The 55,161-nt window shown below is 65.7% G+C and carries 50 protein-coding genes, 6 tRNA genes and 1 pseudogene; 20 read left to right on the top strand and 37 right to left on the bottom strand.

What is annotated here, in order from left to right; genetic code table 11:
* From B5F79_RS09530 to B5F79_RS09500, 7 genes and pseudogenes are all read right to left on the bottom strand, one after another.
* Nucleotides 1–803 (bottom strand): zinc ribbon domain-containing protein (locus B5F79_RS09530; RefSeq protein ID WP_143786283.1); only part of this gene is annotated, 803 nt, incomplete at its 3' end.
* Between the two features lie 108 nt (nucleotides 804–911).
* Nucleotides 912–1,709 carry a hypothetical protein gene (locus B5F79_RS09525; protein WP_087220788.1) on the bottom strand — a complete coding sequence of 266 codons (798 nt, stop codon included), beginning with the start codon at nucleotides 1,707–1,709 and terminating at the stop codon, nucleotides 912–914.
* 132 nt (nucleotides 1,710–1,841) lie between these two features.
* Nucleotides 1,842–3,596, bottom strand: a complete 1,755-nt coding sequence (locus B5F79_RS09520) for an ABC transporter ATP-binding protein (RefSeq protein ID WP_087220785.1) — start codon at nucleotides 3,594–3,596, stop codon at nucleotides 1,842–1,844.
* Nucleotides 3,597–3,747: 151 nt separating this feature from the next.
* Nucleotides 3,748–4,008 (bottom strand): hypothetical protein, encoded by a 261-nt coding sequence (locus tag B5F79_RS09515; RefSeq protein WP_087220782.1) that lies wholly within the window; start codon nucleotides 4,006–4,008, stop codon nucleotides 3,748–3,750.
* A 76-nt stretch (nucleotides 4,009–4,084) separates the two neighbouring features.
* The gene (locus tag B5F79_RS09510; protein WP_087220779.1) at nucleotides 4,085–5,776 is read right to left on the bottom strand and encodes a Spy0128 family protein; all 1,692 of its coding nucleotides are present in this window, start codon (nucleotides 5,774–5,776) and stop codon (nucleotides 4,085–4,087) included.
* Nucleotides 5,777–6,487: 711 nt separating this feature from the next.
* Nucleotides 6,488–7,258, bottom strand: a complete 771-nt coding sequence (locus B5F79_RS09505; protein ID WP_087220776.1) for an NUDIX domain-containing protein — start codon at nucleotides 7,256–7,258, stop codon at nucleotides 6,488–6,490.
* Nucleotides 7,259–7,331: 73 nt separating this feature from the next.
* A pseudogene (locus tag B5F79_RS09500) lies at nucleotides 7,332–7,718 on the bottom strand (HI0074 family nucleotidyltransferase substrate-binding subunit); the annotation flags it as partial.
* 433 nt (nucleotides 7,719–8,151) lie between these two features.
* Between B5F79_RS09500 and B5F79_RS09495 the strand changes: the two are divergent.
* Nucleotides 8,152–8,658: a hypothetical protein gene (locus B5F79_RS09495; RefSeq protein WP_143786282.1), complete on the top strand. Its 507-nt coding sequence runs from the start codon at nucleotides 8,152–8,154 to the stop codon at nucleotides 8,656–8,658.
* Nucleotides 8,659–8,979: 321 nt separating this feature from the next.
* On the opposite strand, the gene purD is transcribed toward B5F79_RS09495, so the two are convergent.
* From purD to B5F79_RS09435, 12 genes are all read right to left on the bottom strand, one after another.
* Nucleotides 8,980–10,263, bottom strand: a complete 1,284-nt coding sequence (gene purD / locus B5F79_RS09490) for a phosphoribosylamine--glycine ligase (protein ID WP_087220770.1) — start codon at nucleotides 10,261–10,263, stop codon at nucleotides 8,980–8,982.
* A gap of 52 nt (nucleotides 10,264–10,315) precedes the next feature.
* Complete coding sequence (locus B5F79_RS09485) at nucleotides 10,316–11,212, bottom strand: DegV family protein (RefSeq protein WP_158094876.1); 897 nt, start codon at nucleotides 11,210–11,212, stop codon at nucleotides 10,316–10,318.
* 17 nt (nucleotides 11,213–11,229) lie between these two features.
* Nucleotides 11,230–12,510: an adenylosuccinate synthase gene (locus tag B5F79_RS09480; protein WP_087220763.1), complete on the bottom strand. Its 1,281-nt coding sequence runs from the start codon at nucleotides 12,508–12,510 to the stop codon at nucleotides 11,230–11,232.
* A gap of 149 nt (nucleotides 12,511–12,659) precedes the next feature.
* A complete protein-coding gene (gene dnaB, locus B5F79_RS09475) occupies nucleotides 12,660–14,048 on the bottom strand; it encodes a replicative DNA helicase (RefSeq protein ID WP_241147304.1) in 1,389 nt (462 codons plus the stop codon).
* 461 nt (nucleotides 14,049–14,509) lie between these two features.
* A complete protein-coding gene (gene rplI / locus B5F79_RS09470) occupies nucleotides 14,510–15,031 on the bottom strand; it encodes a 50S ribosomal protein L9 (protein ID WP_087220760.1) in 522 nt (173 codons plus the stop codon).
* A gap of 15 nt (nucleotides 15,032–15,046) precedes the next feature.
* A complete protein-coding gene (locus B5F79_RS09465; RefSeq protein ID WP_087220757.1) occupies nucleotides 15,047–16,087 on the bottom strand; it encodes a DUF2232 domain-containing protein in 1,041 nt (346 codons plus the stop codon).
* A 33-nt stretch (nucleotides 16,088–16,120) separates the two neighbouring features.
* A complete protein-coding gene (gene rpsR / locus B5F79_RS09460) occupies nucleotides 16,121–16,393 on the bottom strand; it encodes a 30S ribosomal protein S18 (protein WP_087220754.1) in 273 nt (90 codons plus the stop codon).
* A gap of 42 nt (nucleotides 16,394–16,435) precedes the next feature.
* Complete coding sequence (locus B5F79_RS09455; RefSeq protein WP_087220751.1) at nucleotides 16,436–16,945, bottom strand: single-stranded DNA-binding protein; 510 nt, start codon at nucleotides 16,943–16,945, stop codon at nucleotides 16,436–16,438.
* Between the two features lie 48 nt (nucleotides 16,946–16,993).
* Nucleotides 16,994–17,281 (bottom strand): 30S ribosomal protein S6, encoded by a 288-nt coding sequence (gene rpsF / locus B5F79_RS09450; RefSeq protein WP_087220748.1) that lies wholly within the window; start codon nucleotides 17,279–17,281, stop codon nucleotides 16,994–16,996.
* A 281-nt stretch (nucleotides 17,282–17,562) separates the two neighbouring features.
* On the bottom strand, nucleotides 17,563–18,579 hold the full coding sequence (locus B5F79_RS09445) for a DUF4013 domain-containing protein (protein WP_087220745.1): 1,017 nt from the start codon (nucleotides 18,577–18,579) through the stop codon (nucleotides 17,563–17,565).
* 140 nt (nucleotides 18,580–18,719) lie between these two features.
* Nucleotides 18,720–18,809 (bottom strand) — tRNA-Ser (locus tag B5F79_RS09440).
* Between the two features lie 39 nt (nucleotides 18,810–18,848).
* Nucleotides 18,849–18,939, bottom strand: a tRNA-Ser gene (locus B5F79_RS09435).
* Between the two features lie 135 nt (nucleotides 18,940–19,074).
* Here B5F79_RS09435 and B5F79_RS09430 point away from each other — a divergent pair.
* The gene (locus tag B5F79_RS09430; RefSeq protein WP_087220742.1) at nucleotides 19,075–19,848 is read left to right on the top strand and encodes a trimeric intracellular cation channel family protein; all 774 of its coding nucleotides are present in this window, start codon (nucleotides 19,075–19,077) and stop codon (nucleotides 19,846–19,848) included.
* 55 nt (nucleotides 19,849–19,903) lie between these two features.
* Here B5F79_RS09430 and B5F79_RS09425 read toward each other — a convergent pair whose 3' ends face one another.
* The 6 genes from B5F79_RS09425 to B5F79_RS09400 form a co-directional block, all read right to left on the bottom strand.
* Nucleotides 19,904–20,350: a type II toxin-antitoxin system HicB family antitoxin gene (locus B5F79_RS09425; RefSeq protein WP_087220739.1), complete on the bottom strand. Its 447-nt coding sequence runs from the start codon at nucleotides 20,348–20,350 to the stop codon at nucleotides 19,904–19,906.
* Nucleotide 20,351: 1 nt separating this feature from the next.
* A complete protein-coding gene (locus B5F79_RS11340; RefSeq protein ID WP_087220736.1) occupies nucleotides 20,352–20,540 on the bottom strand; it encodes a type II toxin-antitoxin system HicA family toxin in 189 nt (62 codons plus the stop codon).
* A gap of 354 nt (nucleotides 20,541–20,894) precedes the next feature.
* Nucleotides 20,895–22,733, bottom strand: coding sequence for a translational GTPase TypA (gene typA / locus B5F79_RS09415; RefSeq protein WP_087220733.1), 1,839 nt, complete (start codon nucleotides 22,731–22,733; stop codon nucleotides 20,895–20,897).
* Between the two features lie 135 nt (nucleotides 22,734–22,868).
* Complete coding sequence (locus tag B5F79_RS09410) at nucleotides 22,869–23,291, bottom strand: hypothetical protein (RefSeq protein WP_087220730.1); 423 nt, start codon at nucleotides 23,289–23,291, stop codon at nucleotides 22,869–22,871.
* Nucleotides 23,292–23,610: 319 nt separating this feature from the next.
* Nucleotides 23,611–23,686, bottom strand: a tRNA-Ala gene (locus B5F79_RS09405).
* Between the two features lie 83 nt (nucleotides 23,687–23,769).
* A tRNA-Ile gene (locus B5F79_RS09400) sits at nucleotides 23,770–23,846 on the bottom strand.
* A 145-nt stretch (nucleotides 23,847–23,991) separates the two neighbouring features.
* On the opposite strand from B5F79_RS09400, the gene B5F79_RS09395 reads away from it, so the two are divergent.
* Nucleotides 23,992–24,528 carry a bifunctional nuclease family protein gene (locus B5F79_RS09395; RefSeq protein ID WP_241147303.1) on the top strand — a complete coding sequence of 179 codons (537 nt, stop codon included), beginning with the start codon at nucleotides 23,992–23,994 and terminating at the stop codon, nucleotides 24,526–24,528.
* A 264-nt stretch (nucleotides 24,529–24,792) separates the two neighbouring features.
* Here the strand turns inward: B5F79_RS09395 and gyrA are convergent, their stop codons facing one another.
* The 7 genes from gyrA to B5F79_RS09360 form a co-directional block, all read right to left on the bottom strand.
* Complete coding sequence (gene gyrA / locus B5F79_RS09390; RefSeq protein ID WP_087220728.1) at nucleotides 24,793–27,552, bottom strand: DNA gyrase subunit A; 2,760 nt, start codon at nucleotides 27,550–27,552, stop codon at nucleotides 24,793–24,795.
* Nucleotides 27,553–27,761: 209 nt separating this feature from the next.
* On the bottom strand, nucleotides 27,762–29,798 hold the full coding sequence (gyrB, locus tag B5F79_RS09385) for a DNA topoisomerase (ATP-hydrolyzing) subunit B (RefSeq protein ID WP_241147302.1): 2,037 nt from the start codon (nucleotides 29,796–29,798) through the stop codon (nucleotides 27,762–27,764).
* Between the two features lie 161 nt (nucleotides 29,799–29,959).
* On the bottom strand, nucleotides 29,960–30,496 hold the full coding sequence (locus tag B5F79_RS09380; protein WP_087220721.1) for a hypothetical protein: 537 nt from the start codon (nucleotides 30,494–30,496) through the stop codon (nucleotides 29,960–29,962).
* Nucleotides 30,483–31,574, bottom strand: a complete 1,092-nt coding sequence (recF, locus tag B5F79_RS09375; RefSeq protein ID WP_087220718.1) for a DNA replication/repair protein RecF — start codon at nucleotides 31,572–31,574, stop codon at nucleotides 30,483–30,485. Before recF ends, B5F79_RS09380 begins: the two co-directional genes overlap by 14 nt.
* A 12-nt stretch (nucleotides 31,575–31,586) precedes the next feature.
* A complete protein-coding gene (gene dnaN / locus B5F79_RS09370) occupies nucleotides 31,587–32,687 on the bottom strand; it encodes a DNA polymerase III subunit beta (RefSeq protein ID WP_087220715.1) in 1,101 nt (366 codons plus the stop codon).
* A 236-nt stretch (nucleotides 32,688–32,923) separates the two neighbouring features.
* Nucleotides 32,924–34,486 (bottom strand): DnaA ATPase domain-containing protein, encoded by a 1,563-nt coding sequence (locus tag B5F79_RS09365; RefSeq protein WP_087220712.1) that lies wholly within the window; start codon nucleotides 34,484–34,486, stop codon nucleotides 32,924–32,926.
* A gap of 65 nt (nucleotides 34,487–34,551) precedes the next feature.
* Nucleotides 34,552–35,544 (bottom strand): ATP-binding protein, encoded by a 993-nt coding sequence (locus B5F79_RS09360; RefSeq protein ID WP_087220709.1) that lies wholly within the window; start codon nucleotides 35,542–35,544, stop codon nucleotides 34,552–34,554.
* A gap of 326 nt (nucleotides 35,545–35,870) precedes the next feature.
* On the opposite strand from B5F79_RS09360, the gene rpmH reads away from it, so the two are divergent.
* The 9 genes from rpmH to B5F79_RS09315 all read left to right on the top strand — a co-directional run bounded on the left by rpmH (nucleotide 35,871) and on the right by B5F79_RS09315 (nucleotide 40,828).
* A complete protein-coding gene (gene rpmH / locus B5F79_RS09355) occupies nucleotides 35,871–36,005 on the top strand; it encodes a 50S ribosomal protein L34 (protein WP_072373740.1) in 135 nt (44 codons plus the stop codon).
* Nucleotides 36,006–36,014: 9 nt separating this feature from the next.
* Nucleotides 36,015–36,332: a ribonuclease P protein component gene (gene rnpA / locus B5F79_RS09350; protein ID WP_087220705.1), complete on the top strand. Its 318-nt coding sequence runs from the start codon at nucleotides 36,015–36,017 to the stop codon at nucleotides 36,330–36,332.
* A complete protein-coding gene (yidD, locus tag B5F79_RS09345; protein ID WP_087220701.1) occupies nucleotides 36,333–36,557 on the top strand; it encodes a membrane protein insertion efficiency factor YidD in 225 nt (74 codons plus the stop codon).
* 19 nt (nucleotides 36,558–36,576) lie between these two features.
* Nucleotides 36,577–37,335 (top strand): YidC/Oxa1 family membrane protein insertase, encoded by a 759-nt coding sequence (locus B5F79_RS09340; protein WP_087220698.1) that lies wholly within the window; start codon nucleotides 36,577–36,579, stop codon nucleotides 37,333–37,335.
* A 65-nt stretch (nucleotides 37,336–37,400) separates the two neighbouring features.
* Entirely contained in the window at nucleotides 37,401–37,970 is a 570-nt protein-coding gene (locus B5F79_RS09335; protein ID WP_087220695.1) for a Jag family protein, read from the top strand.
* A 100-nt stretch (nucleotides 37,971–38,070) separates the two neighbouring features.
* Nucleotides 38,071–38,808: a 16S rRNA (guanine(527)-N(7))-methyltransferase RsmG gene (gene rsmG, locus B5F79_RS09330; RefSeq protein WP_241147301.1), complete on the top strand. Its 738-nt coding sequence runs from the start codon at nucleotides 38,071–38,073 to the stop codon at nucleotides 38,806–38,808.
* A gap of 117 nt (nucleotides 38,809–38,925) precedes the next feature.
* Nucleotides 38,926–39,726 carry a ParA family protein gene (locus tag B5F79_RS09325; protein ID WP_087220692.1) on the top strand — a complete coding sequence of 267 codons (801 nt, stop codon included), beginning with the start codon at nucleotides 38,926–38,928 and terminating at the stop codon, nucleotides 39,724–39,726.
* Nucleotides 39,719–40,585, top strand: a complete 867-nt coding sequence (locus B5F79_RS09320; RefSeq protein ID WP_241147300.1) for a ParB/RepB/Spo0J family partition protein — start codon at nucleotides 39,719–39,721, stop codon at nucleotides 40,583–40,585. Before B5F79_RS09325 ends, B5F79_RS09320 begins: the two co-directional genes overlap by 8 nt.
* On the top strand, nucleotides 40,586–40,828 hold the full coding sequence (locus B5F79_RS09315; protein WP_087220690.1) for a hypothetical protein: 243 nt from the start codon (nucleotides 40,586–40,588) through the stop codon (nucleotides 40,826–40,828).
* A 177-nt stretch (nucleotides 40,829–41,005) separates the two neighbouring features.
* Here B5F79_RS09315 and rlmN read toward each other — a convergent pair whose 3' ends face one another.
* Complete coding sequence (gene rlmN, locus B5F79_RS09310) at nucleotides 41,006–42,055, bottom strand: 23S rRNA (adenine(2503)-C(2))-methyltransferase RlmN (protein ID WP_087220687.1); 1,050 nt, start codon at nucleotides 42,053–42,055, stop codon at nucleotides 41,006–41,008.
* A gap of 102 nt (nucleotides 42,056–42,157) precedes the next feature.
* On the opposite strand from rlmN, the gene B5F79_RS09305 reads away from it, so the two are divergent.
* Nucleotides 42,158–43,126 carry a D-alanine--D-alanine ligase family protein gene (locus B5F79_RS09305; RefSeq protein WP_087220683.1) on the top strand — a complete coding sequence of 323 codons (969 nt, stop codon included), beginning with the start codon at nucleotides 42,158–42,160 and terminating at the stop codon, nucleotides 43,124–43,126.
* Nucleotides 43,127–43,129: 3 nt separating this feature from the next.
* Nucleotides 43,130–46,069, top strand: coding sequence for a helicase C-terminal domain-containing protein (locus tag B5F79_RS09300; RefSeq protein ID WP_087220680.1), 2,940 nt, complete (start codon nucleotides 43,130–43,132; stop codon nucleotides 46,067–46,069).
* Between the two features lie 11 nt (nucleotides 46,070–46,080).
* On the opposite strand, the gene B5F79_RS09295 is transcribed toward B5F79_RS09300, so the two are convergent.
* Complete coding sequence (locus B5F79_RS09295; protein WP_087220677.1) at nucleotides 46,081–47,016, bottom strand: WYL domain-containing protein; 936 nt, start codon at nucleotides 47,014–47,016, stop codon at nucleotides 46,081–46,083.
* Complete coding sequence (locus tag B5F79_RS09290; RefSeq protein WP_158094875.1) at nucleotides 47,006–47,965, bottom strand: helix-turn-helix transcriptional regulator; 960 nt, start codon at nucleotides 47,963–47,965, stop codon at nucleotides 47,006–47,008. The genes B5F79_RS09295 and B5F79_RS09290 overlap by 11 nt, the downstream gene beginning before the upstream one ends.
* A 169-nt stretch (nucleotides 47,966–48,134) precedes the next feature.
* Here B5F79_RS09290 and B5F79_RS09285 point away from each other — a divergent pair, with 169 nt between their 5' ends.
* Nucleotides 48,135–50,852, top strand: a complete 2,718-nt coding sequence (locus B5F79_RS09285; protein WP_087220671.1) for a M28 family peptidase — start codon at nucleotides 48,135–48,137, stop codon at nucleotides 50,850–50,852.
* Between the two features lie 441 nt (nucleotides 50,853–51,293).
* Here B5F79_RS09285 and B5F79_RS09280 read toward each other — a convergent pair whose 3' ends face one another.
* Complete coding sequence (locus B5F79_RS09280) at nucleotides 51,294–51,827, bottom strand: biotin transporter BioY (RefSeq protein ID WP_087220668.1); 534 nt, start codon at nucleotides 51,825–51,827, stop codon at nucleotides 51,294–51,296.
* 112 nt (nucleotides 51,828–51,939) lie between these two features.
* Here B5F79_RS09280 and B5F79_RS09275 point away from each other — a divergent pair.
* The 3 genes from B5F79_RS09275 (at nucleotide 51,940) to B5F79_RS09265 (ending at nucleotide 53,475) form a co-directional block, all read left to right on the top strand.
* Nucleotides 51,940–52,014 (top strand) — tRNA-Gly (locus tag B5F79_RS09275).
* A gap of 84 nt (nucleotides 52,015–52,098) precedes the next feature.
* A complete protein-coding gene (locus tag B5F79_RS09270) occupies nucleotides 52,099–53,379 on the top strand; it encodes an aminopeptidase (protein WP_446723464.1) in 1,281 nt (426 codons plus the stop codon).
* Nucleotides 53,380–53,399: 20 nt separating this feature from the next.
* Nucleotides 53,400–53,475: transfer RNA gene (locus B5F79_RS09265), tRNA-Lys, on the top strand.
* A 235-nt stretch (nucleotides 53,476–53,710) separates the two neighbouring features.
* Here B5F79_RS09265 and B5F79_RS09260 read toward each other — a convergent pair.
* Nucleotides 53,711–53,923, bottom strand: a complete 213-nt coding sequence (locus B5F79_RS09260; protein ID WP_087220790.1) for a helix-turn-helix domain-containing protein — start codon at nucleotides 53,921–53,923, stop codon at nucleotides 53,711–53,713.
* A gap of 80 nt (nucleotides 53,924–54,003) precedes the next feature.
* Here B5F79_RS09260 and B5F79_RS09255 point away from each other — a divergent pair, with 80 nt between their 5' ends.
* Both B5F79_RS09255 and B5F79_RS09250 read left to right on the top strand, forming a co-directional pair.
* Nucleotides 54,004–54,462, top strand: coding sequence for a hypothetical protein (locus B5F79_RS09255; protein WP_087220662.1), 459 nt, complete (start codon nucleotides 54,004–54,006; stop codon nucleotides 54,460–54,462).
* 125 nt (nucleotides 54,463–54,587) lie between these two features.
* Nucleotides 54,588–54,941 (top strand): hypothetical protein, encoded by a 354-nt coding sequence (locus B5F79_RS09250; protein WP_087220659.1) that lies wholly within the window; start codon nucleotides 54,588–54,590, stop codon nucleotides 54,939–54,941.
* Nucleotides 54,942–55,161: the final 220 nt, after the last annotated feature.

The following is a 55,161-nucleotide window of genomic DNA, read 5'->3' as shown; positions in this document are numbered from 1 at the left end:
GGGATGGGGCGCAGGCGGCCGGTCTTCTCGGCGTCGAGGTCGTCGTACTCGGAATCCTCCTCGTTAGCGGCGTCCTCGGCGGCGGGCTGGGGCGCCGCGTGGGCGGCGTGCCGCGGCTCCGGGGCGGGTGCCTTGACGGCGGGCTCCTCCGCGGGTTCAGGTGCGACGTCAGTGGCGTCCTCGACCGGCTCGGCGGGCTTCTCGGCGGCGGGCTCAGAGGGCTCGGGGGCGACGTCCGCCTCCGGCTCAGCCTCTGCGGCCGCGTCGGCAGCGGCCTCTACCTCGGGCTCGGCGACGGCCTCCGGCTCCTGCGGGACGTCTGCCTGCTCGACAACCTCGGCGGGCTCCGCCTCCGCGACGGCGCTCGGCGTGGCCTCGGCCTCCGGCTCCGTCGCGCGACGGACGTTCTTCTCGGTCTCTTCCTCGCGGCGAGGCTGGGCGACGGGCTCGACGGCCTGCTCCTGAGCCTGCTGCTGAGCCTGCTGCTCCTCGTGCTCGGCAGCGGGCTCCTCCTCGCGATGACCAAAGATGTGCGAGATGCCGTAGCGGCTCGACGCGGAGTAGCGAGAAGGACGCTGGCCGGCCTGGCCGCCATGAGAGCCGTAGGAGCGCGCTATGCGCGCGGAGGGTCGACCCGCGCGCGGCGGCGGGCCAACGGGAACGAGGGGCACCGCACCGCCCGCGAGCGGGGCGAGGGGCTCCTCGAGCTTCTTGGGAGCCGGCACTCCCTCAACGGGCGAGCCGCACCCCGGGCAGAACCGGGCATTCTCGGGCAGCTCTTCACCGCACTTCTTGCACTTCACGCCAGTCCCCTTTCAGCATCCAGCCATGAGGCTAACGTTATCACGCATTGGGCTCTGCGAGTGCCACGAGCTGCCCAAAGGCAGCATATGATTCGTGGGGCTAAACCTTTAGTTGCCGCCCAGAATCTGGACCGGGGTGAAGGAGGTCGTGATCTTGTCGCGAAGCTCCTGCTGGATGGAGTCGTCCAGGCCCGTGATGTGCAGGGAGAACTGCACGCCGTCGGCCGACTGGGTCTTGGTCCAGACGTAGGTGATGTACGAGGTGACGTCGCCCGTGGGCTTGAGGAAGCCAAAGAGGGTCGAGCGCTCGATGTTGCCCTGGTCGTCCATGTGGACGTTCACGTGGTAGACCACGGTGTTGATGTTGGGGTTGAGCAGGCAGTTCACGGCAAAGGCCTGGGACTGGACGCCGGAGCCCGCAAAGCACTCGAGCGCGTTCTCCGAGCTGGTGTCCGTGACGGTGACCTCAACGCGGCCGGTGTTCTCGTCCGCTTCCTGGACGGAGAAGTCCTCGGGGAACTGCGTGAAGCCGTTGCCCCACTCCACGCCGCCGCGCAGGGCGGAGGCCACGGTGCGCACCGTGACGGACTGGGTGAGGTCCGCGGTGTTGGAGCGGCGGATGAGGCCAAATCCAATCTGCCCCACCACCACGGCAACGAGGAAGACGACGACAAAGGAGACGGCGGTGCGGGTGATGACCTTGCCCACGTTGGAGCCGGAGGGGTCTTCCTCGGAGAGGGGGTCGATGTCGAGGGAGACGCCCTTCTCCCTGCGGTGCGCGCGCTGGCGACGGGCGCGCTCCTCGTCGGAGTGGCCGGTGTGGTCGACGGTCGCAAACAGGGCCTCGGCCTCGTCGGCCGTGAGGGCGCCCTTCTGGACGCGCGCGATATCGCCTTTCCTAGCCATCTCTCTCTTTTCCTCACCAAGGGGCCTGCGGACCAGCCGCGCCCCGCTACGTTTGTACAGCAAGTATACGCAATCGGCCCCGGCGCGTAGCCGCCGCGGGCCGCGCAACAGGAGCCCTTCACGCAGCTGACGCTAGGCGCCCAGGCCGCCGTCCGTGAACTGCATCTCGTAGTAGCGCGCGTAGGTGCCGCCGCGGGCAAGGAGCTCGTCGTGCGTTCCGCGCTCGGAGACGCGCCCGTGCTCCATGGTGACAATTTCGTCAGCGTTCTTGATGGTGGAGAGCCTGTGTGCGATCACGAGCGTGGTGCGCCCACGGGCGAGCTCGGCCAGGGACTCCTGGACCGCCTGCTCGGACTCGTTGTCCAGGGCCGAGGTGGCCTCGTCAAAGATGAGGATGGGCGGGTTCTTGAGGAACACGCGGGCGATGGCCACGCGCTGCTTCTGGCCGCCGGAGAGGTGGCTGCCGCGCTCGCCCACCTCGGTCTCGTAGCCGTCCGGCAGGCTCTCGACAAAGTCCGCGATGTTGGCGCGGCGCGCGGCCTCGCGGATCTCGTCCATCGTGGCGTCCGGGCTGCCGTAGGCGATGTTCTCCGCGATGGTGCCGTCAAAGAGGTAGACGTCCTGCTGCACCAGGCCGATGGCCTCGCGCAGGCTCCGCTGCGTGACCGAGCGCACGTCCTGCCCGTCGATGGTGATGGAGCCGGAGTCAACGTCGTAGAAGCGCGGCAGGAGCGAGCACGTGGTGGACTTGCCGCCGCCGGAGGGGCCCACCAGCGCGATGGTCTCCCCGGGCGCGATGTCCAGCGTGAGGCCGCCGATGACCTCGTCCTCCGCGGTGCCGTCCGCGTTCTTGTACGCAAAGTGCACGTCGCGATAGCTGATGGCGCCCTTGGTCACACGGATGGGCCTGGCGTCCGGCGCGTCCTGGATGTCCGGCAGGGTGTCCAGCACCTCGCAGAAGCGGCGGAAGCCCGCGATGGCCTTCTGGAAGGTCTCCGTGAAGTCCAGGATGGAGGTGATGGGCGCCGTGAAGAGCGAGATGTAGAGCGCGTAGGTGGCAAGGTCGATGGCCTGCATCTGCCCCTGGGCGATGAGCCAGCCGCCAAAGACCACCACGGCCGTGTTGAGTGCGCCCATCATGACGGCGATGGCCGCCTGGTAGCGCCCCATGGCGCGGTACATGCGCGTCTTGGAGTCCAGGTAGGCGTTGTTGGAGCGGCGGAACTTCGCGCGCTCCACGTCCTCCGCGGCAAAGCTCTTGACCACGCGCACGCCAGCGAGGGAGTCCTCCAGGCGGCTGTTCACGCCGGAGATGCGCACGCGGTTCTCCGTGTAGACCTCGCGCATGCGCATGTTGGCGTAGATGTTGTAGAGGACGAGAAGAACCGCGATGAGCGCGAGCACGCCCGTGAGCGGCAGGTTGATGGTGGAGAGGATGATGAACGAGCCCGTGACCTCCACGATGCCAATGAGGATGAACTCGGGGCCGTGGTGCGCGGCCTCGGAGATGTCAAAGAGGTCGGAGACCAGGCGGCTCATGAGGTCGCCGGACTTGTTGTGGTCGAAGAAGTTGAAGCTCATGCGCTCATAGGCGTCAAAGAGGTCCTCGCGCATGCGGCTCTCCATGCGGGCGCCCATCACGTGGCCCCAGAAGATCACGAAGTAGCGGCACGCAAAGCGAATCGCATACATGCACACCAATCCCACGGCGAGGTACGCCAGCGCGCCCATGATGGCGTCCGAGCCCTGGGTGAAGAGGCCGCCCGTGAGCGAGCGCAGGATCTGCGGGAACGCGAGGTCGATGCCGGCAACCGTGATGGCGGCGATGATGTCTATGACAAAGAGGTGCAGCTGGCCCTTGTAGTAGCCGAGGAAGCGGTGGAACATGTGGCGAAACTCCGTTATGACAAAGGGGACAGGGTATTCTGTCAGGTTTTCAGCGGGAACTAGGGTAGCACCGTCGGCGCGCGGCGAGAAGAACGACGCCCCGACGGCGGGGGTGGCCGTCGGGGCGTCGATGAGGGGCTTTCGCGCTGCGCTACTTGGCGCGCGCGAGGCGATAGCAGCTAGCCAGCTGGCCGCCGTTCTCGGCCCAGCGAGGCTCCACGACCAGGAGGCCGTCCGCGCGCAGGGCGGAGACGAGGCGGTCTATGGTCTTGACGTTGCGGCCGAGGGACTCGGCGATGGCGCTCTTGGAGCACCCCTCGCCCTCGTGCTCGCCAACGTAGGCGAGAATGGCGATCTCGGTCTTGGTGAGGCGCCTTGGCCCGTCCCCCGCTTTGCGCGCCGTGCGCGGCATGTGCGTCACCTCTCTTCGATGGAAGCCGGCCGGCACCTGGTTGGGGTGCCGGCCGGCGATGGTCTCTCGTGTCCCGCTAGCGGTTCCTGCGAACCCTGAGGATGTAGGCGCCGGCCACGAGGGCGACACCGCTCAGGGCCAGGGCCACCGGGGCCGCGGCGTTGGTGTGGTCTCCGGTGTCCGGGGTAGCCGGCTTCTGCGGCTCCTCGGGCTTGGAGGGCTTCGTGGGCTCGGTGGGCTTGCCGGGCTTATCGGGCTCGCCGGGCTCCTCGGGCACCTTGTAGGTGTTCGTGAAGACCGGGAGCGCGCCGGAGCCGTCGTAGAGGACGGTTGCCGTGAGCGTTCCGTCGCCGTTGTCCGTCACCGTGACGGTGGCGGTGTGCGTGGCCGTGTCGTAGGTCACGTTGGCCAGGCTGCCGGCCACCTCGCGAATGAGGTAGGTGTACGTGCCGGCCTCGGTGAACTCGATGGACGAGAAGATCACGGAGCCGTCGGCAGCGTTGGTGGCGGTTGCCACGACGTTGCCCTGGCCGTCGACGAGCTCGAAGGTGAACTCGCCGGCCACGAGGTCGCGACCGTTGAGGACCTTGGTGGCGCCCAGAGAGACGCTGGCCGTCTCGTCCGGCTCGTAGGTGTTGGCGAAGGTCACGCCGCCAGCCGCGGAACCGAGATCCCACGTGGCAACGAGCTTGTTGCCCGCACCCTTGGTCACCTTGGCGGTGATGGCGTACGTGGTCTCGTCATAGGTCACGCCGTTGTGCTGGACGCCCGGGGTCTCCGGGTCGTCGTCCTGCGGCAGGACCTCGGAGACGGTGAAGGTGTACTCACCGGCCTCGTCGAAGATGAAGCCGTCGCCCGAGAAGGACACGTTGCCGGAGGCATCGTTGGTGCCCGTGAGCGTCTTGGGGCTCACGTGGTCGGCGTTGTCACCGGTGGCAGTGATGGTGAAGCTGAACTCGCCGGCGACCATGTCGTGGCCCGTGAGGGTCTTGTCGACGTCGAGATCGGGCTTGGAGGGGTCGGTCTCGTCCGGGGTGGGCGTGGGCGGGATGTAGGGCTCGTCGTACTTGTTGGTGACGATCGGGTTGTTGCCCTCGACCGTCGCGTCAAGCTGGCCGTCGCCGGGATCCGCCACGTGAACCGTGATGGTCTTGGGCGCGTTGTCGTAGGTCCAGCCCTCCGCAGAGGTCGTGGTGGTCTCGGTCACCGTGAACACGTAGTCGCCAGGCTTGGTAAACGTGAGATCACCAAAGTCGACGGTATCGGTGCCCTGGGTGCCAGTTAGGCCAGAGGTCTTCTTGGTGATGGAGTTGTCAGCATCGAGACCCTGAACGCCGTCGGCGTTGTTGGTCGTGAGCTGGAGCTTGAACTCGAACTCAGACAGGGCGCCAGCGCCGGTGACGCTCTTGGTCACCTGGAGGTCGGCCTCGTTGTCACCAATCACGACGAACTTAGCCTCGTACTTGTTCTCCCAAACAGGCTCACCCTGGTAGCTAACGATATAGCCACCCTCGCCATTGTCGGTTACATCAAAGACAACCGTCTCCGTATGCGTGTCGTACTTGATTCCAGGAATCGAGTCCTCAATCTCAGCGATTGTGTACTCGTAGGTTCCGGCGTGGTCTATCTTGATGGAGCCGAAATCGATGTTGGCCGAGCCGCCAGAGGAAGGCCTGATGGTAATCGTGCCACTGGCGTCCACGCCACTGGGCAACGGGGCGCCCTCGACCGGAGTCACCTGGAACGTGAACTCATCACCCTGACGCAAGAAGAAACGAAGCTGAAGAAACGTTTCTGCTGGTAAACACCAGTATTATACCTCCCCCATATATCAAAGATAAGCGTTATGTTCGCGAGGGACTCATCTTGTTCGATCCAAACCTTCTGGAAGAAGGCTAAAATCGGCCATGCCATTCACATGGGAATCTCTTCGGTCAGACACGATATCTAATCGGAAAACTTATATATAGCCCTCTCACATCGACCAAGTCTTCGGGGATGGCTCAATCAGCATCCACACCAACATCTTTAGACACGTAAGAGCTTGTCTCCATCATATCGACATATCTTTGAATGCACTCGTGACGAGCCGCCGCATTGTCGTTCTTCTCGATAGTTTGGCCAATGAATCTTCTGGTTCTCGCTCTCAAATATAAGATGCGTTTCCACGTTGCCCGGCCACTCTAATCAGAACAGGAGCCACCCCCTTGCCGACCAAACTTGCTGAGTCTTACGCCTATAGAGTCGGCCATATCGCCAACAATCGTACAAAGCGTCTGTCGCCTTATTCTCACTTCTAACTACGTTCTCATTATGATTTAGTCAGCTTCTACCTGCATTTTTGTTAGTGTTTTTCAACGTATCGCTCTTGGTCTTCGACCACGTAGGCGTCTTTCCATATTCGAATACATCACTACAAGTTGGGCGGTCGATTGTTGGTCGACCGCCCAATTCGAACAACGTTGGTTGTATACCTTGGCTACTCTGTCTCGACCTCGGAATCCTCAGCTGAATCCATGAGACGACGAGAGATGGCGTCACAGAGAAGGGCACCAACGACGGTCTTGGCATCCTCGATGCGTCCGTCCAGAACCGCGTCCACGAGCTCGCCAACCTCGACGAGATCCACGTTGATGAACTCGTCAGTATCAGGGCTGGATTTGGAGAAGCTGAGGCCCGTGGCCATGTAAATATGGATGAGCTCGTCGCAGAAGCCCGCGGAGCTGGCGATGGTGGTCAGGTAGGCGATCTTCTCGGCCTCCATGCCGGTCTCCTCAAGGAGCTCGCGACTGGCGCACTCGAGCGGATCCTCGCCAGGGGAGAGCTTTCCAGCCGGAATCTCCACCGTCACGCGACCAAGCGCTGTGCGGTACTGACGAACGAGGCAGATGCGGCCCTCGTCCGTGAGGGCGACCACTGCTACGGCACCGGGGTGACGTACGACGTCGCGGATGGCGTTGCGACCATCGGGCAACTGAACACGTAGTCGGTCAACGTTGAATATGCGACCAGTCCAGGCGACGTCCTCGGTGAGGGGACGCTCCGCGAGCGCCACATCACGCGGGTCGTCATCGCCAAGAACAAGGTCACGTTCCTCCGGAGCTCCAGAAAGATGGTCTTGACTGGCACGGTCTCCGTCATAGGTGAAGGCCGCTACGGAGTCGCGGATATCGTCCACGGCATAGTCGAGGTCCTCTCGGGTGGGCTCTGTTACATCATGGGCGGTGATCTTGTCGTTTTCGTCGGACATGTGGTCCTCCTGGTTCTTGACTGTGCGCCGGCGGCGCCGTGGGACTACTCTAGCCCAAGGAGAGATTGTTGGCCTATCTCAGGCTTTCCAGAAGCTCCCCGTATCGACCAACCACACCGTCTCTTAGTCGACCAAACTCAGGGATGTATCGACGAATAGTCATATCTACCAGCTGTTTTGCTAGTTGTTGGTCGTATATGTATGCAGTGTTGTTGCGGTCTCTGAGCATGGAGTGCCACGTCTCCTCATCCAGGAACTCGTGATAGCAGACTGCGGCCTTTATGATGTCTCGCGGGGACCCCATCACAGCGGTCGCGTCCCCCTCATATGACAGCAACGCCTTGAAGAGCTTCCAACCAAGCTCAAATTGAAGAGAGAACTTATCGATGATTCCGCTCTGCACAAATACGTTCTCGAGGTCATGGTTTGGAGTCAGCTTAAGCGTTTCTAATGCGGAGTCGTAGCTATCAAACTACCTCATAGAGAACCTTTCCGTCGCGCATGATCTCCTGACGCAACTCCTGCATCCATCATAGGGATACGCAATGCATCGTGTCGTTGCCTTCTTCTTTGGTGAGGTATTCGATGTCGTATGCAATGTTGTCGAACAGATGGGCTTTTGCGGCAACGCATCTCTGACTGTAAACGCACTGCTGAGGCTGAACAGATTGCCTCAGTTCTTCTCTGCTCACAGACATTTGAGTTGAACTTGAGGGTTGTCTGAATGCCCAGATGATTGGTCCTTGTCGATATCAACCATATCTTCGACCACATTGCACACCAGAAGATGAACATAGGTGTTGACACTCGAATATTCCGACGTAACTACTTATAATTGCGTTTGAGCAATCGAACATGCATCACCTGCGCTACCAAACACGTCTGGAGCATCCATGGCAGTAACAAAGAGGGAAGTCGCAGATCAGCTTGGCGTGGCCAAGCAGACGGTCGTGAACTACATCGAAAGGCTGGGGCTCGCCCCCGAACACGTGAAGCGCGTCGGGAAGACGGACGTGCTCGATGACTTTGCCGTCTCAGCCCTGGCCGACGCCCTGGGCAAGAACATCCCGCTTCGCACCACCCCTGGCCCGGTGCCCGAGGAGGCCGTGCCCGCAATCACGCCCGATACGCGCGACTCCGTGATCTCCGCTCTTAACGGACGCATCGCTGACCTCAAGGAGCAGAACGACCGCCTTGTCTCCGAGCTTGCGGAGCTGCGCGCGTCGCGTGAGCGCGAACTGGGAGAGCTGAGGGACCAGCTCGCTGCAGCCAACGACCGTGCCGCGCGCCTCGCCGACCGCGTGGCCGGCATCGCCGAGCGTCAGCAGGCGATGTCTGCCCTGCCGTGGTGGAAGCGCAGTGTGTTTGCGACCAAGCTCTTGGGCGCTGGGTCAGAGTAGGTTCGTTTTTATCGGTATTTAGCTGGTACTATTCGATGGTCGACCATCACTCATAGTGAACATGCACCAAACAACGCCCGCGGGGCCGCCCCTTTATGGAGCGGCCCCGCGGCCTCACTTGTTGGTATGGGGCGATTCCGGACGGTCTGGAATCACAAAGCGTCCGGAAGCGCCCAAGACCAAACGGATGGTCATAGGTCTTGGGTGCTCCCGGACAATTTGACCTCACAGAACGTCCGGAGACGCCCAAAAGCGAGACCATTCGACCTCGTATCCAGCGGCGCACAAACGGCGCCTCAGACGGCCTCTCAGAGCCTCAGGCTATTTGACCGCACGCAGGCCGATGTCAGTGCGGAACGTCTTGCCCTCGAAGTCGATGAGCTCGCAGGCGGCGTAGGCCTTGGCGCGGGCCTCCTCGAAGGTGGGGGCCACGGCGGTGACGTCAAGCACGCGGCCTCCGACCGTGACGAGCTTGCCGTCGGAGAGGGCGGTACCGGCGTGGTAGACGGTCACGCCCTCCATCTCCTCGGCCTTCTCGATGCCCGTGATGACCTTGCCCTTCTCGTAGCTGCCGGGGTAGCCCGCAGAGGTGAGGACCACGGAGACCGCCCAGTCGTCGTCCCAGGAGACCATGTCCTGCGTGAGGGTGCCGTTGTCGCAGGCCAGGAACACGTCCACGAGGTCCGCCTTCATGCGCGGCAGGACCACCTGGGTCTCCGGGTCGCCAAAGCGGGCGTTGAACTCCAGGACCTTGGGACCGTCCTGGGTGAGCATGAAGCCGCCGTAGAGGCAGCCGGAGTAGGTGATGCCCTCGGAGGCGAGCTCGGCCACCACGCGCTCCTCGACGTCCACCATGGCCGCCAGCTCGTCCGCGGAGACGAGGTGCTCGGGAACGGGGGAGTAGACGCCCATGCCGCCCGTGTTGGGGCCCTTGTCGCCGTCCAGGGCGCGCTTGTGGTCCTGCGCGGTGGCGAGCGGCACCACGGTCTTGCCGTCCGTGAGGGCCAGCAGCGAGCACTCGGGTCCCTCGAGGGTCTCCTCCACCACCACGGTGGCGCCGGCCTCGCCAAAGACGCCGGAGAAGCACTCGTGGACGCCCTCGAGCGCCTCGTCGAGCGTCTTGGCAACGATGACGCCCTTGCCGGCGGCCAGGCCGTCGGCCTTGATCACGATGGGGGCGCCCACCTGGCGCACGTAGGCCTCGCAGGTCTCCTCGTCCGTGAAGCTGCGGTAGGCAGCCGTGGGAACGCCGGCGCGCGCCATGACCTGCTTGGCGAACTTCTTGGAGCCCTCCATCTGGGCGGCGTCGCCGTTGGGGCCGAAGCAGGGGATGCCCGCGGAGCGCACGGCGTCCGCCACGCCGGCCACGAGCGGGGCCTCCGGGCCGATCACCACGAGGCCGATGCCGTGCTCGCGCGCCCAGTCCGCCACGGCGACGGGGGACTCGGCGTCGAGCTCCACGGACTCGGCCATGGCGTTCATGCCGCCGTTGCCGGGCGCGACGTAGAGCCTGCCCGCGCGCGGGGACTCGGCGAGCTTGACGAGAAGCGCGTGCTCGCGCCCGCCGGAGCCAAGAAGCAGGATGTCGACCTTGGTGTTGCTCATGATGAACTACCTCCTCTGGGGACGGCCGGGCCGGGGGAGCCCGGTCGACTTCTCATGACGTTCTGAGCGGGCCCTGCGCCCGGGAGGCGTCTGACGGGTCCTGGTTCTTCTCGGCAGTGTCTCTCCAGTAGTCGCGGGAGGCCGCCAGGGCAACACCCACGGCTCCTGCGCCTATGACCTCCTCCACGGGCGGCGTGGCGCGCAGGGTGCCGAGGTTCGTGGCCTCGAACTCGTTGGTGTCGAGCGGCTTCTGGAGCGCCCGCAGGGCGCGCCTGCTGCCGGTCTCCACGCAGGCGTAGACGAGCGGCCCCTCGCAGGCGGAGACGGAGCTCATGGCGTGCGCCAGGCGTCCCGTGAGGTCCGCGAGGTCGGCGGAGCGGGCGAGCTGGGTGACCTCACCGCCGGAGACCAGGAGAAGGGAGCGCTCGCCGGAGATGCGGACGCGCAGCGAGGACGTGGCGCGGCCGATGAGGCCGATGCGGCCGCGGTGCGCGCGGCGGCGGCCAAAGCGCGAGGTGGCCGCGGGGATGACGAGCAGGCGCACGTGGCGCGAGAGGTCCTCCGCCATGGACACGGCATCCTCGAAGGAAGCGCCGTCCGCCCAGTGGCAGGCGAGCCTGAAGAGGACCATGCCAGTTGCCGCGGAGGCCGATCCGCTGTCCACCACGCGCACGTCCGCCACGTCGGAGACGGCAGCGGCCGCCTCCCGCGCGCACAGGACCTCGGGCGAGAACGCCGCGCAGGAGTGGACGGAGACGATGTGCTCGCGGCCCTTGCGGGCGAGCCCGCGGTACGCGTCCACGAACTCCTGCGTGAGCTCGTCGGCGGAGAGCGGGGTGCCCAGCGTCTGCGCGACGGCGCCCACGAGCGTGGCCTGCGTGCGCTCTATGTAGAGCGGCGGCAGGTCACACCCGCGGTCGCACACGATGGCGAAGTCACGATCGAGCACGGGGCGCCCGTTCGACGCTAGTGCCAGTAGCGGTCGATGGTCTGCTCGCGGTCCGGGCCCACCGTGATGATGGACACGCGGACGCCAGCCAGCTGCTCGAGGAAGTCGATGTAGTCCTTGGCCTCGCGCGGGAGCTGGTAGAAGTTGCGGACGCCGGAGATGTCGCAGTTCCAGCCGGGTAGGGTCTCGTAGACCGGCTTGGCGTGATAGAAGACGCTCTGGTGCTCGGGCACGGTGTGGTATTCGATGCCGTCGCACTCGTAGGCCACGCAGACCTTGATCTCGTCCAGGCAGCCCAGGACGTCGAGCTTGGTGATGGCGAGGTCCGTGAGGCCGTTCACGCGGGCGGCGTAGTTGACCACCACAGCGTCGTACCAGCCGCAGCGGCGCTTGCGCCCGGTGGTCACGCCGTACTCGTGGCCCACCTCGCCGAGCTTGTCGCCGATCTCGTCGAAGAGCTCGGTGGGGAAGGGGCCGGAGCCCACGCGCGTGAGGTAGGCCTTGGCCACGCCGAGGACGCGGTCGATGTTGGTGGGGCCCACGCCCGAGCCGGTGACGGCGCCGCCGGCCGTGCAGTTGGAGCTGGTCACGAAGGGGTAGGTGCCGTGGTCGATGTCGAGCATCGTGGCCTGGGCGCCCTCGAAGAGCACGCTCTTGCCGCCCTCGAGCTGCTCGTTGAGGAAGAGCGAGCTCTCGACGATGTACGGGCGGATGCGGCTCGCATACGGGAGGTAGGTCTCGCAGATCTGCTCGACGGTGTAGGTGGGCAGCTCGTAGACCTTCTCGAGGATGGGGTTGGTGTAGGCCAGGGCGCTCTCGAGCTTCTCGCGGAAGATCTTCTCGTCCAGCATGTCCTGGATGCGCAGGCCGGTGCGGTTCATCTTGTCCATGTAGCAGGGACCAACGCCGCGCTTGGTGGTGCCGATGAGGTTCTTGCCGAGCTTCTTCTCGTGCGCGCCGTCGAGGTCCTTGTGGTAGGGCATGACGATGTGCGCGTTGCCGGAGATCTTGAGGCGATCGGCGGAGATGCCCTGCTCGGCAAGCATGTCGATCTCCTGGAGGAGGATCTCCGGGTCAACGATGCAGCCGTTGCCGATCACGGGGTAGGTGCCCTCGTACATGACGCCGGAGGGAACCTGGTGAAGCGCGAGCTTCTTGCCGTTGGCGATGACGGTGTGGCCGGCGTTTGCGCCGCCGGCGTAGCGGCAGACCACGTCGAAGTCGCCGGAGATGAGGTCAGTGACCTTGCCCTTGCCCTCGTCGCCCCACTGAGTACCCACGAGCACTGATGCCGACATGTAAGTCCCTCTCGTCGAGTTTCGCATACGGAGTTCATTATACGGCAAGGGTCCGAATGCCGGGGTGACCCAAATAGGGACAGGACACTTTTGGGACATCATCCGGATGATGTCCCAAAAGTGTCCTGTCCCTATTTGGGTCAAGGCCGCTAGTCGTGGAAGGTGTCCACCTCGACGAACTTGGTCGAGCCGGGGAGGAAGGTGAGCGGGATGTCCGCGAGGGCGCCGGAGCGGTTCTTGGCGATGATGAACGTGGTCTCGTTCATGTCCGGGCGGTCGTCGCGCGCGGCCTCGTCCTCGTTCATGGAGCGGTCCAGCAGGGCGACGATGTCCGCGTCCTGCTCGATGGAGCCGGACTCGCGCAGGTCGGAGAGCTGGGGGCGCTTGCCCGTGCGGTTCTCGACGGTACGGTTGAGCTGCGAGAGCGCCACCACCGGAACCTCCAGGTCCTTGGCCATGATCTTGATGCCGCGGCTCATCTCGGAGACCTCGGTGGCGCGGCTGTCCGCGCGGTGGCCGCCGGAGGGCGGGGAGATGAGCTGCAGGTAGTCGATGATCACGAGGCCGAGCTTCTTGCCACGCAGGATGCGCCGGGCCTTGGCGCGAATCTCCGTCACCGTGGTGCCGGGGGTGTCGTCGATCATGATGTCCAGCTGGGAGAGGTCGTTGGTGGCCTGGAGGATCTGCGGCCACTGCTCGTTCCTGATGCGGGCGGAGCGGATCTCCTGCAGGCCCACGCGCGCGTTGGCGGCAAGGAGACGCTGCGCGATCTCCACCTTGGACATCTCGAGGGAGAACATGGCCACGCTCGCGCCGTTGAAGGCGGCGTTGGTCATGAGGTTGAGGGCGAAGGAGGTCTTGCCCACGCCCGGGCGGGCGCCGATGACCACCATCTGTCCGGGGCGCAGGCCTAGGAGGCACTCGTCGATCCTGGGGAAGCCGGTCATGACGCCAAGGGGCCCCTCGTGGTTGGCGGCGTTCTGGCCGAGCTCCTCGTAGAGGTCCGCCATGATCTCCTCGAGCGACTGCTCGTTCTTGTGGACGTCGCGGTTGGTGACGTCCAGAAGCATGCGCTCGGCACGGTCCACGACCTCCTTGGTGTCCTCGGGGGCGTCGTAGGCGAGCGCGGTGATCTGCGCCGAGGCGCTGATCATCTTGCGCAGGGTGGTGTCTCGGTGGAGCATCTCCACGTGGCGGCGCCAGCCCACGAGCGCAAGCGAGTTGTTGCCCAGGCCCAAAAGGAAGCTGCGCCCGCCCACGCGCTCGAGCTCTCCCGTGGACTTGAGGTAGTCCGCCAGGGAGATGGTGTCGATGGGCATGTTCTTGTCGAACATCTCGCGCATGGCCACGTAGACCGTGCGGTTGGAGGGGAAGTAGAAGTCCTCCGGCTCGAGCTCGATGAGGCACTCCTGAAGGGCCTCGGAGGAGACCATCATCGCCGAGAGGACGGAGGCCTCGGCCTCGGGGTCCTGCGGCATGACAGCGTTCTCGTTGGCCGTCATCCTCGTGGGGTTCACGTCATAGCTGCTCTGTGCCACGGTATCTCCTCGCACGCGTTCCTGTGGGGCAATTATGGCACGCGCCCGCCGCCCGCGGGCTCGGCGCGGAGGGGCCGAGAAGGACGGTGAAGGCCCAAAACGTCTGGCCGGGACTTGTCAAGGGGTCATTTTTGAGGCCGTTTCCTCTTTTTGGCTTGTGTTAAGAATAGACGGCGCCTGACCGGGGATTTCTTCCTTTTCGACGTTTTCAACAAATTTATCTTCTGCGGAAACGTCGGGTTTTCAACATCAACTCGCGGTCTCTTGAGACCCCAAACACACGTGCGACACAGGGTCGAGAATCTGATACCAGTTACAAAACCGCAGGTAGATTACCTAGTTTGAATCTCTATAGAAGAAGGTGCCCCTGACGAATCAATCTCGTCAGGGGCACCTCATTACACTTCTCTGACCTGCGGTTATTGTAGAAACCCCCAGTTCAGGGACAGGTACGTTGAAAACTACTCGGCGACCTCGGTGGTCTCCTCGACCACGACCTCGGGCTCGGGCTCGGCGGCCTCCTCGACGGCGGTCTCCTCGGTCACGCCAACGAGCACGTTGACGACGGCCGTGATCTCGCGGTAGAGGTTGACCTCAACGACGTGCTTGCCGGAGGTCTTGATGTTGTTGCCGCGGCCGACGCGCTTGCGGTCGACCTCGATGCCGAGCTGGGCCTTGACGGCGTCGGCGATCTGGGCGGGGGTGACGGAGCCGAAGAGCTGGCCCTCCTCGCCGATCTTGGCGTCGACGGTCACGGACTTGCCGTCGAGAGCGGCCTTGGTGGCCTCGGCGGCGGCGATGCGCTCGGCCTCGCGCTTCTCGATGTTGTGACGACGCTCCTCGAGCTGCTTGATGTTGCCCGGGGTGGCGGGCTGGGCGATCTTGTTGGGGAACAGGTAGTTCTCCGCGAAGCCCTGGGCGACGTCTACGATGTCGCCCTCGCCGCCCTTGCCCCGAAGCTCACCCAAGAGGATGACTTTCATGGGATACTCCTTCGGTCAGCCGGCGTTCGCCGGCTCCTTGTCTTGCTCCGCGTTGCCCGTGGGTCCCGGCTGCCCGCCACGAACGAGGTGGCGGAAGTTTGCCCAGACGTCCACGAGCCCCACGATGGACACTACGATGAACTGCGCTTCCAAGTAGAGCCCCGCGACCGCGGCGAGGATGCGTCCGAGGGCGCCCACGTTCTTCTCCTCGAGAAACCAGGAGAGAACGCCCATCCCCTGTGCCAGGAGCGCGAACCTCAGGGCCATGACCAGGTTGGCCGAGACCATGAGGACGGCGTCCGGCGCGGCGGGAACGGTGAGCGCCACGGCGAGCCCCGCGACCGAGACCACGAGCGCGGCCACGGTCCAGAGGGGGAGGTCGAAGTCCGCGAGGCGCGGGCGGGAGACCTCCGGCCTGCCGGCTGCGGCGAGCCATGCCCCGAGCTGGGCCATGATGCCCTCGGCCAGTGCGGCCACGACGTAGCCGGACGGCCACATCACCTCGAGCACGGCGACCGTCGAGTCGACCTGGGCGGCTGCGGACGGGTTGATCTCCACGACCTGCTGGCGCACGTACGCCAGGATCTGGGAGACCGACTCCACGAGCGTGGTTCCGCCCATGGACGCCGCGAGGGCATCGACGCCAAGATGCGCGGCCGTGAGGGCCGCCATCACGATGCACGAGGCACCGGGCGTGAGCCTTCCCCTCACCATCGCCAGCGCCACCGCGAAGGACACGGCGCACACGATGGCACAGTCCGCAACGGCAACCGTCCCGGAGGGCGCACCAAGGGCCGCGGAGACGGCGAGCGCCGCCAGAAGACCCGGGAGCATCTCCCTCAGAAGACCGCGCGGGGCACACGAGACGAGCCCGAACGCCACGATCGCGGGAGCCACGAAGGCGAGGGAGGTGGTTGCCACGTAGCCGCCGAGCGCGCAGACGAGTACGGCGCCGAGAACGGGAAGGGCGGGGCGCCCCTCGTTCTTCTCGGCCCTGGGGCCGACGGGAACGATCTTGCTCCCGTTGATGGCGGAGCCGTTGGGCAGATCACTCATCGCGCGCACGCTCTACTCACGTGTCAGCTCGCCCTAGCCGCGGTTGCGGCCGCCGCGGCTGGAGACCACGGGGACGGTGTAGGGCAAAAGCGCCATCTCGCGGGCGCGCTTGATGGCAAGCGCGATGTCGTGCTGGTGCTGCGTGCAGGCGCCAGTGACGCGGCGCGGCTTGATCTTGCCGCGGTCGGTCATGAACTTGCGGAGAAGCTGCACATCCTTGTAGTCGATGTACTCGGTCTCCTCCTTGCAGAACTGGCAGTACTTGCGACGCGGCTGGCGCTGAAAATCCTGCTTCTGCTGAGCCATGTCTTGTTGCCTTTCTGTTGGCGGCGCGAGCGCCGCCGGTGATTAGAACGGGATGTCCTCGTCGTAGACTTCGTTCGACGGCGGGGTCTGGACGGGCGCCTGGTAGCTCGGCTGCGGGGCCGCGGCCATGGGGGCCGGGGCGGCAGCTACGGGCGCGCCGTAGGCGGGCTGCTGGTAGCCCTGCTGCGGCGCCTGGTAGGCGCCCGCGGGGGCCTGCTGGTTCCTCGAGCTGAGGAACTCGACCTCGTCCACGACGACCTCGAGCTTGCTGCGGCGCTGGCCGTCCTTCGTCTCCCAGGAGCTGTAGCGGAGCTTGCCCTCTACGGCAACCTTCGCTCCCTTAGAGAGGAAGCGGGAGAGCGGTTCGGCACGTGCGCCAAAGACCACGCAGTCGACGAAGTTGGGGTAGTCCTCCCACTCACCGGTCTGCGGGTTGCGACGACGGTCATTCACGGCAACGCCGAAGGAGAGGATCTGCGACCCGCTCGCGGTTGCCCTGAGCTCGGGGTCCCTGGTGAGGTTGCCCGAGATGTTGACCCTGTTGATGCTCACGATCTCACTCCCTCTCATCCGCGGGCGCAGGGGCCCGCACTTCCAAAGCTAGTCCTTGTCCGGGCGACGGACGACCATGTGACGCTTGACGGCGTCGTTGATGCGCAGAACTCGGTCGAGCTCGGCGATCACGGTGGGATCTGCGTGGAAGTTGATGAGGGTGTAGTCGCCCTCCGTCAGGTCGTCGACCTCAAAGGCGAGCTTGCGCTTGCCCCAGTCCTCGACCGTGTCGACGGTGCCATCGCCAAGGGCAACCTCGATGCGCTTCATAACGCCGGCGCGGGTCTCCTCGTTGCACGTGGGGTCGACAAAATACAGCAGTTCGTAGGCCTTCATGTGGTTCACCTCCTCTGGGCTAATGGCCCCGGGACATGAAGGCACGCCCGGAGCAGGAAAGGTTCGGCGAAGCATCATAGCACAGACCGCCGTCGCAGCCGCGCTCCTCCACGAAACCCCTGCAAGGAGCATACCCAAGGGAGGTTACGCGCAGCTGCGCCGGAGCTTACGCGGCTCTTCCCGACACTCTGCCTCGCGGGAGGTGAGGGGCGCCGAGACAAACAGGACGCTCGCGACAGACGAGCCCGGCCGGCGCAAGGTCTCCACACTTGACAGTTTGCTCAGGTCAAACTGTCATGCCCGGCGACGGGAGGGAGCGACGGGCCCTCGTCCTTCTCGGCCTGCGCGCCGCCCTCCTCCTGCACGGGACCAGAGGCGCTGACGGGCTCGGGCTCCGGGCAGGCCTCCCCGGTCTGCCAGGAGTTTCCCGCGGGGGAGTCCGGCGCCGGGTCGCGCGGGTCGGAGACGAAGGGCGGAAGCGGGTCCTCGTCCGCTCGCCACGCGGGAACGTTGAACTGGCGCATCCACAGCGCCACCCCCGTGTAGCCCAGCAGGAGCGTGATCACGCCCATGAAGCCGTCGAGCAGGAGAAGGACTATCAGTACCGGACCCATGGCCGCCAGAGCCTCGAACACGAAGGCGACCACGCCGGACGCAAGGGCCGCATCGCTCATGAACTGCGAGTACTCGCCGAGGTAGGCCACGTAGTAGAGGAGCGTGGGAAGGATGCTGGCGAGCGCGGAGAACGCCACGATGGAGCTCACGAGGCCCATGAGCACGCCACCCACCGCAACCATGCCAAAGACCCTCAGAAGGCCCATGGGGTCGTGCCTCACCATCTGCCAGACCGCGCTCACCCTGAGGCCGGGCACGATCCTGCGGTAGATGGTCGCGCGGAGCTCCGCCGCCATGACCACGACGCCAAAGAAGAGGCTGAGAACGGCCCACGCGGCGGCCACGATGCCGCCCACCAGCGGCAGCGCGGAGAGCAGGCCCACGACGATGCCGGCGACCACGCTCCACAGCAGAAGGACCGCGAACGCACGCGCGCCGCTGGCGATGCACTCGCCCACGCGCACGCCCCGCTGCTTGGGGGCCGCGTTCACGCCCCACGCGGTGAGGCGGGCCCACTCGAGCGCGTAGCCCATGACGCCAAACCATCCCACCAGGGGCACGAGGAGCGCCACCGTGAGGAGAAGGACGGGCTTGATCCAGCCGGCGTGCCGGGTGAGCAGGGCCCAGGAGCGCGCGAAGTAGCGGTCTCTGCGGAATCCCTCGAGTTCTTCCTCGGCGACCATGGGCGTCCTTCCTCTGGTTGTTTCGGCTCCGGGGCACCCGCTGACGGGCTGCTAACGGGTAGCGTACCCCAACGTATCTGTCGGCAGACCCTCCGCGACATGAAAAAACCGGCCCTTCCGGACCGGTCTTCTGGATCAGATGGCGGAGGAGGAGGGATTCGAACCCTCGTACCCCCGAAGGGGTAAACGGTTTTCGAGACCGCCGCATTCAACCACTCTGCCACCCCTCCGAAGGGTGACGTGGCGCCCGAAGGCGCCACGGAAAGTTCTGGCGGAGAGTCAGGGATTTGAACCCTGGAGACGCTTTAGGCGCCTACACGATTTCCAATCGTGCTCCTTCGGCCACTCGGACAACTCTCCTTGTTTGGTGCAGCGGTCAGTATAGCGTATCTCGAGCGAGTTTCAAAGCACTTTTCTAGAGGAATAGGGACTGTCCCTTTTTGCCCCAGTGCGCAACAATGAACGGACCTGCCCGCACGCACGCAAGGAGCCCCTGTGCCAGAACTCTTCACCACCTACAGCCCCGAGCTCATGGCGGTATCACTCCCCACGTGGATCGACCTCGCGTCCGTGGTCGTGGGCTCGGCGGGCGGCGTCATGGTGGCCCGGTCGCGCCATCTCGACGCGGTCGGCTTCGTCGGGCTCGCCCTTCTCTGCGGGCTGGGCGGCGGCCTCATCCGCGACGTCATGATGCAGGTGGGCAGCGTCTACATGCTCGACTCCCCGTTCGCCATCCCCGCGAGCGTGGCCACGGGACTCGTGGCCTTCCTCTTCCCGCAGCCGCTCGACCGCGCGGGAAACCTCCTGGAGTGGCTGGACATCACGGCCGTGGCGCTCTTCGCGCTCGTGGGCACCGACAAGGCGCTCGTGCACGGCTTTCTCCCCGCGTCCTGCATGCTCATGGGCATCATGACCGGCGTGGGCGGCGGCATGCTGCGCGACGTCTTTCTCGGGGAGGTGCCGCGAATCTTCCAGAAGTCGAACCTGTACGCCCTGTGCGCGTTCGCCGGAAGCGCGGCGTACTGGTGCGCCGTGGTGCTGGGCTCCATGAACAAGTTCTGGGGCGCGCTGCTGTGCATCGTCGTGACCATGGGGCTCAGGCGCTGGTCCCTGCGCTACAACGTGCAGACCCCGGCAGACGTCGACCTCGGCCCGCGCGTGGCCGCCCCCATGCGTCGCGTGGGCCGCTACGTGCGCGTGACTCGCTGGCGCACGAGCAAGTACGAGAAGGACCGCCCCGTCCACAACGTCACGCCGCCGAGGAAGTAGCCGTTGCCAGCCCCCCTGTCAGAACCCCGTCCCCCTTCGTCACCAGCCGCGGCAATCACGCAAACGCCAGGTAATTCCCCTTGCGCGGCCTCCCGGACTTTCGCGGGCTGGCCAGATAGGCGTTGACCGACTGGACGGAGACGAGGTTTCTTCCCTCAAAGCGCCTCGAGGTCAGGCGGCCGGAGGACACGAGGGCGGACACTCTCGAGGGAGAGACCCCAAGGAGATCCGCCGCCTCGCGCTGCGTCATGAAGTGGGTCCTCTCCGCATCCTCGAGACTCACTTCCACAGATACCGAGACGCACTCCACCACATGTTCCTGAGAGGGGAGCTCGTCACCCTTCTCCACGCGCTCGGCAAGTATGAGCCTGAGAAGGTCGGACGCCTCGTCGAGCGCCTCCTCACGAGTCTTTCCAAACGTCACGAAATCCCCGAGCTGAGGGAACCTGACCGTCCATCCGTCAGCGTCCCTCTCGAGAACTGCCTCGTAGCAGCGTCGCATGCTACCTCCATCCTGCCTGACGGCGAACGCTCGCCCAGGTCCCCGGCCTCAGATGCGCTCCCAGTTTTCCGGGGACAATTACCACGTGGGTGCCGTCGGTGAGCTTTCTATGGTCGCCCGCACACCCCACGAGGACATATCCCTCCCTGAGCAGCCTTGCAATGACCTCGCGTGCGGTCGGAGGTTCCAAGTCTTCCTCCTAACTATACATCAGTTTATATTTAAAACTATGAACTGATTTCTGTTTATGTTGGAGGAATCGTATCAGGGGAAGTGTGCCGGGAACCTTCCCGACTGAAGACGCGACTCATGCGTCTCTCGAGCCCAAAGATATTCGGAGTCGGCCGCCTGCCAGGTCCGGCAATCGAGACGGAAACGAATGGTGGCTACGCATCATTGGCCGGGGCCTTCAGAGGCAACACCATCTCCAGAACCTGACAAACCACCCTGTCCCCTTTGCCATAAAGAGCGGCCGAGAAGAACGTTCTTCTCGGCCGCTCTTATGACGTGACAGTTAGACATGAGCAAACTGTCAAGTTGTCCGCTATTTCTTGACCTTGCCGGTGCGGACGGCCCACTTGCGGCGCTCGATCTCGTTGAGGATGCGCTTGCGCATGCGTACGCTCTGCGGCGTGACCTCGACGAGCTCGTCATCCATGATGTACTCGAGCGCCTCCTCCAGGGTGAAGGTGCGCGGCGGCGTAAGCTGCACGGCGATGTCGGCGGTGGAGGAGCGCTGGTTGCCCAGGCTCTTGGTGCGCGCGATGTTGACCACCATGTCGCCCGGCTTGGAGCGCTCGCCCACGAGCATGCCCTCGTAGCACTCGTCGCCAGGCCCCACGAAGAGCGCGCCGCGCTCCTGGAGCGTGCCGAGCGCGTAGGCCACGGCCTTCTCGGTGCTCATGGAGATCATGGCGCCGTTCTGGCGCACGCCGATCTCGCCCGCGTAGGGGCCGTACTCGAGGAACGTGTGATAGAAGACGGCCTCGCCGTGGGTGACGTTCAAGATGCGGTTCTTGAGGCCCATGATGCCGCGCGTGGGGATCTTGAACTCGAGGTGGGTCTGCGTGGTGCCCGCGTCCATGCTGATCATGGTGCCGCCGGCGTTGCCAAAGACCTCGATGACCTTGCCGGAGTACTCGCCGGGGCACTCCACCACGGCCTGCTCCACGGGCTCGGTCATGTTGCCGTTGGCGTCCTTCTTGAAGAGCACGCGCGGGCGGCCCACCTGGAACTCGAAGCCCTCGCGGCGCATGGTCTCCATGAGGACGGAGAGGTGCAGGATGCCACGGCCGGCGACCTCGATGCCGGTCTTGTCGGGCAGCTCCTCGATGCGCATGGTCACGTTGTTCTCGCGCTCCTGCATGAGGCGCTCCTTGAGCTGCCTGCCACCTACGATGTCGCCCTCGCGGCCGACGAGCGGGGAGGTCGAGGGCTCAAAGATGACGGAGAGCGTGGGAGGGTCGATCTCGATGGGCTCCAGCTCCACGGGGTTCTCGGGGTCGGTGTAGACGTCGCCGATGTCGGTGGAGTCAATGCCCACCACGGCGGCGATGTCTCCGGCCTGCGCCTCCTTGCACTCCTTGCGGCCCAGGTAGTCGAAGGTGAAGAGCTGCTTGACCTGGCTCATGGCGCGCGAGCCGTCGTTCTTCACCACGAGGATCTTGTCGCCGGAGTGGATGGTTCCGGAGTAGATGCGGCCGATGCCGATGCGGCCCACGTACTCGGAGTGGTCGATGGTGACGCACTGCATGGCGAGCGGGCCCTCGAGGTCCACGTCGGGCGCGGGGAGCTCGTCCACGATCATGTCGAGCATGGGGAACATGTCCTGGTTGCCGTCCTCGGGGTCGAGTCGGGCGAAGCCGTTGACGGCGGAGGCGTAGACCACGTGCTCCATGGCAAACTCGAGCTGGTCGTCGGAGGCGCCGAGGTCGGCCATGAGGTCGAGCGAGGTGTTGACGGCTTTCTCGGGGTCGGCCGCGGGCTTGTCGATCTTGTTCACCACGATCATCACGGCAAGGCCGGCGTCGATGGCGTGGCGAAGGACAAAGCGCGTCTGGGGCATGGGGCCCTCGGCGGCGTCCACGAGCAGGAGGGCGCCGTCGGCCATGCGCAGCACGCGCTCGACCTCGCCGCCAAAGTCGGCGTGGCCCGGGGTGTCGATGACGTTGATCTTCACGCCCTTGTACTCGATGGAGATGTTCTTGGCCAGGATGGTGATGCCTCGCTCGCGCTCCTGGTCGTTGGAGTCGAGCACGCGCTCCTGGACCTGCTGGTTCTCGCGGAACGCGTCCGTCGCCTTGAGCATCTGGTCCACGAGCGTGGTCTTGCCGTGGTCGACGTGGGCGATGATGGCGATGTTTCTGATGTTCTCCTGGCGCATAGGTCCCTCTCGCTCTCGTTGTGCCGAACTATTCGGCAACCGGTGCATTATACAGCGCAGACGGACAAAAGCGGGGCCTATCCCCAGCTCACGGAGGTCATCTCACGTCTTCTACAAGCCTTGGCGAGAAGAAGCCTACAGCAGGGGCTCCATCTCGCCCGCGGGGGCGGGGTCGCTCCACGTGAAACCATCGCCCGTCCCGCGGCCCTCGAAGAGGGAGTAGGCGGAGTACGTGCGGTAGCCGCGCTCGCCAAACTCCAGGAGCACCGCGTCGGCGTACGTGCCGTCCTCGTCCTCCACGGCGCCCTCGTAGGCGATGGCGTAGCGAACGGCGCCCTCGCTGGCCCGCACGCGCTCGCGCGCGCCGTCGAGGCAGGCCTCGGGGCCGTCGTCCTCGAACTCGTAGCTCTGGACGGCGCCGGAGGCGTCCTGCACGGCCAGGAGGACCTCGAAGGGCTCGCCCGAGGCAAGGAGGTCGAAGGCGGCGCCCATGAGCTCGCTCGCCAGCTCGTCGGTCTCCGGCGAGACCCCGTCGCGCCGCTCGTTCTTATCGGTCATATCATCCCCCTCGCATAGCCTGTCTGCTGCGATGATACCGCAGCCGGGGGAGCGAGCGCGGGGTACCGCGGCGACCCCCTCGACGCCCATGGGAGGGTGTGCACACTGCGCACACCAGGTATGTACGATCCGCCTCGAGGTCCTTCTCGTGAAACCGCAGATCAGACACATAGGCGAGAAGGACGGGCGGCTCGGGATGTGCACATACCCTACGGGCTGGGTGTGCATACCCTTTCACGCGGGGCGCATAACATGACAAAGGGACTGTCCCCCTGTCAAGAAAAGGCCGGGACCATGGAGGCCCCGGCCAAAAAGTGCGTGGTGGAGACGATGGGGCTCGAACCCACGGCCTCAGGCTTGCAAAGCCCGCGCTCTCCCAGCTGAGCTACGTCCCCTTCTGGGCTGACGCAGTGCGTCGGAATATAATAATCGCCCCAGCGGCGACTCGGCTAACGCTGGGGCGACTATTGTCAGGAAGTGGTGGGCCTGACAAGGTTCGAACTTGTGACCTCCCGGTTATCAGCCGGACGCTCTGACCAACTGAGCTACAGGCCCAACGCAAGGAGATATACTACACACCTATCCAGGGTTGGTCAACAACTTTTTTGCAGTTTCTTTCCAATCGCTCCCAATATCTCTCATCGGAGTTCTCATATGCCTGGAATTGGGTAGGATATGCGAGCAAGAGAAGGGAGTTCGTTTGTCGCTTCGCAAGATGGACATCAAGAGCGTCGTTGTCGGAGGGGGTCCCCTCACCTCGCTCGTGGTTCTTCGCACCCACGAGGAGCACGTGCATGACACCCCGCGCGAGCTGCCGATTCGCATAGGCAGCGTAGAGGCCACGGCCATCACCATGGGCGTGAGCCCGCGCCAGGGCGGCCGGCCCATGACGCACGACCTGCTCGCCTCCGCCATCGACTCCCTCGGCGGGCACTGCGCCGCGGTGCGCATCACCTCCGTCCAGGGCACGACCTTCTTCGCGCAGATCGACCTCGTGCGCATGGACGGCGAGCACGTCTACCTTGACGCTCGCCCCTCGGATGCCCTGGCCCTCGCCGTGCGCGAGGGAATCCCCGTCTTCGCCGACGAGTCCGTGCTCTCCACGGCCGCCCTCCCGGACTTCCGCTCCGTCGAGAAGGACGAGGAGAACCGCGAGATGGCGAAGTTCCACGATTTCGTGGAGAGCCTCTCGCCCGAGGACTTCAACGTCGCGCCCGGCGAGAAGGACGAGGAGTAGCGCCAGCCGCTTTGGTGGGCGGTTCTGGGAGTTCCCGGACGCTCTTCCGGCTGAAATCGTCCGCCCGCGCCCAAGACAGCCGCTTCTAGCGCGGGTCTTGGGCGCGGGCGGACATTGTGTTGCGAGGTTTCGTCCGGAAACCTCCAAAACGGAACTTGACAGTTGGCCCCGAGCAATCTGTCAACTTGACAGTTGGCCCTGAGCAATCTGTCAACAAGGATGCGGCCCGCGAGCACGTCGCTCGCGGGCCGCACTGTCGGGCAGCTACTCCTCGTCGTCGAGGAGGGTGTCGTCGAGCTCCTCCTCGCCGCCGATGTCAACGGACTCCGGCTCGTCCGCGTCGCGCGCACCGGCCGCCGCGAGGTCGAGGACGCCCTGGTTCTCGTCCTTGGGCGCGGTCTTCTTCTTGCCGGCCACCATGCGGGCCACGGCGCTCACGCGGTCGCCGTCCGCGAGGTTCATGACCTTCACGCCCTGCGTGGAGCGCCCGAGCTTGGAGATGTCGCGCACCTTCACGCGGATGATCACGCCCTCCTCGGACACGATCATGAGCTCGTGCTGCGGGCCCACCACGCGGCACGCCGCGAGGTTGCCCTTCTTCGTCGTCATGGCGATGGTGTAGACGCCCTGGCCGCCGCGCTTGTGCTCGGGGTACTCGGAGACGGGCGTGCGCTTGCCGAAGCCCTTCTCGGTGATGACGAAGAGGTCGCCGTTGCCGTTGGTGATCTCCATGCCCAGCATCTTGGCGTCGCCCTTGAGCGTGATGCCGCGCACGCCGGAGGTGTCGCGACCCATGGGGCGCACGTCGCTCTCGGGGAAGAGGATGGCCTTGCCGTCCGTGGAGACCAGCACGACCTTGTCGCCCTGGCGCACGCGGCGCACGTTGACGAGCTCGTCGCCGTCCTTGAGGTTGATGGCGATGATGCCATCGCGGCGCGTGCGGTCGTAGGCGCTCATGGCGGTCTTCTTGACCACGCCGTTCTTGGTGGCGAACATCAGGTACTCGTCCTCGGGGAACGAGCGGCAGGTGATGACGGCCATGGCGTGCTCGCCCTCGGCGAAGGGCACGAGGTTCACCATGGCGGTGCCGCGGGCGGTGCGCTGGGCGATGGGCAGCTCGTGCACCTTGAGGCGGTAGACCTTGCCCTTGTTGGAGAAGAACAGCACGTAGTCGTGGGTGGATGCCACGAAGAGGTCCTCGACGAAGTCCTCGTCCTTGAGGTTCACGCCCTGGACGCCCTTGCCGCCGCGCTTCTGGGAGCGGTAGGTGGCCACCGGCGTGCGCTTGACGTAGCCGGCGTGCGTCACGGTGACGACCATGTCCTCGTCGGCGATGAGGTCCTCGACGTTGAGCTCCTTGGTGCCCTCGGCCGAGATCTCCGTGCGGCGCTTGTCGGAGAACTTGCGGCCAACCTCGCGCATCTCGTCCTTGATGACCGCGAGGATCTTGTCCGGGTTGGCGAGAAGGTCCTCGTAGTAGGCGATCGCGCGGCGAAGGCCGGCGAGCTCCTCCTCGATCTGGTCGCGCGAGAGGCCGGTGAGGCGGCGCAGGCGCATCTCGAGGATGGCCGTGGTCTGCTCGGGCGTGAAGCCAAAGCGCTCGATGAGGCGCTGGCTGGCCTCGGTGTCCGTGCGCGAGGAGCGGATGATGTGGATGACCTCGTCGATGTGGTCGAGGGCCATGAGGTAGCCCTCGAGGATGTGGGCGCGGGCCTGCGCCTTCTTGAGGTCGAAGCGCGTGCGCCTGGTGACCACGTCGACCTGGTGGTCGATATAGTGCTGGAGCATCTCGCGCAGGGAGAGGCACTTGGGCACGCCGTCCACCAGGGCGAGGTTGATCACGCCAAAGGTGGTCTGGAGCTGCGTGTACTTGTAGAGGTTGTTGAGGACGACCTGCGGGATGACGTCCTTCTTGAGCTCGATGACGAGGCGGATGCCCTTCTGGTTGGACTCGTCGCGCATGTCAGAGATGCCCTCGATGCGCTTCTCGTTGACGAGCTGGGCGATCTTCTCCTGAAGGGTGCCCTTGTTCACCTGGTAGGGGATCTCGGTGAAGACGAGGCGGTTGCGCCCGGTCTTGGTGGACTCCACGTGAGCCTTGGCGCGCGCGGTGATCGAGCCGCGGCCGGTCTCGTAGGCCTCGCGGATGCCGTCGGTGCCCATGATGACGGCGCCGGTGGGGAAGTCCGGGCCGGGCATGACGGTCATGAGGTCGTCGACCGTGGCGTCGGGGTTGTCGATGAGCATGCACGTGGCCTCGACGGCCTCGCCCAGGTTGTGCGGCGGGATGTTGGTGGCCATGCCCACGGCGATGCCCGAGGAGCCGTTCACCAGCAGGTTGGGGAAGCGCGCGGGCAGGACCTGCGGCTCCTGGAGGGACTCGTCGTAGTTGGGCTGCCAGTCAACGGTATCCTTCTGGAGGTCGCGCAGGAGCTCCATGGCGGGCTTGGCCAGGCGGCTCTCGGTGTAACGCATGGCCGCCGCGGAGTCGCCGTCGATGTTGCCGAAGTTGCCGTGGCCGTCGATCAGCGGCGTCCTCATGGAGAACCACTGGGCGAGACGAACCATCGTGTCGTAGACGGCGGAGTCACCGTGCGGGTGGTACTTGCCGATGACCTCGCCGACCGTCCAGGCCGACTTCTTGTGCGGGCGGTTGGGGAAGATGCCCGACTCGTTCATGGCGTAGAGGATGCGGCGGTGCACCGGCTTCAGGCCGTCGCGCACGTCCGGCAGGGCGCGCGCCGTGATGACGGACATCGAGTACTCGATGAAGCTCTGGCGCATCTCGTGGCCGAACTCGGAGATCTGCAGGGCGCCGCCGTGCTCGTCGGTCTCGCCGGCGTCCTCGCCGCGGCCCGCCTGGCCGAACTCCTCCTCGAGCTCCTCGTCGTCATCGTCCTCGGCGTCGTCCGACTCCTCGTCGGGGTCGTAGACGTCCTCGCCCTCGTCGGAGGCCTGCGCGCGGTCGAGCAGGCGCCTCAGGTCCTCGGGCAGGTCGCCGGGGGTCTCGGGCGTGTTGTTCATATCGTCTGCCACGTTCTTCTCCTAATGGATCGTGGTGAAACCTGTCGTTCTTCTCGGCTGTTCAAACCGAATCCGCCACAACCAGAGAAGACTCTGGTCTGGGCCTGGGTTTTCCTGGTGCCGGAGATTGCCGTGAAAGAGGCGGCCGCACGCCTAACGTGCGGCGGCCGCCGATTGAGCGGCAAGATTCGGTGCCAGGGAAAGCCAGGCTAGGCGTCGAGGAACCTCGCGTCGTGCGCGTGACGCTCGATGTAGTCCCTGCGGTACTCGACCTGGCTGCCCATGAGCTCGCGGACGGCGCGGTCGGCGGAGGCGGCGTCCTCGATGGTCACGCGCTGCAGGATGCGGGTGCGCGGGTCCATCGTGGTGGAGGCAAGCTGCTTGGGGTCCATCTCGCCGAGGCCCTTGTAGCGCTGGACGGTGTAGGGGCGCTTGTGACGCTTGGCCTTGCCGTTCGTGCCCTCCTCGGCGCCGTCATCGTCCTCCTCATAGGAGAAGCCGAGCTCGCGGACCGTGCGCTTGAGGATCTCCTCCTCCGGCTCGCGACCGTTGGGGTAGACGTAGTGGATCTTCTTGCGCACCTTGATGCCAAAGATCGGCGGGCAGGCCACGTAGACGTAGCCGGCGTCGATGAGGGGCCTCATGTACTTGTAGAAGAAGGTGAGGAGCAGGATGCGGATGTGCGCGCCGTCGACGTCGGCGTCCGTCATGATGATGATCTTGTGGTAGCGGGCCTTGGAGAGGTCGAAGTCGCCGCCCGTGCCGCCGGCCCCGGTCACGCCCGTGCCGATGGCGGTGATGAGCGACTGGATGGTGTCGGAGGAGAAGGCGCGATGGTCTCCCACGCGCTCGACGTTCAAGATCTTGCCGCGCAGGGGAAGGATGGCCTGGATGTCACGCCTGCGGCCGTCCTTGGCCGAGCCGCCTGCCGAGTCGCCCTCCACGATGAAGAGCTCGGTGACCTCGGCGTCGCGGACGGAGCAGTCCGCGAGCTTGCCGGGCAGGTGCGCCGTCTCGAGCAGGCTCTTGCGGCGCGTGGCCTCGCGCGCCTTGCGGGCGGCGGTGCGCGCCTTGGAGGCCTGCATGGCCTTGTTGACGATGGTGCGGCCCTGCTTGGGGTGCTCCTCGAGGTACTCGGCCAGGCCGTCGGAGACGATCTTCATCACGAGCGGGCGCATGAAGGAGCTGCCGAGCTTGGCCTTGGTCTGGCCCTCGAACTGGGGGTCACCCAGCTTGACGGAGATGACGGCGGCCAGGCCCTCGCGGATGTCGTCACCCGTGAGATTGGAGTCCTTCTCCTTGAGGATGTTCTGCTTGCGCGCGTAGTCGTTGATGACGCGGGTGAGCGCCGTGCGGAAGCCCTCGAGGTGCATGCCTCCCTCGGGGGTGTAGATGTTGTTGGCGAAGCTCATGACGGTCTCGGAGTAGGAGGTGTTCCACTGGATGGCCACCTCGACCTCGCCCATCTTCTCGGGGTCGGCGTCGTCGGACTTGCCGGCGAGGTAGATGGGCTTCTTGAGGCCGTCGGCCACCTCCTTACCCTCGTTCAGGAACTTCACGAAGTCCACGATGCCGCCGGCGTAGCAGAACTCCTCCACGCGCGGGGTGAGCTCGCGCTCGTCCGTGAGGGTGATCTTGAGGTTGCGGTTGAGGAACGCCATCTCCTGCAGGCGGTCGTGCAGGGTGTCGTAGTCGTAGACCGTGGTCTCGAAGATCTCGTCGTCCGGCCAGAACGTCGTGGTGGTGCCCGTGGCCTTGGAGGTGCCGATCTTCTGCATCTTCTTCACGGTCTTGCCGCGCGCGAACTCCATCTCGTAGATGCCGCCGTCGCGCTTGACCTGGACCACGAGGCGCTTGGAGAGGGCGTTCACCACCGAGACGCCAACGCCGTGCAGGCCGCCGGACACCTTGTAGGCGTTGTTGTCGAACTTTCCGCCGGCGTGGAGGATGGTGAGGACGACCTCGAGCGTGGGGATCTTCTTCACGGGGTGCTTGGCCACGGGGATGCCGCGGCCGTTGTCAACCACGGTGATGGAGTTGTCAGCGTGGATGGTCACCGAGATCTTGGTGCAGAAGCCCGCGAGCGCCTCGTCCACGGAGTTGTCCACGACCTCGTAGACGAGGTGGTGGAGTCCGCTCGCGCTCGTGGAGCCGATGTACATGCCCGGGCGCTTGCGCACCGCCTCAAGGCCCTCGAGGATCTTGATCTCGCCGGCGTCGTATGTGTTCTGATTCTTTGCTGCCACGCGCACATCCTCTCCCGCAGGGCCCGCGGCGCGCGGGACCCTCTCACAGGTGTCTGTTTGTATGAACCTGGCCATACAAATGGCCATGTAATCGAATGATAACGCTTCAACGGCCCCTCAGAGGCCGTTTGAGACGAGCTTCACGATTTCAGCGGTGGTTGCTACCGTTCGCCGCAATCAGCCTCATACGAGGCACTCATGGCACGGGAGACGGTCGCGCGCAGGGAGGCCGGGAGGTTCGAGCAGAGGGACTCGATCTCGTCTCGCTCGCGGGGCGTGAGGGCCCGGCGCGGGGCGGCGGCGGCCGTGGCGGTTGCGGGAGAGACGTTCTTCTCGCCCCCCGGCGCGGGCGGGCGGCGGGGATACCTGCTCAGGCGAAACTCCACCTTGCAGAAGGGGTGGCCCGCGTTGGCAAGACGCGCGAGGTAGACCTCGCTGTTGGCCGAGAAGTCCGTGACGCGCGCCTTGGTGTCCACGTAGACCACGAGCACGGGCCCCACCTCGCCGCGGCGGGGCTCGCGCACGAAGGTGCCCGTGGTGTGGGCTCGCTCGATGTCGCCGTTGGCGGCGTACCAGGCGCGGGTGACGTCGTGGCCCGCGCCCGCGGGCGGCACCACCACGCCCGAGAACACGTCTGCGATCGAGGACGTCCCGGCCTCGCGGCGGGCCACCTCGGCGGAAATCTCATCTCTCGCCAAAGCTCACCACCTCCGCGTCGTCCAGGAGGTCGGGCGAGAAGTACCCGAGGTTCGTCGTGGTGATGACGGTCTGGATGCCGCGCCCCACGAACCTCACGACGGCGTCGCGGCGCGTGTCGTCGAGCTCGCTCATGACGTCGTCGAGCAAAAGGAGCGGCGTCGAGCCCAGGATCTCCGCTGCGAGCTCCACCTCTGCCATCTTGAGGGCCAGCGCAACGGAGCGCTGCTGCCCCTGGGAGCCAAAGGAGCGGGCGTCCCTTCCCCCTATGAGAAAGGTCACGTCGTCGCGGTGGGGCCCCACGCAGGTCTGCTGGCGGCGCAGGTCCTCCTCTCGGCGCTCGGCGAGGGCCGCCGCAAAGAGCTCGCGCAGGTCGTCCCGGTCGAGGCCGAGTGCCTCGTCGCCGAGGGTGCAGCCGTAGGAGCAGGCGAGCTCCTCGCCGCCGGAGACCTCGGCGTAGACCGCGCTCACCTTCTCGGCAAGGCGTCCCCAGAGCCTGAGGCGCGCCTCGAGGAGCGTGGCGCCGCCCAGCGACACCGAGGCGTCCCACGCGTCCAGGAGCGAGGGGTCCACCATGGGGTCCTTGAGCAGGCGGTTCCTCTGCTCGATCGCGCGGGTGTACGCGGAGAGCACGTTGGCGTAGCCGCGGTTTGCCTGGCGGCCGAAGTCGTCGAGCTCGTCTCTTCTGTGGGAGGCGCCGCGCTTCACGAGGTCGAGGTCATCGGGCGTGAAGAGCACGCTCATGAGGGACTCCGGCAGGTCGGCGGCCTGGCAGCGCTTGCCGTTGCGGGAGAACTGCCTCCTGCCGTCCACGACGTCGCAGCGTACGTCCACCACGCGGCCGTCGCCCTCGAGGCGGGCGGCGGCGCGCGCCGAGGAGGCCCCCTCGCGCACGAGGTCGCGCGGGCGCGGGCGCCTGAACGAGCGGCCCGCCGTGACGAGCTGCAGCGCCTCCACCGTGTTGGTCTTTCCCGCGGCGTTGGGCCCCACGAGCACGGTCACCCCCTCCGAGGGGGCGACCGTCAGGCGCTCGAAGCTGCGGAAGTCGGCGAGCGAGAGCTCCCTTACCAGTAGTCCCACGAGTCCCCCGGCCTAGAGGCGGACGGGCATGAGCAGGTAGAGGTAGTTCACCTTGCCGTTGCACTTGAAGATGCCCGGCTGCACGGAGCCCTGGAGCTCGAGGCGCATGGCGTCGGCACCGGAGACCGCGTTCACGCAGTCGAACACGTAGTGGTAGTTGAGTGCGATGGAGAGGTCCTGGCCCTCCACCTGAACGGGGAGGAGCTCGGAGGACTCGCCCTGCTCGGGAGAGCTCGCGGAGAGGCGCATGAGGCCCGCCGCCGCGTCGATGTCAAAGCGCACGGAGGCGTTCTGGAGCGCGATCACGGAGACGCGCTTGAGCGCCGCGGAGAACTCCGCGACGTCGAGCGTCACCGCCGTGGCGCAGCTGGGCGGCAGGAGCTGCTTGTAGTCCGGGAAGTTGCCCTCGATGCGGCGCGCCACGAAGGTCGTGTTGCCAAAGGTGAAGACCACCTGGCTCTCCGTGGTGCCAATTTGGATGGTGTCGGACGAGGAGGGCATGGTGAGGACGTCGTGGAAGACCGAGCCGCCCACGATGGCGCGGAAGCGCTCGCCCGCCGGGGCCTCCGTGGAGGAGTCACACACGGCAAGGCGGAAGGAGTCCGTGGCAACCAGGCGGATGGTGTTGTCCTCGACGGTGAGCAGGATGCCCTGGAGGATGGGGCGGGAGGTCTCCTTGGAGGTCACCTTGTAGACCTTGTCCACCATGCGCGAGAGGAGCTCGGTCGGGAGCTCGATCGTACGGTCGGGAGTGAGGTCCGGGAAGGCGGGCCAATCGGCGGGGTTCAGCGTGTTGAGACGGAAGGTGGACTTGTCGCAGGAGACCATGAGGGTGCGGTCGGACCCCTCGAAGGTGACGGCGGCGTCGGGCAGGGTCTTCACGATGTTGGTGATGACCTTGCCGGAGATCACGGTCTCGCCCGGCTCCTCCACGTTCGCGGGGATGAGGTGGCGGATGGAGATGGTGAGGTTGTTCGTCTGGAACTCGAGCGTGCCCTCCTGCGCGCGGACGTAGACGCCCGCGAGGATGGGGAGCGTGGAGTTGGTGCCCATCCCCTTGGCCACCACGGCGAGGGCCTTCATGAGGGAGGACTGGCTGACGGTGAACTTCATGTGCGGCCCTTTCTCTTTGTACTTAGATAGATATATAGGAACAGCAGTAGTAATAGGGTCTGTCGAAAAGTCAAAAACCACGAGAAGAACGAGGTGAGAGCGGGTGCGTCTTCTGCTCCGGCGAGCGCGTCACAATCAACATCCGTCAACACCTCCGGGTCTGTCGAAAAGTCTCTCTACAACGATCGGCCGCTTTTCTCCGCGTTGCCACACGCTCTCGACAGGGTTCTCTACACTCACGAGTTCCCCGTGATGGAGTCGCGGATCTGCGTGAGGCGGTCGTAGAAGACCTTGTCGTCGCGCTTGGCCTCGTCCACCACGCTGATGCTGTGCATGACCGTGGCGTGGCTGCGCCCGCCGAAGTGCTGGCCGATGTCGGCGAGCGTGCGGTCGCAGAGCTCGCGCGAGAGCCAGATGGCCACGTGCCGCGCCTCCATGAGTCCCTTGTGCCGCTTGTTGCCCACGAGGCTCGCGTGGTCTATGTCGTAGTACTTCTCGACGGCCTTCTGCACGTCCTCTATGGAGACCGTCCTCATGGTGCTCGGCCAGCACTCGCGCGCGAGCGAGGCTATCTCCTCGCGCGAGATCTCCGAGCCGCGCCCCTCGGCGGACGTCGCGGCGAAGAGGCAGCGCTGGCAGTAGCCCTCGATGAGGCGGATGTTGGTCCCGGCGAGCTCGGCCATGTAGCTCACGGCCTCGGGCGGGATGGTGCCGGAGAGGGCGGGCACGTTCTCCCGCTCCGCGTCCTCGCGCATGCGCTCGCAGAAGGTCTCTATGAGGCGGAGCTTGAGCTCGTAGCTCGGCACCTGGATGGGCGTGGTGAAGCCCGAGCCCAGGCGGCTCGTCACGCGCTCGTCGAAGCCGTCCTTGCCCATGCCCAGCTGGGCCGGCGTGCGGTCGGCCGCGAGCACGATCTGCTTGCCGTTGCTCACGAGCTCGTTGAAGGTGTCGAAGAAGAAGCCGACGGTGCCGGCCTTGCCCGCCATCTTCTGGATGTCGTCGATGATGAGGACGTCGATGTCCGCGTAGTTCTGTCGCAGGACGGAGGCGGCGGAGCGCTCCGAGTGGCGCATGGCCTCGGTGTACTCGGTGATGAAGGTCGAGGCGTCACGGTAGACGCAGAGGCGCGACGGGTCGTTGCGGGCGATGTAGTTCTGGACGGCGCGCAGCAGGTGCGTCTTGCCCAGGCCGCTCTTCCCGTAGATGAAGAGGGGGTTGTACGTGCTGTTCATGCCGTTGGCCACCTGGAGGGCGGCCTGGTAGGCGATGTCGTTCTCGTCTCCGCGGACGAAGCGCTCGAAGGTGAGCTTGGAGGTCGCCGGGGATATGTCCTCCACGAGGGGGTTCCTCTCGCGCCGGCGGCGGAGCTCCTCGTCGCGCGCGTCAGCGCGTCGCTCGTCCCAGGTGTCCTCGACGATGCTCCGCGGCGCTGGCGCTACCGGCGCCGCGACCTGCGAGGTCTCGGCCGTCCAGGCGGCCACCTCCTCGCGCGACATGCTCGAGCTCGGGGACTGGGCCCTCGGGGCCGCGGCCGCCCCCGGAGCAAAGCTCACCTCGAGCCTCATGGGCTCGAAGGCGGCCTGCGTGAGGCACTCCTCGACCACGGCGGCGTTCTTGGAGACGGTCTTGAGCACGAGGCGCATGGGGGTCTCGAGCCGCATGACCCCGCCCTCCATGCTCGTGGGGGTGCAGTTGCGGAGCATGGCGAGCACGGACTCGGGCACCTTCGCCTGGGCGGCGAGAAGGTCGAGCGTGTCCTGCCACAGGGCCTCGGCGTCTGATTCGAGGGAGAGTTCCATGGGTCCCACATTCTCGTTTGTTGAAAACAGCGGGACCTAGTATAGCGATTGTTGATAACCCGGCATCAGAGAAGCCCGCCGAGCGCCCTCCCGTACTCGGTGGGACGATACTTCTGGCCCGCCTTGAGGACGGCGCCCAGTGCGGCGAGGGAGGAGAGCTCGCGCGACCACGTGGCGGCCGACGATCCGTAGGCCTGGACGAGGTCGGTGGGACCCACGCTCCCCCGCTCGAGCGAGAGCAGGAGTGCCAGGCGGCCGCGCTCGCTGAGGCTGACCTGCGGGAAGGCTGGCGCCGCGGGCGGCTGGGCTGCCTGGGCGGGCGCTCCCCACGCGCCCGGCTGCGCCTGGTAGGGCACCTGCTGCTGGGGCGCCTGCTGCTGGGGCGCCTGCGGCCACGGCTGCGCGGCCGCCTGCTGCCAGGGCTGCGCCACCGCCGCGGGCTGCCCCCAGCCGTACGGCGCCTGCTGGGGCTGCGGCCACGGGGCCCGCTGCTGGGGCTGGGCCGCCGGCGCGGCCGCCTCGGAGCGCACGGGCGCCTCGTCAGCCGGGCGCGTGGAGATGGTAACCACGGTGCCGCCCGAGATGTTGTCCTCGACGGAGAGGCTCCCGCCCTTGCCCTCCATATATTGCTGCACGTAGGGAAGTCCGCTCCCCACGCCGCGGATGTAGCGCTTCATCTCCTCCGTCGCCGAGGAGGTGCCGTACTCGAGCGCGAGGTCCTTCTCGCGTATGCCGGGTCCCTGGTCGGAGAAGCGGATCGTGTTGCCGCCGTCGAGGATGCTGATGGTGGGCGCCTGGAAGTAGGCGTGGACGAAGTTCTCCACTATCTCGCGGATGACCATGAAGGGGATGGACCCGCCCTGCTCGCGCGAGAGGGAGCTCACGGTGGCCGTTATCTCCTCGAGGTACTCGCGCACGCCCTTGGGCTCCACGACCACGACCCTCGGCGCCGCCGCCGCGTCGTCGTAGACGGCCACGCGGGCCGGGTGGGAGACTTCGAGCTGCCCGGGGGCCTCGTCGCCCCCCTCCTCCACGAAGGGATAGAAGTCCCTCGGCACCGCGACCCCCTTTTCTACACTCGCTGAACAGATGAAGAAAACTTTTCAGTGAGAATTCGTTGTGAAAGAAAGTTTTCAACAGACGACAAAAACATGTCGAAAACAGGTGCATCGCATTGAACGGTGCCAGAAAATCATAGCATTCGGAACGCATCTTTCACGTATATGGAAAGTTGGATTCAAATGATTTCAGCGCCGCGAACGAAGAAGCACAGGTTTTTGGGGTGATTCTTATGAGGAAAAATTGACAGGTCAGCGGCAAGATGCTTACAATCTCTGAGCTTATTGCTCTAAAGGACGTTCATACCCAACCGGGAGGAATAGCTATGAAGCGTACGTATCAGCCCAACAAGCGCAAGCGCGCCACCACGCACGGCTTCCGTGCCCGCATGGCCACCAAGGGCGGCCGCGCCGTCCTGGCCCGTCGTCGTGCCAAGGGTCGCAAGCGTCTCACCGTCTAGCAAGGGCTCATGGAGACCATCAAATCCAAGCGTGATTTTGAGAGGGTCTTCTCGCGCGGGAGGCGCTACAACGACGCCCTCCTGCGCATCCGCGTGGCACCGCACGAGGGTACCCCGGGCAGGGTTGCCTTCGTAGCGGCAAAGAGACTCGGCAACGCCGTCTTCAGGAACAGGTGCAAGCGCGTCCTCCGCGAGGCGGCGCGCCTGTGCTCTCTTCCTGTTGACGGCTGTGACGTAATTCTCTTCTCGACGACGCAGACGCACGACAGCTCTCCCGAGCTCGTGGCCTCGTCGCTGAGGAAGCTTCTCGGCAGGGCGGGAATCTAGATGGCCGGCGGCGTCGCCTCACGGGCGGCGATGGCGGCCATTCGCTTCTATCAGAGGAGGATCTCCCCGCTCTTCGGCGCCCGATGCATATACATACCGACCTGCTCGGAATATGCGCTCAGGGCGATAGGCCGGTACGGCGCCGCGCGCGGGACCCTCTTGGCGGTTCGCAGGATTCTGAGGTGTCACCCCTTGCACGCAGGTGGATACGATCCCGTCCCCTGAGGGACGGAGCGGAGGAACCATGTGGGACTGGTTTATTAACTTTCTGGCGCAGGTGCTCGCGGGCATCGAGGGGTTCGTCGGCGACTGGGGCCTTGCCGTCATCATCCTGACGGTCATCATCAGGCTCCTGCTCACGCCCCTCATGGCGCACTCGACCAAGTCGACGGCGCGCATGCAGGTGATGCAGCCCAAGCTCCAGGAGATTCAGGACCGTTACGCGGACGACCCCGAGCGCCAGGCGGAGGAGCTTCGCAAGGTCTACGCCGAGATGAAGTTCAACCCGCTCGGCGGCTGCCTGCCGATCTTCCTTCAGATGCCGGTCTTCTTTGGCCTCTTCACGGTGGCGCGCCAGGTGCCGGTGGATGCGAGCTTCTTCGGCATCCTTCCGTCCATCGCCCAGTCCGCCGCCACCGTCCTCGAGGCGAGCGGCTTCCAGGCGGCGCTGCCCTACATCCTCTTTGACATCCTCTTCGGCGTGCTCACGTTCGTCCCCATGGTCATGAACGTCTCCACGCAGAACGAGGCCCAGAGGAGCCAGACGATGATCATGGGCGGTGTCATGGCCCTCATGATGCTGTGGTTCGGCTGGAGCGTGCCCGCCGCCGTCCTGCTCTACTACGTGACCTCGTCTCTCTGGCAGGTCATCCAGCAGAAGGTCATCACCCAGCGCGTCATGGAGAAGGCCAAGGTGGAGGCCGAGGCCGAGGCGGCCAACAGGCCCGTCGAGGTCGACGTGGTGCGCAAGGAGAAGAAGCCGCGTCCGCACAAGAAGGGCTAGTAACCCCCTTCACCTTATGTTCGTTCTTGTAATCAGTTAGATGTCTGTTGTTTAGGGAGGTAGGCATGGAGGATGACGTCCTGGTAAGCCCCGAGACGACCTCGGGGGACACCGAGCAGGATGAGTTCTCTTCCATCCGAGAGCGCTTTGAGGCCGGCGAGCAGCTCGCCGATGACGAGATGGACAAGATCGCCGACCTTGCCGTCGGCTATCTCAAGGGGATCCTCGAGCTCTTTGGCGAGACGTCGAGCTCCATTGACGAGTACGACGGTGACAACGGGGAGCTCATCCTCGACGTCAACGGCGGCGACCTCGCCGTTCTCATCGGTCGTCACGGCCGTACGCTCGACGCCCTGCAGATGGTCCTCACCTCCCTCATGAGCAGCCGCATCAAGTTCTACTACCCCATCGTCGTGGACATTGAGGGGTACAAGAGCCGCCGCAAGCGCAAGCTCGAGGACATCGCCCGCTCCTCCGCGGAGCGCGCCAAGAAGCGTCACGGCAAGGTCACCCTCGCGCCGATGAACGCCTACGAGCGCAGGCTCGTTCACCTCGCGCTCCTCAACGACGACGGTGTGGTGACCCACTCCGAGGGCGAGGAGCCCGACCGTCACGTCGTCATCACCGCCGTCTAGTCGGCGACAGCAGACGAACTCATGGGGAGGGCGTGTTGAGCGTCCTCCCCTTTTCTGTGACAATTTCTTTTGATGCGTGGTTTTTTGTCAGGAGGGACAGATGGAAGCTCAGAACCTGGAGGCCATGTCGGCGGAGCTCATCGACCATCTGGGTGCGTACGGCATCGAGTGCGACGAGCGCAGGGCATCGCTTCTCCTTCGTCACCTCTCCCTCGTCATCGAGAAGAACAAGGTGGTCAACCTCACGCGCATCACCTCTCCCCAGGAGGCCCTCCTGCTTCACGTGGTCGACTCGCTGCTCCCGCTGGCCTGCCCAGAGGTTGAGCTCTCCGAGTCCTCATGTTTCGTCGACCTGGGAACGGGAGCCGGGTATCCGGGCATCCCGCTGGCCGTCATGACGTGTGCGACGGCGCTCCTGGTCGACTCCGTTGGCAAGAAGGCGACCGCCGTCAACGAGTTCATAGGGGAGCTCGGACTGGACCGCGCACGTGCGCTCCACGTCCGCGCGGAGGAGATTGCTCCCGAGTACCTGGGGAGGCAGGACTACGTCTTCGCCCGCGCCGTAGCCCAGTCGAACGTCCTCATCGAGTACGCCGCCCCGCTCCTGCGCATGCACGGGAGGCTCGTGCTGGAGAAGGGCCGTCCGAGCGCGGAGGAGCTCGATGCATCTCTGAGGGCAGCTAAGATCTGTGGGATGACCCATGTTTCACGTGAAACCTTCGAGCTTCCCAACGACCTCGGGCATAGGGAGATTCTCATCTACGAGAAGGTGGCGAAGCCCAGGGTCAAGCTGCCGAGAAGGACCGGACTGGCAAAGAAGGAGCCTCTGGGGGCCTGACGGCCCGTGGTTCTTCTCGGCCGTTTTGCAGGAGACGTTTCACGTGAAACCTGTCCCGCCCATCCCGTAAGATTGCTAGGGAACAGACGACCTCGCACGCAGCAGACGGAGGCTTAGATGGACTACAAAGAGGCAAAGAGGGGTCTTCCACAGCGTGACAGCAAGGTGATCGCCGTCATCAACCAGAAGGGCGGCGTGGGGAAGTCGACGACGGTCGTGAACCTCGCGGCATACCTCGGCGAGAGCAAGAAGAAGGTTCTCGTGATCGACTTTGACCCGCAGGGCAACACGTCGAGCGGCTTTGGCGTCGAGAAGGAGGGACTGGAGCACGACATCTATGACGTGATCCTGCACGACTTCCCAATCGAGGAGGCCATTCTCCCCACGTGCCAGAAGGGCGTCTACATAATCCCCGCCACGATTCAGCTTGCGACGGCGGAGATCGAGCTCGTCTCCGAGATGGCGCGCGAGACCATCCTCAAGGAGGTGGTCACCAAGGTGAAGGACGAGTTCGACTACGTCTTCATCGACTGCCCGCCGTCGCTGGGACTCCTCACGATCAACGCGCTCGTCGCTGCCAGCTCACTCATGATTCCCATCCAGTGCGAGTACTACGCGCTAGAGGGCGTCGCCAAGCTCCTTGAGTCCATGCAGATGGTGAAGAGGCGCATGAACCCCGAGCTCGAGATCTTTGGCGTCGTGATGACCATGTTCGACAGCAGGACGACGCTCTCCAAGGAGGTCGTGGACGAGGTCAGGAACTACTTTGGGAACAAGGTCTTCAAGACCGTGATTCCCAGGAACGTGAAGATCTCCGAGTCCCCGAGTCACGGCCTGCCGATAAACCAGTATGCGAGGGTGAGCAAGGGCGCGCTCGCATACGCGAAGCTCGCGAAGGAGGTCGTCGCCCGTGGCTAGGAAGACGGGACTCGGCAAGGGTCTCGGCCTGCTCGTGGGGGAGGCCGACGCCGAGACAGCGGGGATGAGGCCGGACTCGGTCCTTCCCATCAAGGACATCCGTCCCAACAGCGGGCAGCCGAGGAAGACCTTCCGGGAGGACGAGCTCGCCGAGCTCACTGACTCCATCAGGCAGCACGGCGTTCTCCAGCCGATTCTCGTGCGCAAGCAGGGTGACGGCTACGAGATCGTCGCCGGGGAGCGCCGATACCAGGCGGCGAAGGCCGCCGGCCTCACCGAGGTTCCCGTGGTCATTCGCGAGATCTCGGACGATGACGTCCTCAAGCTGGCCCTCATTGAGAACCTGCAGCGATCCGACCTCACTCCGCTCGAGGAGGCGCGCGGGTATCGTCAGCTCATCGACGAGAAGGACCTGACGCAGGAGGAGCTCGCGCGAATTCTCTCCAAGTCACGCTCCACCATCACGAACACGCTCAGGCTCCTCGACCTGCCGGGCGAGGTGCAGGGGCTCGTGGAGGACGGGAGGATCACCGCGGGCCACGCACGTGCGATCCTTGCGGTGCCGAGCGAGGACGGAAGGGTGGCCCTTGCCAGGAAGGTCGTGGAGGAGCAGCTGTCGGTGAGACAGACAGAACGTCTCGCACCGTTGTTTTCTGTCAGTCAGGACGCAGATTCTCGCACGCGCGCCCCGCAGCCGCAGAGTTTCAAGCGCGCCGCGCGCCAGATGAGGCTTGCGCTGGATACGAACGTGAGGGTCAAGAACGTGAGGGGCAAGAACAAGATAGAGATCGAGTTCTCCTCTGAGGAGGAGCTCGGGCATATCGTCGACCTTCTTGCCGGTCCGGGGACGTGGTCGTAGATGAAAAGAGTCAGGTCGTATCTCCTTGCCGGCGCCGCGCTGACCGCGGTGGCTGTTGCCGTGTACCGCTTTGGCCTCTCCGAGGAGGCGAGGGAGCAGCTCTGCTCTGCCGCGAGGAGCGTGAGGGACGCGTACTACAGGATCGAGGATGCGCTGTCGCCCGGCGACGCCGCCCGCGTGCGGCCGGAGGACCTTCCCAACCGCCGTGCGACGGAGGCTCAGTGGGAGGCACTGGGCCTGTAGGGCGCGGCTCCCGGACGGCGCACGGCAACATAACACTCATAGTCTGATTAAGTTTCATTTTTCAGCAGACGGCAAGCTCGGAAAAGACAGACTGTGAGTGTTACGTAGGAACGACCCCGGCGAGCAGGGGCTGCTTGCCGGGGTCGAACACGTACGGGTCGTGGGTTTTGCGTATCGCTAGCGTCCGCGCAGCGCACGCTGCTTGAGCTGTCCGCAGGCTGCGTCTATGTCGCTCCCGCGGGAGTTTCTTACCGTGGCCTCCACGCCAACGGACGCGAGCCTGCGGACGAAGTCCTGCGCCCGGAGGTCCGTCGAGGGGCGGAACTTCGACCCCTCGACCTCGTTGAGCTGGATGAGGTTCACGTGCGCGAGCGTCCCCTCGCAGAAGTCGCAGAGGGCCTGGAGCTCGTTGTCCGTGTCGTTGACGCCGCCGATGAGGGCGTACTCGTACGTGGGACGCCGTCCCGTCTTGTTGACGTACTCACCCATGGCGTTGTAGAGGTTGATGAGGGAGTACTTGCGCACGCCCGGCATGAGGGCGTTTCTCGTCCGCTGCACGGCGGAGTGGAGGGACACGGCGAGGGTGAACTGCTCGGGCTCGTTGGCGAACCTCATGATCTGCGGGATGACGCCGCAGGTGGAGACCGTGAGGTGGCGCGCGCCGATGCCGGCGCCCTCCTCCGAGTTGAGCCTCCTCAGGGCACCGAGCGTGGCGTCGTAGTTCATGAAGGGCTCGCCCTGTCCCATGAGGACCACGCTCGTGACGCGAGTGTTGAAGTCGTCGCGCACGTGCATGACCTGCTCGTATATCTCGGACTCCGTGAGCGAGCGCGTGAGGCCGGCCGCGCCCGTCGCGCAGAAGGCGCACCCCATGGCGCAGCCCGCCTGCGTGGACGCGCAGACGGAGAGGCGGTTGCCGCTGGGCATACCCACGCACTCGACGGCCACGCCGTCGGGGTAGCGCAGGAGGTACTTGCGGCTGCCGTCGAGGGAGACCTGGCGTGCCACCTCCTCGACGCCGCCAAGCGTCACGCGAGACGCGAGTTCCTCGCGCAGCGCCTTGGGGAGGTTGGTCATCTCGTCGAAGGACTGAGCGTTCTTCTCCCAGACCCACTCCTCGACCTGCTTGGCCCTGAACTTGGGCTGCCCGAGCTCGGAGAGGAGGTCCATGAGCTCGCCACGCGTGAGCGTGTGGAGGTCGCGCTTCTCTGTGCTGTCAGATGCCATTGCGTCTCCCGGATTCGTGGGCGGTCTGGTGGAGTATCCTCAAGAGCGGGAAACCCCAAGGAAGAGTCTAGCGTACGGGCCACGCCCGCCGGAGGAGCTTTGATGGACAGACAAGAGTTGCTGAGCAAGCGAGTTGCCGTTGTGTGCGGCGGGTGGTCGGACGAGCGCGACGTCTCGCTCTCATCTGGCAGGGAGTGCCAGGCGGCGCTCATCGAGGCGGGATTTGCCAAGGTCGACCTGCTCGACCTCGCCGCGCGTGACTTTCTCGCGCACCTGCTCGACGGGGGCTACGACGTGGTCTTCCCGGCGCTTCACGGCAGGTACGGCGAGGACGGCTGCATCCAGGGCTTCCTCGAGATTCTCCACATCCCCTACTGCTTCTCCGGCGTCTCCGCCTCTGCGGTGGGAACGGAGAAGGAGGTCTCCAAGGCCGTCTACGCGGCGGCGGGCATCCGCGCGCCGCGGGGCGTGGACCTCGCCGCAGGCACCGTCCTGAGCGACGAGCAGGTGGACGCGCTCGTTGCCGAGCTGGGACTGCCCATCTTTGTCAAGCCGGCCGCCAACGGGTCCTCGTACGGCGTCTCGCGCGTGACCGAGGCCTCGGCACTCAACGACGCCATCGCCCGCGCCGGCGAGGGCGGCGGCCGCGTGCTCGTGGAGGAGTGCGTCGAGGGCATGGAGATCACCGTGCCCGTGGTGGGCAACGACGAGCCGCGTGCCCTCCCCGTGGTGGAGATCGTGACCGGCGCGGAGTTCTACGACCTCAAGGTCAAGTACGAGCCCTCTGCCATGCATCACGTCATCCCCGCGCGCCTGGAGCCCGGCGTCTACGCAAAGGCCCAGGAGCTCGCTCTGCGCGCCCACCGCGCCCTCGGCTGCCGCGGGTGCTCGCGCAGCGACTTCATCGTCACCTCTAGCGGAGAGCCCGTCATCCTGGAGACCAACACCATCCCCGGCATGACCGCCCAGAGCCTCCTGCCGGATTCTGCGCGCCACGGCGGCATCGAGTTTCCCGAGCTCTGCGCGACGTTCGTCGAGCTCGCCCTCGAGCCTAGGGGGGGACGCGGCTAGCACATGGGAAGGAGCGACTCCACCACCCTCGCCGACCTCATTCTCCCCGGCACGCCGGACGAGGTCCGCGAGCGGTACCTGACCCTTGCCGAGCGAGCCCTCGCGCGTGACTTCGGCCCCCTGGAGGACGGGGTCGTGGTCCTCGACACCGAGACCACTGGCCTCTCCTTCAAGGACTGCAGCCTCATAGAGATCTCCGCGGCACGGCTCGTGGGCCGGGAGGTGGTCGATCGCTTCGAGACCTTCGTCCACCCCAGCGGGCCCATCCCGCCCGAGATCCAGAGACTCACGGGAATCACCAACGCCGACGTGACCGACGCTCCGTCCGCCCGGGACGCCGTGGCGGCGCTGGCGGACTTCGTCGGAGGGGCGCCGGTGCTCGCGCACAACGCGACCTTCGACAGGACCTTCGTCGAGGCCGTCCCCGGCGGGGCCGAGGTCTCGAACACGTGGATAGACACGCTCTCGCTCTCCCGGGTGGCGTTGCCCAGGCTCTCCACGCACCGCCTCGCGGACATGGCGGAGGCCTTCGGGTGCGCGTCCGTCACGCACCGCGCCGGGGACGACGTGGACGCCCTGTGCGGCCTCTGGAGGATTCTCCTCACGGCCCTCTCCGACCTGCCGTCCGGCCTGCTCTCCCTGCTCGCGGCCATGCACGAGGAGGTCACCTGGCCCCTGCGGCCGATCTTCTCGTACCTGGGCACCATGGGGGACGCCGGCACCGCGCCCTTCTCGCTCAAGGCCGTGAGGGCCGCGCTCGCGAGGGAGGCGCGCGGCGAGCAGCGCGCGGACGCCGGCGAGCTCGACGGAACCGTCGCCCCCTCGATCGAGGAGGTCGAGGCGGGGTTTGCGCCCGATGGTGTGGTGCCCCGCATGTACGAGCGCGCGGAGCGCCGGCCCGAGCAGATCGCCATGGCGCGTGAGGTGACCGAGGCCCTCGCCACGTCCACCCATCGCGCGATAGAGGCCGGGACCGGCGTGGGCAAGTCCATCGCCTACCTCCTTCCCATGGCGCTCTTTGCGAGAAGAAACGGCGTCACCGTGGGCGTCGCCACCAAGACCAACGCGCTCACGGACCAGCTCGTCTCCCACGAGCTCCCCGCCCTCGCCGCCGCGCTTCCGGGTGGCCTCACGTTCATGAGCCTCAAGGGGTACGACCACTACCCCTGCCTGCACCGCCTTGACCGCGCGGCCTCTGAGGAGCTGCCGCTCGCCGCCGTGCCTCACGACGGTCGGTCCGACAACGCCGTGGCCTGCGACATGCTCACGGCCATCGCGGTGACCTACGCGTACTGCTGCCAGTCGCCGGACGGGGACGTCGACGCCCTTGGCATACGCTGGCGCTACGTTCCCCGGCAAATGCTCACTACGACCCCGGGGGAGTGCCTGCGCACCAGGTGTCCGTACTTCCCCAACGAGTGCCCCCTGCACGGCGCCCGCCGCCGCGCCGCGTGCTCGGACGTGGTGGTGACCAACCACTCCCTGCTCCTGCGCAACGTCGTGTCCGAGGGCAAGATCTTGCCGCCCATACGCCACTGGGTGGTGGACGAGGCCCACGGCTTCGAGGCGGAGGCCCGCCGCCAGTGGGCGGTGGAGGTGTCCGGCGAGGAGGCGCGCGCCGCCTTCGAGCTCCTCGGCGGTGCGTCCACCGGCGTCCTGCACAACCTCATGGTGCAGGTCATGCCGCTCGACGGCTCTACGCTCCTCACGGGGCTCCTGGCAAAGGCGGCCTCCTGTGTGTCCCGTGCCTCGGTCTGCGTGGCCGACCTCTTTGTCGCCGTGCACGAGCTCGGCTCCGTCGCGCGCGGGGACGGCGGGTACGACGCCGTCACGCTCTGGATAGGGGAGGACGTGAGGGGGACGTCCGAGTGGCAGGCGGTTTCCGACGCCGGGCAGGCCGCCGCGGACGCCCTCGACCAGGCGGTCCGCCAGCTGGCCGACGCGGGCGAGGCGCTCTCCCAGGAGGCGCCCCAGCTGGCGAGCGACCTCGGGGAGTCCGCGCGCTTCCTGAGGGATCTCTTCGCCGGGATACGCCTGATCTGCGAGGGAGCTGACCCCTCGTACGTCTACTCCGCCCAGCTGTCCCGCTCCCGCAGGAGGATCGCCTCGGAGAAGCTCGTCGCCGAGAAGATCGACGTGGGCGCGGACCTCGCGCAGCGGTGGCTCCCCGAGATGGAGAGCGTCGTCTTCACCTCCGCGACCATAGCCGTGGGAGATGACTTCTCGCACTTCGACCATGCCGTCGGCCTTGACACGCTGGGACCGGGGAGCCACCGCGACGTGCGGCTCGAGTCGAGCTTTGACTTCGACTCCCACATGTCCGTGATCGTGGCGCGCGACCTTCCCGCGCCCAACGACCGCGCCTACCTGCCCTCCCTCGAGGACCTGCTCTACGACGTGCACGTTGCCATGGGAGGCTCGGTCCTCACCCTCTTCACCAACAGGAGGGACATGGAGCGCGCCTACGAGTCCCTGCGCCCCCGTCTTGCGGCCGTGGGGCTGGACGTGGCGTGCCAGGAGCGCGGGAGCTCCCCGCGAAGGCTCCGCCAGCGGTTCCTGGAGGACCGCGAGCTCTCGCTCATGGCCCTTCGCTCCTTCTGGGAGGGCTTCGACGCCACGGGCGACACGCTCAGGTGCGTGGTCATCCCCAAGCTGCCCTTTGCGAGCCCCAACGACCCGCTCGTCCGAGAGCGCGACCTGCGCGAGGACCGCGCCTGGTGGAAGTACTCGCTTCCCGAGGCGGTCATCTCCGTCAAGCAGGCGGCGGGCCGCCTCATACGCTCGTCCACGGACACGGGGGTGCTCGTCCTCGCCGACTCGCGGCTCACGACGAAGGGCTATGGCAGGCTCTTCATAGGGTCGCTCCCCTCGGGCAGCGTCACCAGGCTCGAGGCGGCAAACGTCGGCAGGTTCATAGGGATGTGGCGCGCGGGGCACGAGTAGTCTCGCGGCTCCTAGCCCTCCGCAAGCCGCGTTCTGGCGTAGTCCCGGACGCGGCTGGCGAGCTCCGCGTCATCTGTGACGGCAGTGCCGCCGCAGGCGGCGAGCATCCTCACGAGCCACTCGCCCCCGTAGTAGGCCGTCCGCGTCCTTACGGACCCGTCCTCGTCCCTGCCCTCGACCACGAGCCCGTGCCAGGGGAGCAGGGAGAGGAAGCGTTCGTCGCGGAAGGTGACGCGCACCTCGCGGGCGGTTTCCGCCCCACCCCGCCCGTCAACGCCGGCGGGAGCGGGCGCATCCTCAACCTTGACGTCGGACATCCTGTCGAGCCTGAAGGTCCTCTCGGCTCCGCGGGCGAGGTCCCAGCCGTCGAGGTACCACGAGTCCTCCTCGCTGCGCAGGTCCCGCGGCAGGACGGTTCTTCTCGCCGTCTTTGAGTCGGCGGCGCCGCGATAGCCAAAGGACACGGCGTGCCGCCCGTAGATGGCCTCCGCGCAGGCGAGAAGGGCGTCCCCCGACGTCTCGTCGCGTGCCGCAACGAGCCTTCTTACGGTGTCCTCCCCAACGGGGGCGTCGAAGAGGGCTCGCTCGATGGATTTCCTCGCCGGGTCGTCGCGCTCGACCCCTATCCTGTCGAGCGCGGCAACGAGCGCGAGCGCCTCCGCGCGCGTGAGCCTGAGGGCTCGCCCCCGCGTCCCGGTGTCCCTGAGGAGGGAGATTTCGTCCTCGTCGTCTTCGATGAGGGGAAGGCCCGCCGCCTCTCCCGTGTCCGCGCTCATGACGAGGGATAGGAGCTTCCTCGCGCGCTCGCGCGAGACGCCGAGTCGCGTGGAGACGGCGTCCACGTTGAGGGCGTCTCCCGCCTCGCTCAGGCTGGAGACGAGCGTGACGAGCCCGCGAGACTCGTCGAGGGCGCCGCGACGACCGGCGGCTGAGCGGCTACGAGGCATCGTGAGCAGCTCCCTTCAGAAGTTTCTTGGCGGCACTAACGACGGGCTCCGGGGAGAGTGGCTCCATTCCCTGCGAGACGGCCCAGCTGGCGGCTGCGAGGGCGTCGCTGAAGTCAACGTCCCACACGAGCCCTCCGCCCCTCTCCTGAAGGGTTCCCCTTCCCCCGGAGGCCCTCCTCAGGTCTCCCTCGCGCTCGCGCGGGACCCTGAACGACGCCCTCCCGATGATTGGTCCCAGCTGGAACGGCAGGCGTTTCCAGTCTGCGACCAAGAAGTCCTCGGGCGCGGTCACGGCGACGTCCTCGAGCACCTCGCACGAGGAGATGCGATCCGTGCGATAGGTCCTCGGAGTCTCGTCGTCGCGGGATCCGTCCAGCCGCGCCGCAACGAGGTACGTGGCGCCCCTGAGGCCGAAGATGCCGTAGGGCGCGAGTCTGCGCTCCGAGGTCCTCCCGGCGGCGTCCGTGTACGTGACGGCGAGGCCGCGGCCACGCACCAGGGCGTCCTTGATCGAGGTCTCGACGCGTGCCTCCTCCCGGGGTTCCCCCGAGGGAAGCGGGGTGGAGTAGGCAAAGGTGCGCGTGAGCTTGGCGAGTGCGAACCTCAGGTCTCCCGCAAAGGGGAACTCAGGGTCCTCAAGTAGGGGTTGACATGCGATTTCGAGGATAGCCGCGTCGGCGGGGCCGAGCTCGACCTCGCCTGCGAAGGAGCGTCCCGCGTCCGCTACCCAGCTGGACTCCGTTCCGCGCGGGCCCTCGCACACGCGCACGCCGCACGCGGCGAGAAGAACGCGATCTCGTGCGAAGGCCCTCCTGAAGCTGTCCGCGGAGAGCTCCGGGTAGAAGCGACGGGCAATCTCGGACGAGGGGACGGGCGCGTGGGCGTTCATGAACGCGAGCGCGAGCGAGCAGATCCTGCGGGCCCTGTCGTCGTCCTTCGTGATTCTCACCTGCGCGTCTCCTCTCCCGCCTCCGACGTTCCGCACGTTTCGTCCCGCTCGCCCCGGCAGGTGGGGCATCTGCGTCATTTTTAGCCGAGTACAGGGGACAAGACGTATACTCTCTAAATTGTATGCACATCAAACGAAGGCCCGCGAGACTCTTCAAAAGGACGCCACCATGGCCATGACACACGATTATCTCGACTACCTCAACCAGAGGGTCGACATCGCCCCCGCCAACAGCCAGGAGGAGCTGCAGGCTGCCGAGACCATAGCCGCCCTCATGTCCCAGCACAACCTCGAGCCGAGCATCGAGGAGTTCGACGCTCCCTCCCTCTCCGGCCTGGGAGCCGCCATCCTCGCGATTGTCGCGTTCGTGGGCGTTCTCGTCTCCGGCTTTGGAATCCTGGTGCTGACCCTCGTGGGACTCCTCCTCGCCGCGATTCCGGCGATACTTGCGATCATGAGGCTCTTCGGGCGGGAGCCCTCCCTCACCCTCGGGCCCCAGGCCCGCAGCCAGAACGTGGTCGCCGTTCACCGCGCCGCCGGACCGCTCGTCACCAAGGGCAGCCGCCGCATCGTGGTGATCGCCCACTACGACACCCCGCGCGAGAACTTCCTCTACACCTCGCCCCTCGCCCCGTATCTCCCCCTTCTGGTCAAGGCGGCCGCACCCTGCTCCTACGCCGCGGCCGTCTGCGCCCTCGTGCAGCTCCTGGGCTTCATCCCGGCGCCCGCGCGCGTGATCGTGTGGATTCTCGGAATCCTCGCGTGCGTTCCGGGTCTCGTGATGGCGGCAGGCGCCATCCACGAGCGCATGTCCTCCTGCACGCTCGGAGCGAACGACAACAAGTCCGGCGTGGCGGCTCTCCTGGGCGTGATGGAAAACGTCCGCCCCAGCGGACTCGTCCCGACGCCGCGCGAGCCCGAGCAGTCCCGTGACCTCGAGGAGGTCGAGGAGACCTTCGGGGAGCCTTCTGACGAGATTGACGAGCCCTCCTCCGCGCCCCTCGAGCACGTCGCGGCGCGTCCCGCTCCCGTTGAGGTGGTTGGCGTGCGCCACGGCGAGGAGGTCCTGAGGGAGCTCCAGATTCTTCCCGAGACCTGCGAGATCGAGTACTACGTGCCCGAGCCGGCCCCGGCCCCGGCGCCCTCGTTCCGCCCCACGAGCCTTCCGCTCGTGGACGTTGCCTCGCCGACCGACGACGAGCCCGTCGTCGCTCCCGAGGAGGAGTACGACACCACTGTCACCGCCGAGGAGGGTCCGCTTGCCGGCGTGCTTGGGTCTCTGAAGGGGTTTGCCCACAGTGCGGTGGAGCGCATCCAGTCCCTCGTTCGCTCGCACGGCGGCCCCAGCGCCGGCGGCGAGGAGCCTCAGGAGATCTCTCGTGGCGGCGCTGCGGCCGAGGCGGCTCGCGCGGCCGCGCAGAGCTCCGAGCGCGACCCTGAGACCAGCGAGGAGTTCGAGAGCTGGACGATGGGCGATGCCCCCGCTCCCGCGGAGCGCGTCACTGAGCCCGAGGGCACGCCGGATGAGACATCCGAGTTCGAGGCCGAGATCGACGAGATTCTCGCCGCTCCCGCTCCGGAGTCCGAGGCCATCGACGACGACCTGAACGAGCCCGAGCCCGAGACGTTTGACGCCGACCTCGACGAGCCCGAGACGTTTGACGCCGACCTCGACGAGCCCGAGGCCATCGACGACGACCTTGACGAGCCGGAGCTGCTCGAGACCGATCAGACGGACGAGATCTCCGATGAGGAGGGCGTCGAGGGCACCGCTCCGATGAGGCCCCTCTCCTCTGGCGAGGTCTCTCGTGAGGACATCATGTCCACCGGCCGCTTCTCCATCGTCATGGACGATGAGGAGCACGGGGTGGGTCCGAAGGACACCTCCGGTCTGACCGCAATCGACGAGAGCACCCTCGACATTGACCAGCCCGCCCCCAAGCGTCCGCGACCGTCCGCTCCTGACGACCCCGAGTGGGGCAAGGCCTCCTTCCGTCCGAGCGTCTCCAACGTTGCCCGCAGGGCGACCCTCTTTGACCTCCCGGATCCGGAGGGCGCCGAGACCGACCCGCTCGGTGACTCCTCCGCCACGTCGTCGTCTGCGAGAAGGACCTCGCCCGCTCCTGAGACGGTCCTGCGCTCCGACGCGCCCGAGGAGACCGAGGACGCGCCCGTGATCAGCAGCCCCCAGCCCATTGAGACCCTCGCCTCCGAGCACCGCAAGTCCGCGGGCTCCGGGTTCCTGGGCAAGCTGAAGGGGATGTTCTCCGGCAAGGGCGACGCCGAGAGCAACTGGCTCGGCTCCGATGACGCCGATGGCGAGGACGGGACCTGGCGCGGCGGCGCCGCCACCCGCAGCGGACTTCGCCTCGTGGGCGAGGACGAGGGGGCCCCGAGCGACGACGAGCTCCGCGGCGCCGCGCTCGCGCTCGGCGACGAGGCCCTGATTGCGCACGACATCTGGTTCGTCGCGCTGGGTGGCACCTCGCTCGATCATGCGGGCATGCGCTCGTTCCTGGCCGAGCACAGGAGCGAGATTCGCGGCAGCTTTGTCATCAACCTCGACTGCGTTGGCGCGGGCGACCTCACCCTTCTCTCTCACGAGGGTCGCACCGTCAAGCGCCGCGCGGACCGTCGACTCGGCAGGATCCTCACCAACGTTGCCAAGGACGTGCACGTGGAGCTGGGCCAGAGGGACTTCAGCTGGACCTCCACGGACGCCTGGGTGGCTATGAGGTCCTCCCTCAGGGCGCTCACGATCATGGGTGTGGACGAGAACGGCCTCCCCGCCCTCTCCCACACGCCGATGGACGACCCGGAGAACGTGAGCGGTGACCAGACGGCCCTGGTGGCAGAGATGGTCACCGAGGCCATCCGCCGCTCGTAGTGCCCGGCAGACCAAGCGATTCCGACCCCGCGTGCCACCTCCGGCGCGCGGGGTCATTTCTTTTCCCAGCAGAGTCCCAGCACCTGGGCTCTTCCCGCGTGGCCGCATGCAAGCGGTCGTCCCCCACTCGGTCGACTCCCTCCTGTGAGGCCGGCCGCAGGGGCACTCCTCTCCCTCCGCGAGGGACGCCTCTCCAGCCCCCAGGTTCTTCTCGCCAGCTCGCTTTCCATGAGCCCTCCTCTCTTCCGCGGGAGGACCACGATACTCGCCGGCGCTTGCGCCCCACTGGCGCCCAGCTGCCCCGGAGCTGACGTAGAGCTTCCGGGGCATCGCGCGCGCGGAGGGTTTCTGCCGGATGGGAGTTTGGGACGGAGAGGGAGCCTTCCGGGAGGCCTCCCGTGGAATCACGAAGACAACACGTTCCACCTGGTTAGAAGGGCGCTACGCCGCCGCCCGAACGCCGAGGGCCGCGCGCACCCTGCGGCCGACACCCACGCCAACCAGGAGCTTCGCCACGTCGGGTCCCACGAACGGGACGACGGCCATGAGGAGCGCCGCCGCCGGGGAGACCCCCATGACAAGGCAGAGCTGGGCGGTGCCTATCGCGTAGACGGAGAGAAGGGAGAGCGCGGCGCCGAGGTAGTCACGCGCGACTTGGGGCAGGAGCCCCACGCGCCCGACGGCACCGGCCATCGCTGTTCCCACGAGAAAGCCCCAGAGGTAGCCTCCGGTGGGACCGAGCACGTGCGCCGCGCCTCCGCTCATCCCCGAGAAGACCGGCAGACCGAGCGCTCCGAACGCGAGGTAGCACGCCATGGCGACCAGCGCGTCCCTGCCGCCCAGGGCAACCGGGAGCATGGCTACCACGAGCGTCTGGAGGGTGAAGGGCACGGGGCCCAGCGGGAGGGCGACGCACGCCGAGACAGCGAGCAGCGCGACGGCGACCCCGCAGCGTGCGACCTTCCTGTGATCCATGGGTCTCCCCTCACCCGAGGGACCCTGCGGCCCCGTGATGCGACCCCGCGATTATAGGCGCTTTGCGTAAGCCGCCGCCGCGGGCCGTCTGTGTGATAGAATGCTCTCGCACGCGGGCATCGCCAAGTGGTAAGGCATCAGCTTCCCAAGCTGACATTCGCGGGTTCGAGTCCCGTTGCCCGCTCCAGGACGTGCCAGGGCCCCGAAAGGGGCCCTTTCCATGACAAGACGCCGCGAGCGAGCGGCGCGAGAGCTTTCGAAAGGAGGAGCCGTGGCTTCCCTCCCCATGACCGACGAGGAGTGTCGTCTCGCCACTGAGGCCCTCTCCGACCAGATAGACCTCTATGCCAGCCTTCTGGTGAGAAGGGGCGTCTCCCTTCAGGAGGGGCAGGAGCTCGTGATCCAGGCCCCCGTGGAGGCCGTTGACTTTGTCCGTCGCGTCACGCGCTGCGCCTATCGCTGCGGCGCCGGACACGTGACGGTCATCTGGCATGACGACGCCCTGACCCGCCTCACGTACGAGAACTGCGACCTCGGCTACTTCGAGGTGACGCCCTCGTGGCAGGTCGAGCAGCTCAACTCCCTCGCCGAGGCCGGCGCGGCGTTCCTGTTCCTCGAGGGCTCGGATCCCGGCCACCTCAGGGGCATAGACCCCGCCAAGCCCGCCGCTGCCGCCAAGGCCCGCAACACCCAGTGCCGCGCCTACCGCGACGGCATGGACTTCGGGTACAACGCCTGGTGCATCGCCGGTGTGCCCGTGGAGGCGTGGGCGCGCGAGGTGTTCCCCGACGCCTCATCCGCGGAGGCTCTCTACCGCCTCTGGGTGCTCATCCTTGAGGTGGCGCGCGCTGACGGCGAGGACCCAGCCAGCTCCTGGGAGACACACAACGCCTCCTTCGTGAAGACCAAACGCTTCCTCAACACGCACCGCTTTGACGCGCTGCGCTACGAGTCCTCCAACGGGACGGACCTTACCGTGGGTCTGCCGGAGGCCCACGTGTGGGACGGCGGTGCCGGTCGCACGCGCGACGGCGTGACGTTCTTCCCCAACATCCCCACCGAGGAGGTCTTCACCTCCCCCGATCGCATGCGCGCGGAGGGCACGGTGCACTCCGCGCTGCCGCTCGTGCGCTCGGGGCAGGTCGTCCGCGACTTCTGGCTGCGATTCGAGGGCGGCCGTGTGGTGGACTTTGGTGCCGAGCAGGGGTATGAGGTCCTGCGTCACATCCTCGAGACGGACGAGGGAGCCCGCCGGCTGGGAGAGGTGGCGCTCGTCTCCAAGAACACGCCCATCCGCCAGAGCGACACCCTCTTCTTTGACACGCTCTACGACGAGAACGCGAGCTGCCACCTCGCGCTGGGCATGGGCTTTCCCGAGTGCCTGGAGGGCGGCGTGAGCCTGAGCAAGGAGGAGCTCCTCGAGCGCGGCGTCAACCAGAGCAGCACCCACGTGGACTTCATGATCGGCTCCGACGATCTCAACGTCTACGGCGTCTCCGCGGACGGCACCGAGACGCCCGTCTTCGTGAACGGCCAATGGGCCTGGGAGTAGCGTGCTAGAATCTACCTCACGCGCCGTTAGCTCAGTTGGTAGAGCAGGGGACTTTTAATCCCAAGGTCCAGGGTTCGAGACCCTGACGGCGCACCAAAGAAAAATAGCAGGTCAGAGGCGTTATTCCTCAGACCTGCTTTTACTTATTACTTTAAATTAAAGCATGTCGGTACCTTAGGTTGTTCCTAAACCGGTACCAAACCAGATAAGAACTCTCTCGCGGATAAGCTGAGTGAAGCTAGACTCGCTACGCATAGGCTATGCAGATCGGACTGATGTCATAGGTGAGCTGAGAACAACCCATAGGGTTGTATTGTTGCCGCCTATCCTCTTACCCCACACCGACAAGTAGCTCTGACATGGTGATGCCCAGCCCCTTGGCAATCTTGGCCATGCTGGAGAGTGTCACGTTCCTCGTACCGGTCTCTATGGAGGCGTAGTATGAGCGGTCCATGCCGATGTGGTAGGCAAACTTCTCCTGACTCAGGCCGGTCATTCGCCTGAGCTGACGGCACCTGTCGCCGAAGGAAGTCTGTAGCCTCATGTCCATGGTGACAAGTTCGGCTATTGTTGCATCTCAGCCAACGGACTATGTACAACAATTGGAAATCGAGGTGACAGCAGATGAAGAGGTCGATTCTTTCACTTGCTGGGGCGATATGTTTCTCGACGGCGGCTCTGGTGGCCGTGCTCGCGCTCGCGGGGTGCGCCCAGACGCAGCCAGAAGAGAACGTCATATCTGGAAGCGTTGACACGGTAGTCGGCACGTTAGAGGAGGCATCAGTCGACGACGAGTTCACCGTTGAGGTCACTGGCTACATAATCGGCGACGAACCGGCAAACTCTCTCGCCGGAAGCGACGTTGACCATTCGACTCTGGACCTGTATCAGGACACAGTCAAAGACGAATATGGATACATCAAGGCCGTTTTCCATGAGACGGATGACGAGCTTAACGACCTCATTGCCAGCAGCACGTCAGCAAGTCCAACGAGAAGGGTAACGATAGTCGGCACGAGCAGCGGCAAGGACTACGGAAAGATGTACTCAATAATCAGAGACTGCGAGATAAAGTTCGACTAAAAAAGATCCCGGGGCCGTAACCTTCCGGGGTCATCCCACGCCCCCGAGTTTCGCTTGCGTCAGAGGCGATTTGTCCGTCGGAGAGAAGGCTCAGACTCTTTAGGGATTCGACGTAAGGAGGAGAAGTGAAGAAGGGAATCGCGGCAGCGGCTCTGGTGGCCGTGCTCGCGCTCGCGGGGTGCGCCAAAACGGTGGAGGGCAGCGTCGAGACCGTCGTCAAGGAGTGCAAGGAGTTCCCGACTGACGCGAGCGTCAATCTGGTCATAACCGGTCGAGTGGACGGAGACCCATACCAGTCTGACGACACGGACATGACAATAGTATGGCTCGTTGACGGAGACAGCACGGCGAGCTGTATGTTCAGGGACATAGACGAGGACACGCTCGATGACCTGCATGGCAGGGTCACGATAGAGGGAAAGCTTGACGACGTTATCTCCGACAGCTTGATCTACGTCGACGACTGCAAGCTGCGCTAAAAAAGGACCCCGGGGCCGTAACCTTCCGGGGTCATCCCACGCCCCCGAGTTTCGCTTGCGTCGGGCGTGATGGAGCGCTGCGTTGTATATTCTGTGACAACAATGTCGTAGTTTTGTAAAAAGTAAACTAAATCTAACTTTAGAAATATGACGTCCTCATATGTTTGGATGCCCCCGTCGGTCTCCGGCCGACGCCTCCGAAATAGCGAGCGGGGGGGGG

Origin of the sequence: Olsenella sp. An285, assembly GCF_002159625.1 — a bacterium.
In the GTDB taxonomy this organism is placed as follows: domain Bacteria; phylum Actinomycetota; class Coriobacteriia; order Coriobacteriales; family Atopobiaceae; genus Thermophilibacter; species Thermophilibacter avicola.
This window is presented reverse-complemented; position numbering and strand designations above follow the sequence as displayed.

Coding starts and splice junctions, on each gene's coding strand:
- B5F79_RS09525 (WP_087220788.1), bottom strand. CDS start 1,709: ATGGCTAGGAAAGGCGATATCGCGCGCGTCCAGAAGGGCGCCCTCACG.
- B5F79_RS09520 (WP_087220785.1), bottom strand. CDS start 3,596: ATGTTCCACCGCTTCCTCGGCTACTACAAGGGCCAGCTGCACCTCTTT.
- B5F79_RS09515 (WP_087220782.1), bottom strand. CDS start 4,008: ATGCCGCGCACGGCGCGCAAAGCGGGGGACGGGCCAAGGCGCCTCACC.
- B5F79_RS09505 (WP_087220776.1), bottom strand. CDS start 7,258: ATGTCCGACGAAAACGACAAGATCACCGCCCATGATGTAACAGAGCCC.
- B5F79_RS09495 (WP_143786282.1), top strand. CDS start 8,152: ATGGCAGTAACAAAGAGGGAAGTCGCAGATCAGCTTGGCGTGGCCAAG.
- purD (WP_087220770.1), bottom strand. CDS start 10,263: ATGAGCAACACCAAGGTCGACATCCTGCTTCTTGGCTCCGGCGGGCGC.
- B5F79_RS09480 (WP_087220763.1), bottom strand. CDS start 12,510: ATGTCGGCATCAGTGCTCGTGGGTACTCAGTGGGGCGACGAGGGCAAG.
- rplI (WP_087220760.1), bottom strand. CDS start 15,031: ATGAAAGTCATCCTCTTGGGTGAGCTTCGGGGCAAGGGCGGCGAGGGC.
- B5F79_RS09465 (WP_087220757.1), bottom strand. CDS start 16,087: ATGAGTGATCTGCCCAACGGCTCCGCCATCAACGGGAGCAAGATCGTT.
- rpsR (WP_087220754.1), bottom strand. CDS start 16,393: ATGGCTCAGCAGAAGCAGGATTTTCAGCGCCAGCCGCGTCGCAAGTAC.
- rpsF (WP_087220748.1), bottom strand. CDS start 17,281: ATGAAGGCCTACGAACTGCTGTATTTTGTCGACCCCACGTGCAACGAG.
- B5F79_RS09445 (WP_087220745.1), bottom strand. CDS start 18,579: ATGGTCGCCGAGGAAGAACTCGAGGGATTCCGCAGAGACCGCTACTTC.
- B5F79_RS09425 (WP_087220739.1), bottom strand. CDS start 20,350: ATGCGACGCTGCTACGAGGCAGTTCTCGAGAGGGACGCTGACGGATGG.
- typA (WP_087220733.1), bottom strand. CDS start 22,733: ATGCGCCAGGAGAACATCAGAAACATCGCCATCATCGCCCACGTCGAC.
- B5F79_RS09410 (WP_087220730.1), bottom strand. CDS start 23,291: ATGACCGATAAGAACGAGCGGCGCGACGGGGTCTCGCCGGAGACCGAC.
- gyrA (WP_087220728.1), bottom strand. CDS start 27,552: ATGAACAACACGCCCGAGACCCCCGGCGACCTGCCCGAGGACCTGAGG.
- dnaN (WP_087220715.1), bottom strand. CDS start 32,687: ATGAAGTTCACCGTCAGCCAGTCCTCCCTCATGAAGGCCCTCGCCGTG.
- B5F79_RS09365 (WP_087220712.1), bottom strand. CDS start 34,486: ATGGAACTCTCCCTCGAATCAGACGCCGAGGCCCTGTGGCAGGACACG.
- rpmH (WP_072373740.1), top strand. CDS start 35,871: ATGAAGCGTACGTATCAGCCCAACAAGCGCAAGCGCGCCACCACGCAC.
- rnpA (WP_087220705.1), top strand. CDS start 36,015: ATGGAGACCATCAAATCCAAGCGTGATTTTGAGAGGGTCTTCTCGCGC.
- yidD (WP_087220701.1), top strand. CDS start 36,333: ATGGCCGGCGGCGTCGCCTCACGGGCGGCGATGGCGGCCATTCGCTTC.
- B5F79_RS09340 (WP_087220698.1), top strand. CDS start 36,577: ATGTGGGACTGGTTTATTAACTTTCTGGCGCAGGTGCTCGCGGGCATC.
- B5F79_RS09335 (WP_087220695.1), top strand. CDS start 37,401: ATGGAGGATGACGTCCTGGTAAGCCCCGAGACGACCTCGGGGGACACC.
- rsmG (WP_241147301.1), top strand. CDS start 38,071: ATGGAAGCTCAGAACCTGGAGGCCATGTCGGCGGAGCTCATCGACCAT.
- B5F79_RS09325 (WP_087220692.1), top strand. CDS start 38,926: ATGGACTACAAAGAGGCAAAGAGGGGTCTTCCACAGCGTGACAGCAAG.
- B5F79_RS09315 (WP_087220690.1), top strand. CDS start 40,586: ATGAAAAGAGTCAGGTCGTATCTCCTTGCCGGCGCCGCGCTGACCGCG.
- rlmN (WP_087220687.1), bottom strand. CDS start 42,055: ATGGCATCTGACAGCACAGAGAAGCGCGACCTCCACACGCTCACGCGT.
- B5F79_RS09305 (WP_087220683.1), top strand. CDS start 42,158: ATGGACAGACAAGAGTTGCTGAGCAAGCGAGTTGCCGTTGTGTGCGGC.
- B5F79_RS09300 (WP_087220680.1), top strand. CDS start 43,130: ATGGGAAGGAGCGACTCCACCACCCTCGCCGACCTCATTCTCCCCGGC.
- B5F79_RS09295 (WP_087220677.1), bottom strand. CDS start 47,016: ATGCCTCGTAGCCGCTCAGCCGCCGGTCGTCGCGGCGCCCTCGACGAG.
- B5F79_RS09285 (WP_087220671.1), top strand. CDS start 48,135: ATGGCCATGACACACGATTATCTCGACTACCTCAACCAGAGGGTCGAC.
- B5F79_RS09280 (WP_087220668.1), bottom strand. CDS start 51,827: ATGGATCACAGGAAGGTCGCACGCTGCGGGGTCGCCGTCGCGCTGCTC.
- B5F79_RS09260 (WP_087220790.1), bottom strand. CDS start 53,923: ATGAGGCTACAGACTTCCTTCGGCGACAGGTGCCGTCAGCTCAGGCGA.
- B5F79_RS09255 (WP_087220662.1), top strand. CDS start 54,004: ATGAAGAGGTCGATTCTTTCACTTGCTGGGGCGATATGTTTCTCGACG.